Genomic DNA, 57,671 nt, shown 5'->3' with positions numbered 1-57,671 from the left:
CATCGTTCAGGTGCAGGTGATGGCCACCGGGCAGTGTCACCTGCTCGAAGGGTAGCTGCTCCAGCAGCCCCGTGTTGCGTGCCAGCATGCCACTCTGCGCAACCACCAGCCGCGCCGGGCAACTGACCCGCATCACGTAGGCCATCGCCTGGGCTTCGCTGAGGCGCACCGGCGATGGCAGGGTCAAGCGGCTGTCGCTGCGCCAGCTGTAACCCCCCGGCACCGGCATCAGGCCCCGCTGGGCCAGCAGCTCGGCGGCCTCGCGGCTGACGGCCACCATGCCTTTCATCCTGGCGTGCACGCCTTGCTCCTGGGTGGCATACACCGACTTGCGCTTGCCATCGAGCCGCAGTTGCGCCTGCAACGCCATGCCCAGTCGCTCGGCGGCATCCTGTTCACCGCCGGTGGGCGGGATCACGCCGTCGATCAGGGCAAGGTGGCTGACCCGGTCGGGCAAGGCAGCGGCCAGTTGCACGCAGATGATGGCCCCCAGCGAATGCCCAAGCAGCGCGAACCGCTGCCAACCCAGCTGCTCAGCCGCCCGCAGCACGTCATGGGCATAGTCTGCCAGCGCATAACCGGCACCCGGGGGGCGATGCTGCGAGTACCCATGGCCTGCCAGGTCCAGCGCCACGATGCGCAGGCCCTTCAGCCGTGGGGCCAGGTGCGCGAAGCTGTTGGCGTTGTCCAGCCACCCATGCAGAGCAATGACCGGCAGGCCGTCCTCGGGGCCGAACAGATGGGCGGCCAGCTCGATATGGCCGAGGCTCAGGCGAACCTCTTCCACCGCCGCGCTCATGCCTGCCCCCAGCGGTCGAACAGCCCCTTCAACAGGCTGGCGGTGTCGGCGGGCCGCTCGAGCGGGAACATGTGCCCACCTGGCACGCTGTGAAACTCCCCCCGCGGCATGCCACGCACGGTGAAGGTATGGTGGCGGCGGATGACGTCGCTGCGCTCGCCGCACACCATCGCCAGCGGCACCTGCAGATGGCGAGCAGGCGCCGGGCTGGTATGGGGGATACTGCGGTAGATGCTGATTTCGGTGGCGGGGTCGAAGCGCAACTGCAGTTTCTGCTGCTGCTCAAGAAGCCCGTGCTCGATGTACGCGTCCAGGCACTCCGGGTCAAACTGGCGGAACAGCGATTTGCCGGCGAAATACTGCCGTGCGCTGTCCCGATCCTCGAACTCCGAACGGCGGCCCAGCGTACGCCCTGCGGGGGTGATGCGGTCGATGAACCCCAACCGCTTGGCGATGCGCAGCAGCCACTGATCGGCACGGGTAAGCACGGGTGAGTCAAGCATGACCACACCGCGGTACAGGTCGGGCCGGCGCAGGGCCGCGTGCAGGTGCAAAACGCCCCCCAGCGAGTGGCCCACCCCCCACACCGGTTGCGGTTGCAACGCCAGGTGATGCAACAGCTCGTCCACCAGGTTCTGCCAGTTGTCATCCACCGGAAAGCGCGGGTCGTGGCCATGCTGGGGCAAGTGCTGCACGTGGTAGTCCGGCGCCAGGGCAGCGAACAGCTTGCCGTAGGTGGCCGATGGAAAACCGTTGGCGTGGGCGAAGAAGATCGGCTGCGACATGGCGCGTATCCGGGCGATGGGTGATGGCCCATTGTCGGCACCCGCGCACGTTCAGGCAACGTTCGGATAGGTCATCGGCAAGGGCAATCAGGTCACGCCGAGCGGTCGAAGCTCGCCAGCGAGCGGCGCAGGCAAGCCTGAATGCAGGCCTGCTGGCTTTCCAGCGCCTCGCGGGCCAGGCGCTGTTCGGCGGCGTCGAGCCCCAGCCGACGCAGTGCCAGGCAGCTGATCTGCAGCAAATGGGCAACATGCAGGCAGGCCTCCTGCAGGGCCCGCAGGTCAGCTTCGATGAGCTCACGGGTGGCAGGTTCCAGGCTGGCGGCGCTGACCTTGCGCATCAGCTGGTAGAACCTGGCATCGGCCACCTCCCGCAGCAGGCTATGCTGGGCAAAATCAAGCGCAACGCCCTGCTCTACCTTGGCCACGGTGGACTGCAGGTCCAGCGAATTCAACAACTCCCAGATATCGCCTGTCATGCAAGCCGCCTTGAGCGCGAAATGTGCGGCCAAGCTAGCAACAGGCCAGCACCCGGGGCAACTGACAGAAATGCCAGTTGCCGACTCAAGAACGTTCACCCATGGCGCCCGCTCACGCAGGCGAATGGATGCCCTTGAGCGTCATCAGCCCGGCCAGTGGCCAGTCGCCTTCCAGTTCAGCCAGGCTGGCTGTGCTCATGGCCGCAGGCCGCTGGTGAGCCCCCTGCTCGAGCATCGTCACCAGGTGGCCGACCAGGGGCTGGTGGCTGACCAGCAACACATGCTGCAAGCCCAACTGCTCGATTTCGCCGATCATCTGCTGCACGTCGCTTTCAGGGGTCAGCCAAGGCACGGTGCGGACCGGTTCGGTGAAGCCGAGGGTGCCGTGCACCAGCGCAGCGGTTTGCTGGGCCCGTACATACGGGCTGGCGATTATTGCCTGCAAGGGTTTGCCCAACAGGCGTGCGGCGCTGTGCAGCACCTGTTCGCGGCCATGGGCCGTCAGGCGCCGTTCGGCATCCGTGTTGGCCCGTGGTTCGGCTTCGCCGTGGCGCAATACCCACAGGTTCACAGCTTCGGTTCCTCATCGCGAACCGGGTGCGGGGCCGGCGGCACGCTGTGCGCGGCCTCGCCTTCGGGGGCACGCGGGGCTGGCCAGTCAGCGAACGGCCAGGGCTTCTGGTCGGTGTGGAAAGTGCCGAAACGGCCGATCTGGGCCAGGAACTGGCTGAGGCTGTCGCCGAAATTCATCAGGCTGGCGCTGGGGGCACCATAGATCAGGCGATAGACCAGCTGCACCAGCACCAGGCCACCGAGCAGCAGCTCGGCCAGTTGCCACACCACTGCAAACACCAGCATCCACACCACCCGCAGGATGATGGACTCGCGCTGGGCGCGTTCGGGGGTATCGTTCATGTTTCGCTCCTTGCTGCGACGAAGGCCACCTGCGGCTCAGTTGAAGCCGCTGATGGAAATGAAATCGACATCGGTCTTGGGCTCGGCGCGCATCAGGTGCTCGATGACCTGATCCAGCGTACGGCCTTCGAACAGAATGGCGTGCAGGCCCGCCACCAGCGGCATGTAGATTTGCGCCTGCTGGGCCTTGGCCTTGAGCACCTTGAGGGTGTTCACGCCCTCGGCCACTTCGCCCAGGCGGTTGACCGCCTCTTCAAGGCTAAGGCCCTGGCCCAGGGCATGGCCAACCTGGTAATTACGGCTTTTGGGCGAGGAACAGGTGACGATCAGGTCACCGACACCCGCGAGCCCCAGGAAAGTCATGGGGTTCGCGCCCTGGCTTACCGCAAAACGGGTCATCTCGGCCAGGGCGCGGGTAATCAGCATGCTCTTGGTGTTCTCGCCCATGCCCAGGGCCACTGCCATGCCGGCGATGATGGCGTAGACGTTCTTCAGCGCCCCGCCCAGTTCGACGCCAAACCGGTCGCCACTGGCGTAGACCCGGAAGGTACGCCCATGCAGCACCTCCTGTACCTGCTGGCACAGCAGCTCGTCTTCACTGGCCACCACCGTTGCGGTCAACGCATGCTCGGCGATTTCCCGGGCCAAATTGGGGCCGGACAGCACGCCAATACGTGCCTGAGGGGCGATTTCTTCGACGATCTGGCTCATCAGCTTGAACGTCTGCGCCTCGATGCCTTTGGTCAGGCTGACCAGGCCCTTGCCGCTGAGCAGCTCGGCATGGGGGGCCAGCACGCTGCGCAAGGCGCTGGACGGCAGTGCGACGAAGATCAGGTCGCAGGCCTGCAACGTAGCCAGCAGGTCATTGACCGGTTCAACGCCGTCCTGCAGGCGAATGCCCTTGAGGTAGCGCGGGTTCTCGCGGTTGGCGCGCATGGCCTCGGCCTGGGCCGGGTCGCGCATCCACTGGCGCACGGGCACGCCGTTTTCCGCCAGCAGGTTCGCCACGGCGGTGCCGAAGCTGCCGCCCCCCAGAACTGCAACAGGTTGCTGTTCAGTCATATCCAATCCGTTAAAGCCAAAAAGTAAGTGGCGACGGGCGCATTATACGGCTCGCCAGGCCCGCGCCAAGGCGGGTGGCGATAATCCCACAACCGGCGTGCAACCCGGCGCAGATCACTGGCAAAACGCCAAAGGTCAGTTACCATGCCTGTTTAATTCAACTCTGATACAAGGCCGCTCCGTGTTCCCTGGCTCGCCCCCGTACCCGCACCTGCTCGTACTGACCGCCCTCTTCGGTGCGCCAGCCGTGGCCGACGACCTGTTCATCGACAATACCGACCTGCCACAGGTTCTGACCGCGACGCGGCTGAAACAATCCCCCGCGGCGGTACCAGGCAGCATGACCGTGCTGGACAGCGAACTGATCCGCGCCAGTGGTGCACGGGATATCCCCGAACTGCTGCGCCTGGTCCCGGGCATGATGGTGGGTTACGGCGCGGGCAACCAGCCCACGGTCAACTACCACGGCAGCAACGCCAACGAGGCGCGCCGCATGCAGGTGCTGATCGACGGGCGTTCGGTGTACCGGGCCGGGCTGGCCACGGTGGACTGGAGCGATATACCGCTGGCCATGGAAGACATCGAGCGCATCGAGGTGTTCCGCGGGCCCAACACTGTCAGCTATGGCGCCAATGCACTGATGGCCGTGGTCAATATTCTCACCCGCAACCCGGCAGACAGCCATGGCACGCGCCTGAAAATGACCCGTGGCCAGAACGGTATCAATGACTTCTATGCCAGCCACGGCTTCGGCTGGGACGGCGGCGACATGCGCCTGTCGCTGTCGGGGCAGCAGGATGACGGCTTCGACCACAACCAGTTCGGCCAGGATTACCGGGACAGCCGCCGCGCCACACGCTTCAACCTCAGCGCCAGCCACACCCTGGCACCCGACCAGACCCTGGAATGGCAACTGGCAGCCAAGGAGGGCAGCAACCAGCGGCCCTATACGTACCAGCCCGTGTTCCCCTACGTCACCCAGCGCGGCGACAATGCCGACGTCGACGCCAAGGATTACGCAGGGTCAGTCCGCTGGAACATCGACTTCAACCCGGACCACAGCCTGTACGTGCAAGGCTCGGCGCAGCACTTCGACCGCCAGCAGGTCTGGCGGGCGTGCGATGCGGCGTTGTCGTTCAGCCCCGAGCTCACGCGCCTGTGGCAGCTCAACCCCAACTACGCCGAGCAGGTGGCCCGTGGCGCCAACAACCCGCCCCCCAGCAGCAACCCGCAGGAGCAGGCGTTGGTCGAGGCCATCAAGGCGCAGTGGCAAACCGGCGGTGGCAAGAATGTGGTCTGCGGCGACGTCGACCAGAGCACCCGCGAAACCCGCTATGACCTGGAAATCCAGGACACCCTGAGCCTGACCGACAACCTGCGCCTGCTCAGTGGCATGAACTACCGGTATGATCGTGCCGACTCCCAGACCTACTTCAACGGCAGCGTCGATGACCAGACCTGGCGCCTGTTCGGGCAACTGGAATGGCGCGCCGACGAGCACTGGATCGTGCAGGGTGGCGCCATGCTGGAGGACTCGCGCCTGTCTGGCAGCTCGCTTACGCCGCGGGTGGCGGTCAATTACCTGATCACCCCGCGCCACGGTCTGCGGGCGGTGTACTCGGAGGCGGTGCGCTCGCCGGACATGTTCGAGAACAACGTCAACTGGAGCTACACAGTCACCAACCTCAGCCCGTATGCCTTTGGCCAGCAGCGCGGCCAGTACTTCGTCAAGACGCGCGGGCCTGGCGACCTGGAGCAGGAGCGCATGCGCTCACGCGAAGTGGGCTACAACGGCTACTTCAGCGATATCGACCTGAGCATGGATGTGAAGCTGTTCTACGACGAGATCACCGGGATGATCAGCGAGCCGCTGAAGAATAACCAGTACATCGCCAGCAATGCCAACCGTGCCCGCTTCAGCGGTAGCGAGGCGCAGCTTGACTGGCGCCCTACCCTGCGCGACCGGCTGCGGCTGACCTATGCCCATGTGGACGCCTGGGCCAGCAACCCGGATGACCGCCGCCTGAGTGCGCACAACAGCGGGTCGGCTGGCTGGATGAGGAACTGGGGCGATGGCTGGTCCAGTGCGGTGTTCTACTATGGCGACGATGCGCTCAACCAATACCGCTACGAACGCCTGGACCTGCGCCTGGCCAAGCGCTGGCGGGTCTACGGCAACAGCCTCGAGCTGGCCGCACTGTGGCAACAGCGCCTGGACGACGAGCCGACCACCGCCGTGCAGAACCGCTACGACAGCCGCCATCGGCTGAGCGTGAGCGCGGAGCTGGAGTTCTGATGGCCCTGCTGCTGCGCCTGATGCTGCTGTGTCTATGGCCAATGGGGCCATTGTCCGCCGGCGAAATCCTGCTGGTCGGGGCCCAGGACCAGCCGGGTATTCGCAGTTTCATTGCGGCCTTGGAAAGCCGCCGCCCCCATGACCACGTGCACTTTCAGTCGGCCACCGACCTGCCGCGCCCAGGCAGCCTGAAACCCGATCAGCGCCTGGTACTGCTGGATAACGATGCACTGGAATGGCGCTTGTCGGAGACCGCCGGCCCGCCGGCACTGGCGATGCGCGTAGGGCGTGTACAGGTTGAACAGCGCCTGGGAAAGTCCCGCCCCGGGTTTCTCACCTTGCTGTGGAGCGACCCGCCGCTGGGCCGGCAACTGCGCCTGGCCCATTACCTGTTACCGCAGGCCCAGCGCGTTGGGGTGCTCTACGGTGAACACAGCCGCTTTTTGCTTGACGAACTGCGTCAGGCTGCCGGCCCTTTGGGGCTGGAGATCGTCGCCCAGGCGTGGCCAGACCCGCTCGACAGCCGCCCCCTTCAACACGTGCTGGGCAACAGTGATGTGCTGCTGGGGCTCGACGACCCTGACCTGTATAACTCCAAGACCGCGAAAAACCTGCTGTTGAGCAGCTATGGCCGGCAAATGGCACTGATTGGCCCGAACGCCGCATTCGTGCGCGCCGGCGCCCTGGCCAGCACCTACAGCGACCAGGACGACTGGATCGCGGTACTGGACCACCTGCTCGACCAAGCGCCTGCACGGTGGCCGCGCAGCCTGTACCCCCACCAGTTCGGGGTCAGCGGCAACCAGCAGGTGGCACGCGCCCTCGGCCTTGAACCCATCGACGTCAACGTTGCCGCCAAGGCGCTGGCCGAAGGAGCCCCCACGCCATGAGCAAACGCCTGAGCTGGGACATCCACACCCGCACCCAGATCATCAGCCTCGGCCCTGCCCTGCTGCTGACCCTGCTGCTGATCAGTTTCTTCACGTTCGTGCGCATCCAGGACTTGCGCCAGGAGCTCAACCACACCGGCCAACTGATCGCCAACCAGTTGGCACCGGCGTCGGAGTACGGGGTGATTTCGGGTAACAATGAAGTGCTCGAAAGCCTCATGCGCGCCACCCTGACCATCCCGCACGTGCGCTTTCTGGAAGTGCAGGACAGCCGTAACCATATCCTGGTCTACGTTGAGCAGTCGGACGAAAGCATCAACCGCGCGCAGCGGGTGGAAGTGTTCCAGGCGCCCATCCGCCTGCAGCAAATCCGCCTGGAGAACGACTTCCTGCAGCAAGGCCCGAGCGCTGCACCGGCCATTGGGGATGATTACCTTGGCCGGGTGATCGTTGGCATGTCGGACGATGCCTTCAGCCAGCGGCAGCAGGAAATTGTCATAAAGGCCGCCGTACTGGCCCTGTTCGCCCTGCTGTTCACCTTCCTGCTGGCCCGGCGCCTGGCGCTGAACCTGGCCAAGCCGATCAGTGACATGGGCCATGCGGTGAAAGCCATTCAGCAGGGGCAGTACGACACGCCTGTGCCGGTGGTGGATGACAGCGAACTCGGCCACCTGGCCCGCCACATCAATAACCTGGCCCACGCCCTGGAACAGGCCAGCGCCGAGCAGAAACAGGCCATCGCCGAGCTGATCCAGGCACGGGAAGAAGCCGAGCAGGCCAACCGCGCCAAGTCGGACTTCCTGGCCATGATGAGCCACGAATTGCGCACGCCCATGAACGGCGTACTGGGTATGCTGCAACTGCTCGAAACCACCCCGCTGAGCAACGAGCAGGCCGACTACACGGCGGTGGCCAGCGAATCCACCGGGCACCTGCTCAAGGTCATCAACGATATTCTCGATTTCTCGCGGATCGAGCGCGATGCGCTGCAACTGGAGCACATCGATTTCAACCTCGGCGAACTCATCAGCAGTTGCGTGCAGTCATTCCAGCACACTGCCCAGCAACGGGGCCTGGGCCTGCAACTGGAACTGGCAGCCGATACGGCGCAGTTGCAGGTGAACGGTGACCCTACGCGCATCCGCCAGATCCTGCTGAACCTGATTGGCAACGCGCTGAAGTTTACCGAACATGGCCATGTGCAGGTGCAGGCGCGCTGGCAAGCCCTGGATGACCAGCTGATCTGGCTTACCTGTGACGTACGCGACACCGGTATCGGCATCGACAGCGAACGCCTCGAACTGATGTTCGTGGCGTTCCAGCAGGCCGACAGCTCGATCTCGCGCCGTTACGGTGGCACCGGGCTGGGCTTGTCCATCGCCCGAACGCTGGCCGAACGCATGGGTGGCAACCTGCGTGGCCAGAGCGGCGAGGGCCGCGGGTCCACCTTTACCCTGGAGATGCCCCTCACCCTCACGACGCGGCCTGCGGCAACGGCGGCAGCACCCGAACGAGGCCAACAGCAGTGGGGTGAAGGGCGCCAGGTGCTGCTGGTCGAGGACAACCTGGTCAACCAGAGTGTGACCGAGGCCATGCTGCGCAGCCTGGGCCTGGACGTAAGCACGGCCGACGACGGTCAACAAGCCGTCGCCCAGGTAGAACAACAACGGTTCGATGCAATCCTGATGGATTGCGGCCTGCCGTTCATGGACGGTTTCGAGGCTACCCGCCGTATCCGCCTGCTGCCCAATGGCAAAGCCCTACCGATCATCGCCCTCACGGCCAATGTGCTACAGGGCGACCGCGAGCGATGCCTGGCTGCGGGCATGGACGATTACCTGAGCAAACCCTTGCGCCGCAGTGAACTGCAGCAGGTGTTGCAGCGTTGGCTGCCGGGGGAGGCAACCGCGACTGGCGATAAATGCTAAAGTGCGGCAGTCTTAAAGACTGGACAGGACGTTCTTCGGACCTGAAAATAGACGTTTCAGTGCACACCTGTACTTCTTTCGACAGGCGCACTGTGACTTTCACCACAACGCAATAGTCTACCTGTAGGCTGCCGCCCCGGACGCGATGCGTAACGGGCCGGCCGGGAAGATTCATCCCCTGCCGCAGGGGGTTATTGAGGAGCTCGCATGACCAAACAACACGCCTTTACTCGGGAAGACCTGCTGCGCTGCAGTCGCGGTGAGCTGTTCGGCCCAGGTAATGCGCAACTGCCCGCGCCGAACATGCTGATGGTCGATCGCATCACCCACATCAGTGAAGAAGGCGGCAAGTACGGCAAAGGTGAATTGGTCGCCGAGCTGGATATCACCCCGGACCTGTGGTTCTTCGCCTGCCACTTCGAAGGTGACCCCGTCATGCCAGGCTGCCTGGGCCTTGACGCCATGTGGCAGTTGGTCGGTTTCTTCCTCGGCTGGCAGGGCCTGCCAGGCCGCGGTCGTGCGCTGGGCTCGGGCGAGGTGAAATTCTTCGGCCAGGTGCTGCCCACCGCCAAGAAAGTCACGTACAACATTCACATCAAGCGCGTCCTGAAAGGCAAGCTGAACATGGCCATCGCCGATGGTTCTGTCAGCGTAGACGGCCGCGAGATCTACACAGCCGAAGGCCTGCGGGTCGGCGTGTTCACCTCCACTGACAATTTCTAAGGGTTATTCGCATGCGCCGCGTCGTTATCACTGGTCTGGGCATCGTATCGTGCCTGGGCAATGACAAAGCTACCGTCACCGAAAACCTGCGCAACAGCCGTTCGGGTATCCGTTCCAACCCGGAATACAAGGAAATGGGGCTGCGTAGCCAGGTTTCCGGGTCCATCGACCTCAACCTCGAAGAACTGATCGACCGCAAGGTCTTCCGCTTCGTCGGCCATGCCGCTGCCTATGCCTACCTGGCCATGCAGGACGCGATCAAGGATGCCGGCCTGACCGAAGAGCAGGTTTCCAACCCGCGTACCGGCCTGGTGGCAGGCTCCGGCGGTGCATCGACCCTGAACCAGATGGAAGCGCTGGACACCCTGCGCGAGAAAGGCGTCAAGCGTGTGGGCCCGTACCGGGTTACCCGCACCATGGGCAGCACCGTGTCGGCGTGCCTGGCCACCCCGTTCAAGATCAAGGGCCTGAACTACTCGATCTCGTCGGCGTGCGCCACGTCCGCGCACTGCATCGGCACCGCGCTGGAGCAGATCCAGTGGGGCAAGCAGGACATCGTGTTCGCCGGTGGCGGTGAAGAAGAGCACTGGAGCCAGTCGTTCCTGTTCGATGCCATGGGCGCCCTGTCGACCAAGCGCAACGACACCCCCGAACAGGCCTCCCGTGCCTACGACGCCGACCGTGACGGCTTCGTCATCGCCGGTGGCGGCGGCATGGTCGTGGTCGAGGAGCTGGAGCACGCCCTCGCCCGTGGCGCCAAGATCTACGCCGAGATCGTCGGTTACGGCGCCACTTCCGATGGCTACGACATGGTCGCGCCAAGCGGTGAAGGCGCCATTCGCTGCATGCAGCAGGCACTGGCGACTGTCGACACCCCAATCGACTACCTGAACACCCACGGCACCTCCACCCCCGTAGGTGACGTTGCCGAGATCAAGGGTGTGCGGGAAGTGTTTGGCGGCAATGCGCCGAAAATCAGCTCGACCAAGAGCCTGTCGGGCCACTCGCTGGGCGCTGCCGGTGTACACGAGGCGATTTATTGCCTGCTGATGATGGAAAACAACTTCATCGCCGGCTCCGCCAACATCGACGAGCTGGACCCTGAGGTTGCCGACCTGCCAATCCTGCGCAAAACCGAAGAAAACGCCAAGATCGACACGGTCATGAGCAACAGCTTCGGCTTCGGCGGCACCAACGCCACCCTGGTGCTCAAGCGCTGGGAAGGCAAGTAAGGCGCTGCTGCGGTAGATGCAAAACGCCCCGACTGGTTCGGGGCGTTTTTGTTTTCAGGCGTTTACTTGGGCTTGGGTAACACCGCCAGAAAGTTCTCGCGCGCGACCTTGTTAGCCACAGGTTCGGGCAACGCGTCCAGAAACGGTTTGAACCCGTGCATCTGCTCGCCAAGGCTCCCGAAACGCCCGACTACATCCGACCCCAGCATGAACCGGTCGGGGTATTTCTGCACCAGCGCCAGCCATGGCTGCTGCGGCTTGCCCTGCTCATCCAGCAGGTAAGGCTCAAGCACGCTCCAGGACAGGTCCACATAGAGGTTGGGGTAATCCTCCAGCAGCCGGGTCAGTACGGGGAGCAAGAAGTCCATGCGGGTCTGATGCCGGTGAATCTCCATGCTGCTGCCGGCATGGGCCCAGATGAAGCGTGTGTGGGGGTGCTCGCGCAGGGGCTCCTCGATCTCCGCCAGGTACAGCGGGTTACGCTCGCGTTTGGAGGTGATATTCGAGTGCAGCAGTACCGGCAGGTCGCGCTCGGCCGCCAGGTGATAGATGCGCGTCATGGCCTCGTTATTGGCCCGCGGCGTCTCGCCACTGGTCAGCGCGGTCAGGTCGTCATGGCGGGTGAACACTTCGCCGATGCCCTGCCACAGGCCTGGGTACAGGTCGAGCATGCGCTCGATGTGGCTCACGGCATTCTTGTCCACCGGGTTGATGCCGGTCAGAAAGGGATGAAAGCGCTGACGCTGTTCAGGGGGGAGTTTCTGGATGGCAGCCGCTACGTAGGTGTCCGTGGCACTGTACCAGTAGGCATCGGCGTCATCGCCGGCGTAATAGCGTGGCCGCTTGGGCTCGTCCTCGTGCCATTTCTTGGCAACCGGAATGCCGGAAATCATCGATTGGTCGATACCTGCGGCATCCATGGCCTTGAGCAGCGCCGGCATGCCCTCGGTTTCCTGGAAGAAATCCACATAATGCAGGTGAGCATCGCTGTAGCGGTACTCACGGGCCTGTGCCGCCTGGCATAGCCAGGCGGCTACAACGGCGCAGGCCAGCGCTTTGGCGTTCATGGTCAGCTTCCTTGTACGGGGACGAACCGAATAGACCCGCCAGCAGGCGGAACGGTTCAGCGCGCCCCTCTTACAAGCCCGTGCACTAGGGGTGGAACACTTCACTCAGCAGGTTATGCATCGACCGGAACGCCCGCTCGGCAGTGCGCCTGTCGTACTGCATCTTGCCTGGCACGTTGGCGCCCGGGTCAGTAAAGGAGTGAACCGCACCGCCGTAGCTCAGCAGTTGCCAGTCCACCTTCGCTGCATCCATTTCCGCCTCAAACGCTGGCAGCTGGTCCTTCGGTACCAGCGGGTCGGACGCGCCATGCAACACCAGGACCGAGCCCTTGATATTCTTTGCGTCATCCGGGTTGGGGGTGTCGAGGGTGCCGTGGAACGACACCGCAGCACGCAAATCGGCGCCTGAGCGCGCCAACTCCAGCGCACAGCAACCGCCAAAACAGAAGCCGAATGTGGCGGCCTTGCCAGGTGCCAGCAACGCCTTGGATTGCCCGAGCAGCTGCGCCAACGCTTCCTGCATGCGTTTGCGCAGCTCAGCGCGGTCATTTTTCAGCGGCATCATTGCAGCCCCTGCCTCGTCGGCATTCGACGGGCGAACCGACTGGCCGTACAGGTCCGCGAGCAGCACCACGTAGCCCTGCTCAGCCACCTCCTTGGCGATGCGCTCAGCCCCTTCGGCAATGCCCATCCAGTTCGGCGCCATCACCAGCCCTGGGCGGCCCAGGGCGCCCGGCTCATACACCAGGCGGCTTTCGTAGGTTTTGCCGGCCAGGTGATACACCAGCGACTCGACGATTACCTTGCTCATCCTTTACTCCTCAGGCCTGCACCATGAAAAAAGCCCGCCGAAGCGGGCTTTGCCATGCATCAATTCAAGCAGACAATTCGACCAGCAGCTTGTTCAGGCGCCGTACATAGGCGGCAGGGTCCTTCAGGCTGTCACCCGCGGCAAGCGCGGCCTGATCGAACAGGATGTGCGACAACTCAGCGAAACGGTCCTCGCTCTGTTCGTGGTCGAGCTTCTCGATCAGCGGGTGTGTCGGGTTGAATTCGAAGATCGGCTTGGAATCTGGCACTTTCTGGCCGCTGGCTTCCAGAATCTGGCGCATTTGCAGGCCCAGGTCCTGTTCTCCGATCGCCAGGATTGCCGGCGAGTCCGTCAGGCGGTGGGATACCCGCACCTCGGCCACGCTTTCACCCAGGGCAGCTTTCAGGCGCTCCACCAGGCCTTCCTTGTCCTTGGCGACTTCTTCCTGGGCCTTTTTGTCTTCTTCCGAATCCAGCTTGCCCAAGTCCAGGTCGCCACGGGCCACATCGACGAACGCCTTGCCATCGAATTCGGTGAGGTAGCTCATCAGCCACTCATCGATACGGTCGGTCAGCAGCAGCACTTCGATGCCTTTCTTGCGGAAGACCTCAAGGTGTGGGCTGTTCTTGACCTGCGCGTAGGATTCGCCGGTGAGGTAGTAGACTTTGTCCTGGCCGTCTTTGGCACGCGCCAGGTAATCGGCAAGGCTGACGCTCTGCTCGCCGCTTTCGTCATGGGTGGAGGCAAAGCGCAGCAGGCCGGCGATTTTCTCCTTGTTGGCGAAATCTTCGGCCGGGCCTTCCTTGAGCACCTGCCCGAAGTTTTTCCAGAAGCCCTTGTACTGCTCAGGCTCGTTCTTGGCCAGTTTTTCCAGCATGTCCAGCACGCGCTTGGTCAGCGCCGTCTTCATCGAGTCGATGATCGGGTCTTTCTGCAGAATTTCACGCGACACGTTCAGCGACAGGTCGTTGGAGTCGACCACACCTTTGATGAAGCGCAGGTACAGCGGCAGGAACGATTCGGCCTGGTCCATGATGAACACACGCTGTACGTACAGTTTCAGACCGCGGGGCGCTTCACGCTGGTACAGGTCGAACGGCGCACGGGCCGGCACGTACAGCAGCGAGTTGTACTCGAGCTTGCCTTCAACCTTGTTGTGGCTCCAGGCCAGCGGGTTTTCGAAGTCGTGGCCGATGTGCTTGTAGAACTCCTGGTACTCCTCGTCCTTGATCTCGGTACGCGGACGGGTCCACAGGGCGCTGGCACGGTTGACGGTTTCCCACTCTTCAGCCGGCTGCTCTTCGCCTTCGGCCGCCACCTGTTCCTTGGGCAGCTGGATAGGCAGCGCGATATGGTCGGAGTACTTCTTGACCACGTTGCGCAGGCGCCAGCCATCGGCGAACTCCTGCTCGTCCTTCTTCAGGTGCAGGACAATGCGGGTGCCGCGCTCTGGCTTGTCGACGGTGGCCACTTCAAAGTCGCCCTCGCCCTTCGAGGACCAGTGCACACCTTCGCTGGCCGGTTGGCCAGCACGGCGGCTGTAGACATCGACCTGGTCGGCAACAATGAACGCCGAGTAGAAGCCAACGCCAAACTGACCGATCAGGTGCGAGTCCTTCTTCTGGTCACCGGTGAGGTTCTTCATGAAGTCGGCAGTGCCCGATTTGGCGATGGTGCCCAGGTGCGTGATGACATCTTCACGGCTCATGCCGATGCCGTTGTCCTCGAGGGTGACGGTGCCGGCATCTTTGTCGAAGCTCAGGCGGATCCTCAGGTCGGCATCGTTTTCGAACAGCTCGGGCTTGGCCAGTGCTTCGAAACGCAGCTTGTCGGCCGCATCGGAGGCGTTGGAGATCAATTCACGCAGGAAGATCTCCTTGTTCGAGTACAGGGAATGAATCATGAGGTGCAGCAGCTGCTTCACCTCGGTCTGGAAGCCCAGGGTTTCTTTTTGAGTCTCCACACTCATGGTCGTCACACTCCGATCTGATGGCAGTAGTCGCCAAGCGGCCCGGTTGGCTGCGTTGGCGGCGGATGACATGCAGATGGGGGCTGCCCGGATGATTTCAAGGGCTTTTGCGGTGCGAACCTTGAATGCACCTGCGCCAGGGTGAGCGAGGCGCCCCCCCCCGCGCGCCATGGCAGGACCCTGTAGACAGCAGAAGTGCCTGCACCTTAAAAACATGTTTATAGCTGTGAAATTACCGTGGAACTTATTTCAGAAGGCCCCACTCGAAGGAACAAGCCAACTTATTCCACCAAGGAGAAACACCCCCATGCGTAAACCATTTGCTTTTGCTCTGATGCTGGCTGCTGCCATGGGCCTGGCCGCTTGCGATAAAGCGAGCGAAGACAAAGCCCAGGACGCACAAGAACACCGTGAACAAGCCCAGGAAAAAATGGGTGATGCTCAGGACAAGATGAACGACGCTGCCAAGGAAAACGCCGAAGCCGCCAAAGACCAGGCCGAAGCCAACCAGAAGGCTGCTGAAGAGGCCGCCCCGGCCACCCCGGCGACCACTGTTCCGGCCGAACCTGCCAAGCAGTAATCGCGCCGTAAAAAAAACCCGACATTGTCGGGTTTTTTTATGCCTGAAATTATTAGGCTAACCGTTTCAGTCATTCACATTTGAACGCTGCCCGGGTACTTCGGTCGCTGAACTTTCCGTGGGCGTAAATACCATCACGTCCAGTACATCGGAATGGAACTCGCGGCGATACAGAATCAACACCACCCCCACGCTAATGCCCATGAACAACCACGGGCTGATGAACCAGCTCAACATCGCCATGCCGAAATAATACGACCGCAGGCCGAAGTTGAATTGGTTGGCAGCCAGCGACAGCACCCGCGCCGCACGCGCGGCAAACGCCTTGCGCTCCATTTCATTGACCTGGCGTTCGCCGATCATGGGTGCCGAGCCCACCAGCACCGCGGCGAAGTTGTACTGCCGCATGCACCAGCTGAAGGTGAAAAAGGCATACACGAACACCGTCGCCAGGCACAGCAACTTGATTTCCGACATCCCTTGGGAGGCCTGCTGAACCAGGGGCAAGTCAGCGAGCAGCGACAGGGCTCGGTCGGACGCGCCCAGCACCGTCAGGATGCCGGCGAGGATGATCAGGGTGCTGGAGGCGAAGAACGAGGCGTTGCGCTCAAGGTTGCCGATCACGCTGGCATCGGCAATACGGTTGTCACGCAACAACATGCGGCGCATCCAGTCTTCACGGTACAGGTGCAACACACTGGCAAGGCACGCGGTGTCCCGCCCCTTCCAGAGGGCATAGCGTGTGTAGCCGCCCCAGCACAGCACAAACCAGCAGGCCGCCAGGAGGTTGTTCAAATTGCTTGAAATGAAAGTCATGCCGGGTTCCCGAAATGCCAGGTGCCAAAAGGATAGGGACCGCATTTCGACGCTGGCAAGCGGCAAAAGGCACAGGGCGACAGCGAAAAACACGCGCACTCACCCTACAGCCAAACAAAAGCCCCGCATCCTTGCGGATACGGGGCTTGGGTGTTTGATACCGAGGCGACAGGTTCAGGCTTTTGGCCCATGCCGCCAGCGGGCTTCAACACATCACGCCAGGGCCTCGCGAGGCTTGCCCAGCATGCGGTCGCACACCACAGCACCCACCAGGGTGACGACCGAAGGTACCAGCCAGGCAAGGCCTTGATCACTGAGTGGCAGGTTGGCCATGAAGTCGGGCAACACATGGGCCGCGCTGCTGCCCTTGATGGCATCAACCATGCCGAACAGCAGCGATACCAGCATTACCGGCGCCAGGATACGCGTCGGCGAGTTCCACAGGTCCTTCACGAAGCTCAAGCCCACCACCACGATGCACGGCGGGTAGATGGCCGTGAGCACAGGGATGGAGAACATGATCAGCTTGGTCAGCCCCAGGTTCGACACCAGCAGCGAGAAACCAGCCAGAATCACCACCAGCGCACGGTACGACAACGGCAGCATCTGGCTGAAGTATTCGGCACACGCGCAGGTCAGGCCGACGGCTGTCACCAGGCACGCCAGGGCGATCAGCACGGCAAGGAAACCGCTGCCCAGCGAGCCGAAGGTGTGCTGCACGTAGGCATGCAGTACCGCAGCACCGTTGCTGGCGCCCGCGGCAATTTCATGGCTGCCGGCGCCCAGGCGGAACAGGCTGATGTACACCAGGGCCAGGCCGACACCGGCAATCAGGCCGGCGATGATGGCATAGCGGGTGATCAGCTTCGGCGACTCGACGCCGCGTGAGCGGATGGCGTTGACGATGACGATGCCGAACACCAGGGCACCCAGGGTATCCATGGTCAGGTAACCATCAGAGAACCCCTTGGAGAACGCGGCGGCGGCGTAGGCCGGCTGCGCTTCACCGATGGTACCGGCCGGCAGCGCGAACGCGGCGATGCCCAGTACCGCCAGGGCAATGATCTTCAGTGGCGCAAGGAAACGCCCCACGGTATCAAGCAGCTTGCCCGGGTACATGGACACGGCCAGTACCACGGCGAAATACACCAGGCTGTAGATGAACAGGGCCAGCGGGCTTTCACCGGTCAATGGCGCAACGCCCACTTCGAACGACACGGTCGCCGTACGCGGCGTGGCGAACAGCGGGCCGACCGACAGGTAGCATACAGCGGCCAGCAGGCCGCCGAAGAACTTGCCGATCGGGCTGCTCAGGGCATCCATACCGCCGCCGACCTTGGCCAGGGCGACCACGGTGATGACCGGCAGGCCCACCGCCGTCACCAGGAAGCCCAGGGCGGCCATCCAGACGTGCGGGCCCGATTGCAGGCCGACGATAGGCGGGAAGATGATGTTGCCGGCGCCTACGAAAAGCGCAAACGTCATAAAGCCAAGCGCCAGGATATCCTGGCCTTTGAGAACTTTCATTTAAGGTAGTACCACACTGCTGGAATCGGGGTTCGAGAGGGGACTTTCCAATGGGTGAGGAAAATGCTGCCCGGCGTGATAGGCCAGACCCGTTAAGCGTGTCGTTCCCTTTTGGGGCACGGGCACAGAATAGGCGCGTAGATTAACCGTTTTGCCGCGCAAACGCACTGGAACAGTGCTGCTTGTCCGATGTGCGTACGTGTTTGTCGTCTGTGCGTCCGGGGACAGGGGGAATTATCCTCAGATTGAAGTATTCGTCTGTAAGGTAATTCCTATGGGGACGATTGGGAGGTTTATGCTGGCCTGCCAGTGATTAAGCCCGCACACCCCAAAACGACAAAGGCCACCCGAAGGTGGCCTCTGTGCGCGTGGGGGGTGTTGCAGTATTACTTCTTGGCTTCCCAGCCAGTCAGCTCGGCCAGGGCCTTGCCGATGTCAGCCAGGGAACGCACGGTTTTCACGCCTGCGTCCTGCAGGGCTGCGAATTTCTCGTCCGCAGTACCCTTGCCGCCAGAAATGATGGCGCCAGCGTGGCCCATGCGCTTGCCTGCCGGCGCAGTCACGCCAGCGATGTAGGAAACGACAGGCTTGGTGACATTGGCCTTGATGTAGGCCGCAGCTTCTTCTTCAGCCGAACCGCCGATCTCACCGATCATGACGATCGCTTCGGTCTTCGGGTCTTCCTGGAACAGCTTCAGGATGTCGATGAAGTTGGAGCCCGGGATCGGGTCGCCACCGATACCCACGCAGGTCGACTGGCCGAAGCCGGCGTCGGTGGTCTGCTTGACCGCTTCATACGTCAGGGTGCCGGAACGCGAAACGATACCGACCTTGCCTGGCAGGTGGATGTGGCCTGGCATGATGCCGATCTTGCACTCGCCCGGGGTGATGACACCTGGGCAGTTAGGGCCGATCAGGGTCACGCCCAGCTCGTCGCACTTGACCTTGGCATCGAGCATGTCGAGGGTTGGAATACCCTCGGTGATGCAAACGATCAGCTTGATGCCACCGAAGGCTGCTTCCAGGATCGAGTCCTTGCAGAACGGTGCTGGCACGTAGATGACCGAAGCGTCAGCGCCGGTCGCTTCCACGGCTTCCTTCACGGTGTTGAACACCGGCAGGCCCAGGTGGGTAGTGCCACCCTTGCCCGGGGTAACGCCGCCGACCATCTTGGTGCCGTAGGCAATGGCTTGTTCGGAGTGGAAAGTACCCTGCGAGCCGGTGAAGCCCTGGCAGATGACTTTGGTGTCTTTATTGATCAGGACGCTCATTACTTGCCCTCCGCAGCTTTGACAACTTGTTGAGCAGCGTCGGTCAGGCTGGTTGCAGCAATGATGTTCAAACCGCTTTCTGCCAATACTTTAGCGCCCAGTTCGGCGTTGTTGCCTTCAAGGCGAACCACAACCGGAACCTTGACGCCGACTTCCTTCACTGCACCGATGATGCCTTCGGCAATCATGTCGCAGCGAACGATGCCGCCGAAGATGTTGACCAGAACGGCCGCGACATTGCTGTCGGACAGAATGATCTTGAACGCTTCGGTAACGCGCTCCTTGGTAGCACCGCCGCCTACGTCGAGGAAGTTGGCTGGCTTGCCGCCGTGCAGGTTGACGATGTCCATGGTACCCATGGCCAGGCCAGCACCGTTGACCATGCAGCCGATGTTGCCTTCAAGGGCAACGTAGTTCAGTTCGAACTTGGCAGCGTGGGCTTCACGGGCGTCGTCCTGGGACGGGTCGTGGAAGGTCTTCAGCTTCGGCTGACGGTACATGGCGTTGGCGTCGATGTTGATCTTGGCATCGAGGCAGTGCAGGTCGCCGTCGGCCTTGATCACCAGCGGGTTCACTTCCAGCAGGGCCAGGTCATGGTCCTTGAACAGCTTGGCCAGGCCTACGAAGATCTTGGCGAACTGTTGAACTTGCTTGCCTTCCAGGCCCAGCTGGAACGCCAGCTCACGGCCCTGGAACGGCTGAGCGCCGACCAGCGGGTCGATGGTGGCCTTGAGGATTTTCTCAGGCGTGTCGTGGGCGACTTTTTCGATGTCCACGCCACCTTCGGTGGAGGCCATGAACACGATACGGCGGCTCGAGCGATCGACTACAGCGCCCAGGTACAGCTCTTTGGCGATGTCAGTGCAGGATTCGACCAGAATCTTGGAGACGGGTTGACCGTTGGCATCGGTCTGGTAGGTAACCAGATTCTTGCCCAACCACTGTGCAGCGAACGCCTTGGCGTCTTCCTTGCTGCGAACCAGCTTGACGCCGCCCGCCTTGCCGCGACCACCTGCGTGAACCTGGGCTTTTACAACCCACTCGTTCCCGCCGATCTTGTCGCAGGCTTCTGCCGCTGCTTCAGGGGTGTCGACTGCGAAACCCTTGGAAACTGGCAGGCCGTACTCAGCGAACAGCTGCTTACCCTGATACTCGTGAAGATTCATGCTTTTTACCGTCTTCGTTAGGTACTGCGCTTCGGCGCTGCGCCATCACTGGCGCCGCACCACCTGTGACCGTTGACCCCGGGTTATCCCATGTGATCCGGTCCGGCGGACTTTCCGCGGTGAGTCATGCACGCAAGACTCACGACGGGCAGCCCGCCGTGGTTTCTTATGATTAACGCTTCTTACGGTTGGCTACGTGAATGGCACCGCCATTCACGGCCAGCGCTGCTTCATGCAGCGCTTCGGACAGGGTCGGATGGCTGAAGACCATCATGCCCAGGTCCTCGGCACTGGTGCCGAATTCCATTGCGATAGCGCCCTGCTGCACCAGTTCGGCAGCCGACGGGCCAATCACGTGAACACCCAGTACGCGGTCGGTCTTGGCATCGGCGATGACCTTGACGAAACCACCGGTGTCGTTGGCAGCCATCGCACGGCCGCTGGCCGCGAACGGGAAGGTGCCCACGTTAACCTCAACGCCTTCGGCCTTCAAGGCCTGCTCGGTCTTGCCGACCCAGGCGATTTCCGGGTGGGTGTAGATCACCGAAGGGATCAGGTCGTAGTTCATCTGGGCTTTGTGGCCCTTGATGCGCTCAACCACCATGATGCCTTCTTCGGAAGCCTTGTGCGCCAGCATCAGGCCACGCACCACGTCGCCGATGGCGAAGACGCCCGGCACGCTGGTGGCGCAGTAGTCGTCGACATAGATGTAGCCACGCTCATCGATGTTCACGCCGCTGTCGGAGGCCAGCAGGTCGGTGGTCACCGGGCGACGGCCGACCGCAACGATCAGCTTGTCGAAGGTGATCTTCTGCTCGCCTTCGGCATTGGTGTAGGTCACCTCGACTTCGTCGCCGTTCACTTTGGAACCGGTAACGCGGGCACCCAGCTTGATGTCCAGGCCTTGCTTGGTCAGGGTCTTCTGGGCTTCCTTGGACACAGCCGTGTCGGCAGCCATCAGGAAGGTGTCCAGAGCCTCCAGCACGGTGACTTCAGCACCCAGGCGGGCCCATACCGAACCCAGCTCCAGGCCGATCACACCGGCACCGATAACGCCCAGGCGCTTCGGTACGGCCTGGAATTCCAGGGCGCCGGTGGAGTCGACGATGACGTTCTGGTCAACCGGGGCTGGCGGAATGTCGATCGGGCGAGAGCCGGAGGCCAGGATCACGTTATCGGCTTCGACGATTTCAGTGGTGCCGTCGGCCTTGGTCACTTCGACCTTTTTGCCAGCCAGCAGCTTGCCGTGGCCCTGGATGGAGGTGACGCCGTTGGCCTTGAACAGGGTGGCGACGCCACCGGTCAGGTTCTTCACGATGCCAGCCTTGCGGCCAACCATCGCAGCCACGTCCATCTTCACTTCGCCAGTGGAGATACCGTGTACGTTGAAGCTCTCTTTGGCTTCCTTGTATTTCCAGGAGCTGTCCAGCAGCGCCTTGGAAGGAATGCACCCTACGTTCAGGCAGGTGCCGCCCAGGGCCAGCTTGCCCTCGGCATCGGTGTACTTCTCGATACAGGCAGTCTTCAGACCAAGCTGGGCGGCCTTGATCGCAGCCACGTAGCCGCCAGGACCTGCACCAATCACTACCACGTCGAATTTCTGGGTCATAAAAGATTCCTTGTTAGCTTCAAGCGGCACGCTGCAAGCCGCAAGACAGGCAGGCTTCGACTTGAAGCTTGCCGCTTGCAGCTTACAGCTGCGCGATTAGATGTCCAGCAGCAGGCGGGACGGATCTTCCAGCAGGTTCTTGATGGTCACCAGGAAGGTTACGGCTTCCTTGCCATCGATCAGGCGGTGGTCGTAGGACAGCGCCAGGTACATCATCGGGCGGATCACCACTTGGCCATTGATGGCCATGGGGCGCTGGATGATGTTGTGCATGCCCAGGATCGCAGCCTGCGGCGGGTTGACGATCGGGGTCGACATCATCGAGCCGAAGGTACCACCGTTGGTGATGGTGAAGGTGCCGCCGGTCATCTCTTCGATGGACAGCTTGCCGTCACGGGCCTTCTTGCCGAAGGTGGCGATGCCGTTTTCGATCTCTGCCAGGCTCATCGACTCGGCGTTGCGCAGTACCGGAACCACCAGGCCACGGTCGCTGGAAACCGCCACACCGACGTCGGCGTAACCGTGGTAGACGATATCGTTGCCGTCGATCGAGGCGTTCACGGCCGGGAAGCGTTTCAGCGCTTCGGTGGCCGCCTTGACGAAGAACGACATGAAGCCCAGGCGCACGCCGTTGTGGGTCTTCTCGAACAGGTCCTTGTACTTCGAACGCAGGGCCATGACTTCGGTCATGTCGACTTCGTTGAAGGTGGTCAGCATCGCCATGTTGGACTGGGCTTCGACCAGACGCTCGGCAATCTTGGCGCGCAGGCGGGTCATCGGCACGCGCTTCTCGGTGCGGTCGCCAGCAGCGGTCACCACCGGTGCCGGGGCGGCAGCAGGCTTGGCAGCCGGGGCTGCAGCCGGCGAGGCCTTCTTGTTGGCGACGGCAGCAACGACGTCTTCCTTGGTGACACGGCCGCCTTTGCCGGTACCGGCTACAGTGGCCAGGTCGATGCCGTTTTCTTCGGCCAGCTTGCGCGCAGCCGGGGCAGCAACCGGGTCGTCTTCACCGGCATCGGCAGCAACGGCGGCCGGTGCGGCGGCGGCCGGGGCAGCAGCAGGCGCTGCGGCAGCGGCGCCGCCTTCAACGATCGAACCCAGCACTTCGTCGGACAGGACGGTATCGCCCTCACCCTTGACGATGGCACCCAGCACGCCGTCGGCGGTTGCCAGCACTTCGAGCACGACCTTGTCGGTCTCGATGTCGACGATCAGTTCGTCACGCTTGACGGCCTCGCCCGGCTGCTTGTGCCAGGTGGCAACGGTGCCGTCGGCAACCGATTCCGGGAAGGTTGGGGCTTTGATCTCGATAGCCATTATCAGTGTTTCCTTAAATTCGGTTTCAAGTGCGCGAAGGCGTTAAACAGTGAAGGCGTCTTGCAGCAGTTTTTCCTGCTGTTCGGCGTGCTTCGAAGCGTAACCACAGGCAGGTGCGGCAGAGGCATCGCGACCCGCGTACTCCAGGGCCAGTGCCTTGTTATGGCGGCCGAGGATGCGACGCATATGGTGCTGGCTGCTGTACCAGGCGCCCTGGTTCATCGGTTCTTCCTGGCACCACACCGCATGCTTGAGGTTGGTGTAAGGCGCCAGGATCTCGACCAGGTCGTCTTCAGGGAACGGATACAGCTGCTCGATGCGCACGATCGCGATGTCTTCGCGGCCTTCGGCGCGGCGCTTTTCCAGCAGGTCGTAGTAGACCTTGCCGCTGCACAGCACCAGGCGCTCCACCTTCGCAGGCTCGAGGGTGTCGATTTCCGGGATGACGGTCTGGAACGAACCATCGGCCAGGTCTTCGAGAGTCGAGACGGCCAGCTTATGGCGCAGCAACGACTTGGGCGTCAGCACGATCAGCGGCTTGCGCAGCGGACGGATGACCTGACGACGCAGCAGGTGGTAGATCTGGGCCGGCGTGGTCGGTACGCAGACCTGAATGTTCTGCTCAGCGCACAGTTGCAGGTAACGCTCCAGGCGCGCCGAGGAGTGCTCAGGCCCCTGCCCTTCGTAGCCATGCGGCAGCAGCATGGTCAGACCGCACAGGCGGCCCCACTTGTGCTCGCCACTGGTGATGAACTGGTCGATCACCACTTGCGCACCGTTGGCGAAGTCGCCGAACTGGGCTTCCCAGATCACCAGCGCGTTCGGCGTGGTGGTGGAGTAGCCGTATTCGAACGCCAGTACCGCTTCCTCGGACAGGAACGAATCGTACAGCTCGAAACGTGGCTGGCCCGGGTACAGGTTCATCAGCGGGATGTAGGTGCCCGCATCCTTCTGGTTGTGCAGCACAGCATGCCGGTGCGAGAAGGTGCCGCGGCCGATGTCCTGGCCGGTCATGCGGATGGGGTGGCCTTCGAACTGCAGGGTGGCGTAGGCCATGGTCTCTGCATAACCCCAGTTGATCGGCAAGCCACCGGCCTGCATCTTCTGGCGGTCTTCGTAGATCTTGGCGACCTGGCGCTGCACCACGAAGCCTTCAGGCAGCTCCAGCAACTTGGCCGACAGCTCCTGCAGGGTCTTGAGGTCGAAGCGGGTGTCGTGGCGTGCGGTCCAGGCATGGCCCAGATAAGGGCGCCAGTCGACGAACAGCTCGCGGTTGGGCTCCTTGACCAGGCTCTTGACTACGTGCAGGCCGTTGTCCAGCGCACTGCGGTAGTCGTCGATTTTGGCCTGGGCGCGATCGGCATCGATACGGCCGGCCTGGATCAGCGCTTCGGCATACAGCTCACGGGTGGTGCGCTGCTTGCTGATCTGCTGGTACATCAGCGGCTGGGTGCCGTTCGGTTCGTCAGCCTCGTTGTGGCCGCGGCGACGGTAGCAGACCAGGTCGATGACCACGTCACGCTTGAACTGCATGCGGTAGTCGACCGCCAGCTGGGTCACGAACAGCACGGCTTCCGGGTCGTCGCCGTTGACGTGCAGGATTGGCGCCTGAATCATCTTGGCCACGTCGGTGGCGTACTCGGTGGAGCGCGCATCCAGCGGGTTGCTGATGGTGAAACCCACCTGGTTGTTGATCACGATGTGCACGGTGCCGCCGGTCTTGAAACCGCGGGTCTGCGACATCTGGAAGGTTTCCATCACCACGCCCTGGCCTGCAAATGCAGCGTCGCCGTGGATGGAGATGGGCAGCACCTTGTCACCCACGCTGTCGTTGCGACGGTCCTGACGGGCACGCACCGAGCCTTCGACAACCGGCGAGACGATTTCCAGGTGGGACGGGTTGAACGCCATGGCCAGGTGCACTTCGCCACCCGGGGTCATCACGTTCGAGGAGAAGCCCTGGTGATACTTCACGTCACCGGAGCCCAGCTCGTTCATCTTCTTGCCTTCGAACTCGTCGAACAGCTCGCGCGGGTTCTTGCCGAAGGTGTTGACCAGCACGTTCAGGCGGCCACGGTGGGCCATGCCGATGACCACTTCCTTGGTGCCGTAGGAACCGGAGCGCTGGATCATCTCGTCCAGCATCGGAATCAGGCTTTCGCCGCCTTCCAGGCCGAAACGCTTGGTGCCTGGGTACTTGGTGCCCAGGTATTTTTCCAGGCCCTCGCCAGCGGTCACACGCTCGAGCAGGTGGGACTGGATATCAGCGGAAAACTCGGGCCGGCCACGCACGCTTTCCAGACGCTGCTGGAACCAGCTGCGCTGCTCGGAATCGACGATGTGGGTGAACTCGGCGCCAATGGTGCGACAATATGTCTTCTGGAGCGCGTCGAGGATGTCGCGTAGGCTCGCCTCCTCTTTGCCGATGAACAGGTCGCCGGCACGGAAGGTCGTATCAAGATCGGCATTGGTCAAGCCGTAGTGATTGATCGACAGGTCTACAGGCGCTGGACGCTGCCACAACCCCAAGGGGTCAAGCTTGGCAGCCTGATGGCCGCGCATCCGATAGGCCTGGATCAGTCGCAGCACTTCAACCTGCTTCTTCTCGTGTTCACTGCTCACGCTCCCGGCAGACACCGGCTGGGCGCGGCGCTGGTTCTTCGCCAGCAATACGAAATGGTCGCGGATCGTCGAGTGCGAGACATCGGTAGCGGTGCTGCCGTCGGCGGGCAACTTCTGGAAGTAGGTGCGCCACTCTTCTGGCACAGCGTTAGGGTCGTGCAGGTAGAGTTCGTAGAGCTCTTCCACATATGCAGCGTTACCACCTGAAAGGTGGGCGCTTTCCCACATGCGCTGCATCACGCTTTCTTGCATGCTTGGTCACCCTCGGTTAGGGGACTGATCGGCGAGAGCCATAGCAAACCTGGAAAAGTCCGAAAACAGCGACTGAACCACGCCACCTGGATCCTGCTGATTTTCCGGGTACCAGCCCGGAAAGCCCCTGCTGGTCTCATCTTCATAGGTAATGAACAAGGGCTTTGTGAGCCCCGGTTCGGGTTTTACCTCAGTGCGGGCTCAGCGCCCGCACCTCGGCATACTGCAGGTACAACGTGTATATCAGGTGCCGCTTTGCAGCAGCATGTTACGTACGTGACCGATTGCCTTGGTAGGGTTCAGACCCTTCGGGCAAACGTTTACGCAGTTCATGATCCCGCGGCAGCGGAATACGCTGAACGGGTCATCCAGGGACGCCAGGCGCTCCTGGGTCTTGGTATCACGGCTGTCGGCCAGGAAGCGGTACGCCTGCAACAGCGCAGCTGGGCCCAGGAACTTGTCCGGGTTCCACCAGAACGACGGGCAGGACGTGGAGCAGCAGGCGCACAGGATGCACTCGTACAGGCCGTCGAGCTTCTCGCGCTGTTCTGGCGACTGCAGGCGCTCGATGGCCGGGGCCGGCGTGTCGTTCTGCAGGAACGGCTTCACCTTCTCGTACTGCTTGTAGAAGATGCTCATGTCGACGACCAGGTCACGAATGACCGGCAGGCCCGGCAGCGGGCGCAGCACCAGCTTGTTGCCCTTGACCACGCCCGACAGCGGGGTGATGCAGGCCAGGCCGTTCTTGCCGTTCATGTTCATGCCGTCGGAACCGCACACGCCTTCACGGCAGGAGCGACGGTACGAGAAGCCCTCGTCCTTTTCCTTGATCAGCGCCAGCACGTCCAGAACCATGAGGTCCTTGCCGCCGGTGTCGACGTCGAACGACTCCATCTTGGGGGCCGTGTCGGTGTCGGGGTTGTAACGATAAACTTCGACTTTCAACATAGCAGCCACCCTTAGTAAGTCCGGATTTTTGGTTCGAAGGCCGGTACGGTCTTCGGCGCAAAGTTGACGCCACGCTTGGCAACGCGCTTCACACCCGGGTAGTACAGGGTGTGGCACAGCCAGTTTTCGTCGTCACGGTCTTCGAAGTCTTCACGGGCGTGAGCGCCGCGGGACTCTTTACGGGCTTCGGCCGCGATGGCAGTAGCTTCGGCAACTTCCAGCAGGTTCTGCAGCTCCAGCGCTTCGATACGCGCGGTGTTGAAGGCCTGGGACTTGTCGTTGATCTTGACGTTGGCGATCCGCTCGCGCAGGCCGGCCAGCTGCTCGATACCCTTGAGCATGTATTCGCCAGTACGGAACACACCGAAGTAGTTCTGCATGCAGCTCTGCAGCTCGCGCTTGAGGCTGGCAACGTCTTCGCCAGTGGAGCGCTCGTTGAGCTTGTTCAGGCGGCTCAGGGCAACATCGATATCGGTGTCGCTGGCGTCGAGGTGCTCGATGCCGTCGCTCAGTGCCTTCTCCAGGTGCAGGCCGGCCGCACGGCCGAACACCACCAGGTCGAGCAGCGAGTTGCCGCCCAGGCGGTTGGCACCGTGAACCGACACGCACGCCACTTCACCTACGGCGAACAGGCCAGGAATGATGTGATCCTTGCCTTCGTCGTCCATGGTGATGGCCTGGCCATGAATATTGGTGGCAACGCCGCCCATCATGTAGTGGCAGGTTGGAACGACCGGAACCGGCGCGACCACAGGGTCGACGTGGGCGAAGGTCTTGGACAGCTCGCAGATGCCTGGCAGGCGGCTGTGCAGCACTTCCTCGCCCAGGTGGTCCAGCTTCAGCAGCACGTGGTCCTTGTTCGGGCCCACGCCGTTGCCGGCGATGATCTCTTTGACCATGGAACGGGCGACCACGTCACGGCCGGCCAGGTCTTTGGCGTTCGGCGCGTAACGCTCCATGAAGCGTTCGCCGTGGGCGTTGATCAGGTAGCCACCCTCACCGCGGCAACCCTCGGTGACCAGTACACCGGCGCCGGCGATGCCGGTTGGGTGGAACTGCCACATCTCGATGTCCTGCACGGGTACACCGGCACGCAGGGCCATGCCGATACCGTCGCCGGTATTGATCAGGGCGTTGGTGGTGGAGGCGTAGATACGGCCTGCACCGCCGGTGGCCAGTACGGTGGCCTTGGACTTGATGTACAGGGTTTCGCCGGTTTCGATGCAGATCGCGATCACACCAACGAAGGCGCCTTCCTGGTTTTTTACCAGGTCAACGGCGTAGTACTCGTTGAGGAAGGTGGTGCCGGCTTTCAGGTTGCCCTGGTACAGGGTGTGCAGCAGCGCGTGACCGGTACGGTCGGAAGCGGCGCAGGTACGGGCGGCCTGGCCACCCTTACCGAAGTCCTTGGACTGGCCACCGAACGGACGCTGGTAGATACGGCCGGTTTCGGTACGCGAGAACGGCAGGCCCATGTGATCCAGCTCGAAGACCGCGGCCGGGCCTTCCTGACACATGTATTCGATAGCGTCCTGGTCACCGATGTAGTCGGAACCCTTGACGGTATCGTACATGTGCCAGCGCCAGTCGTCGTTCGGGTCGGCCGAAGCGATGGCGCAGGTGATGCCGCCCTGGGCGGATACGGTGTGCGAACGGGTCGGGAACACCTTGGTGACCACGGCAGTCTTGTGACCGCCCTGTGCCAGTTGCAGCGCTGCGCGCATGCCGGCGCCGCCGCCACCGATGATGATGGCGTCGAAGGAAATGGTTGGAATGCTAGCCATGGATCAGATACCCCAGAGAATCTGCACACCCCAGACGAAGTAAGCGAACATCGCAACGCCGCATACCGCCTGGAACAGGAAACGAATCGCAGTTGCCGACTTGCCGAACGACATAGGCGTCAGGTAGTCGGTGGCAATGGTCCACATGCCGACCCAGGCGTGAGCGCCGAGGGCAACGAGGGCCAGCAGACTGAAGATCCGCATCGCGTTGTTGGAGAACAGACCATGCCACTGGGCGTAGTCGATACCGGGGTGAGCGACCACGTAGCCGATCAGGAAGATGAAGTAAGCCGCGAGAACGACCGCAGAAACGCGCTGCGCCATCCAGTCGTAGAGGCCCGAACGCGACAGGTTCGTGACGTTGGTTACCATACCCAAACTCCCACCAGTACGATCACCACCACGGAGATGACAATCACGATTTTCGAGCCCAGTTTGCCGCCTTCCAGCGTCTCACCGATGCCCATGTCCATGATCAGGTGGCGCACACCGGCCACCAGGTGATACAGCAGGGCGGACAGCAGGGCCCAGGTCACGAACTTGGCCAGCGGGCTGGTCAGACACGCCTTCACCTCGCCGAAGCCTTCCTCGGAACCCAGCGACTTGCCCAGTGCATACAGCATGATGGCAAGGCCGAGGAACAGGATGACGCCGGAGATACGGTGCAGAATGGACGTGTACGCAGTGACGGGGAGCTTGATGGTCCTTAGGTCTAGGTTTACAGGTCGTTGGCTTTTCACGGCTTTTTTCACACTGAAGAGCCCCTAGCGAATCAGGGCAAAGTTGTTGGTAAGTGTACTGGTCAGGTACCCACCACCCAGGGAACGGCGACCCCCAGCAGTTCGGGCTTGCAAGCCCCTGGCGGTCGGGTGCCGAGTATAGACAGTTAGGCTGCTCATGACAACGTGACGGGGTAGCCCGAATAGCGCATTGCCTTTGCCGCGCAAAAGGCGTAAATGGGCCGAAAATTCCCGAAAAATCAGGCTCCAGCCCTTGATTCAACAAGCCTTTAGGCAAATTGACATCTGAATTTATCCCTCTATAGTGGTGCGGGCCCTGCGTGGGGGGTCTGTCTGATGATTTCAAGCATTAATAGGAGGCCACATGGCTGACAAAAAAGCGCAGTTGGTCATCGAGGGCGCAGCCCCCGTCGAGCTGCCCATTTTAACCGGCACCGTTGGTCCTGATGTAATCGACGTCCGCGGGTTGGGGGCCACAGGTCACTTCACCTTCGACCCTGGTTTCATGGCGACCGCATCGTGCGAGTCGAAGATCACCTACATTGATGGCGACAAGGGCGTACTGCTGCACCGCGGCTACCCCATCGAGCAACTCGCCGAACAGTCCGACTACCTCGAAACTTGCTACCTGCTGCTCAATGGCGAACTGCCAAACGCCGAGCAGAAGGCCAAGTTCGTCAGCAACGTCAAGAACCACACCATGGTTCACGAACAGCTGAAAACCTTCTTCAACGGCTTCCGTCGCGACGCTCACCCGATGGCGGTGATGTGCGGCGTGGTCGGCGCCCTCTCGGCCTTCTACCACGACTCCCTGGACATCAATAACCCGCAACACCGCGAAATCTCTGCGGTGCGCCTGGTCGCCAAGATGCCGACCCTGGCCGCGATGGTTTACAAGTACTCCATGGGCCAGCCGATGATGTACCCGCGCAACGACCTGTCGTACGCGGAAAACTTCCTGCACATGATGTTCAACACCCCGTGCGAGATCAAACCGATCAGCCCGGTGCTGGCCAAGGCGATGGACCGGATCTTCATCCTCCACGCCGACCACGAACAAAACGCTTCCACCTCCACCGTGCGCCTGGCGGGCTCTTCGGGTGCCAACCCGTTCGCCTGTATCGCGGCCGGCATCGCCGCGCTGTGGGGCCCTGCCCACGGCGGCGCCAACGAAGCCGTGCTGACCATGCTCGATGAAATTGGCGATGTCTCGAACATCGACACCTTCATTGCCAAGGCCAAGGACAAGAACGACCCGTTCAAGCTGATGGGCTTCGGTCACCGCGTTTACAAGAACCGCGACCCGCGCGCCACCGTGATGAAGCAGACCTGCGACGAAGTGCTGCGCGAGCTGGGCATCAAGAATGACCCGCAGCTGGAACTGGCCATGCGCCTGGAAGAGATCGCACTCACCGATCCGTACTTTATCGAACGCTCGCTGTACCCGAACGTCGACTTCTACTCGGGCATCATCCTGAAGGCGATCGGCATTCCGACCAGCATGTTCACCGTGATCTTCGCCCTGGCGCGCACCGTAGGCTGGATCTCGCACTGGAAAGAGATGCTCTCCAGCCCGTACAAGATCGGCCGCCCACGCCAGCTGTACACCGGCGAACCTAAACGCGACATCGTTGCATTGCAGGACCGCAAGTAAGCCCTAGAGGCTGAAACCAAAAGGGCTGCCCATGGGCAGCCCTTTTTATTACACCGCCTCAACCTGGTGCCCGAAACACATCGCACCCGGCCGGATTTGGCGGTCAGTTTTTCTCAGCGCGTTCCCGCAGGGCCTTCAGGGTATTGAACGGTGCATCCACCACGAACTTGTTGGCCAACCACGACGGCACGCTGCCCCCTGGCTCGGTGTGCACCTGGTACGTCACCTCGGTGCTGTTGCCTTGAGGCACCAGCTTCCAGAAGCCCTCGACCTGAGCCACCCGCACGAAGCCTTTTTCTTCCGGCACATAGGTCGGCTCCTCCTTGAGGTTGCGCAACAGGCTGCCATCGGCCTGTTTGACCGTGGTCACCTGCAGCACCGAATCCCGTGGCGTCACCGGCCAGGGCGTATTGAACTGGGTGTAGGTCCAGGTCTTGTCACCCTCGTGCTTGAGCACCTTTTGCGCCTTGCATTCATGAATCCATGCGCAGGCCCCCGCCACGTCTTCCTGCAGCGCCTGCACCTTGGCCAGAGGCGCCTTGATGACGGTGACACCCCGGTAGGCCTTGTACTTGGAGCCAGGCACTTCACTCAGGGACACCTTGATCCCGTCCTCATCCTTGGCCACCTGCCAATTCTCGGCCCAGGCAACAGGCGACAGCAGGGCACTGACACCACACAGCAATGCAATACGCTTCAACGATCTCATCATGTTTATCCTTGTTGTCGAGGATCCAGCCTGTCACGCCGCCGTCATGCGCTCCCACCAGCCGAGAATTCTGATCGCCTCTTCACTGTCACGGCCACACACCTCAGGGTCAGCCTTGAAACCGCCGCACACCGATGGCCGCTCAGGCTTGCCGAACAAGTCGCAGAGGTTTGCAGCCGTCAGGTGCAGGCAACGCTGGCCAGCGGGCTTGCCGTCAGGCATGCGCGGCATGGCGGAGGTGATGGAGGGCGCGATGCAGCAGGCACCGCAGCCCTCGCGACAGGTCATGGCTTGCAACACAATCAGAACTCCAGGGAACACAACGGGGCGATCACCCCTGAATACTAGCGGCTCAAACGCACGTTTGAAATTGCTGGCTTGATGAAATCTGCAGTGACCGGGCAGTCAGCAGGGCTTACTGGCGGTACTGGAAGTCGATGGCCGCACCTTCCACATCCCGACGGCTGTCGTTGCGCAGCTGCAACTGCATCTCGTTGCTGATCAAGCGGCCATTGAGCTGGAACGGGCTGTCGGCTTCGGGCTTTTCAGCGAACATCGGCGGTAGCAAAGGCTTGCGCTTCTTGATCGGCGACGGGTTGGTGCCCACGTTGGGCGTCAGGTTCTCCACCATCTCGGCAGGCAGGCTCAGGTCGAGGTTGGCCTTGGGCAGCGGCTTGGCCACGGCCTTGGCCTGCCTGGCCTTCTTACTGGCGGGCTTGCGCACAGCCTGTTTTTTCACCGCCTTGGACGGCGCCTGGGCCTTGCCAGCCTGCGCCTGGGCAGCCGGCTGGGCAGCCAGCACCACGCCAGCAGGCCAGCACAACGGCGCAAGGCAGACAACCAGGAAAAAACGGCGCAATGCAATCATGGCAAATGGACAGACCGACATGGTAAATGCGTATGCTCCCTGTTCCGCAGCCGCCTGACAAGCCTTACAAAAGTGTGGTTGCCGGCTCCCTGCACAATTGTTGTGCCAGCAGGCCCAGTGTGATGACTGCCCGCTCGGCTTCCTTGTTCCATGGGATGCCGCAGTTTAGCCGAATGCAGTGATTGAACTGCTCGGTATTACTGAAGATGAGCCCCGGTGCAATGCTGATCCCCTGCTCCAGCGCGCGTACGTGCAAGTCCTGGGTGTTTACCCGCCCAGGCAGGCTTACCCACAAAATGAAGCCACCGGTGGGCCGCGTCATCTGGGTGCCTTCAGGGAAATGCTGCTGCACCGCCAGCTGATAGGCACTGAGGTTCTTGCGGTACTCCTGACGAATGAACCGCAGGTGCCGGTCGTAACCACCGTTCTCCAGGTAGGCGGCCACAGCCATCTGCGTGACGCTGCAGGCCGAGTGCGTGGTAAAGGTCTGCAGCCGCTGGATTTCGTCCTGGTAACGCCCGGCAATCATCCAGCCAACGCGCACGCCGGGTGACAAGGTCTTGGAGAAGCTGGAGCAGTAGATCACCCGGTCAAGCCGATCATAGGCTTTGAGCGCCTTGGCCTTGCCCTGATCGAACATCAGCTCGCCATAGATATCGTCTTCGATGATCTGGATATCGAAATCCGACGCCAGGCGCAGCAACTGCTTTTGTCGCTCCTCCGGTACGGTGCCACCCAGTGGGTTACTCAGCCGCGCAGTGAGCACCAGCGCCTTGATCGACCACTGGTTCGCGGCAAGCTGCAAGGCCTCCAGGCTGATGCCGGTAGACGGATCACTGGGTATTTCGATCACTTTCAGGCCCAGCAGGTCAGCCAGTTGCAGCAAACCGTAGTACGTGGGCGATTCGGCGGCAATCAGGTCACCTGGCCGCGTCAGCACACGCAGGGACATTTGCAGGGCGTCTACACAACCGTGCGTAACGATGACCTCACGCGGGTCGACCAGCACGCCCGCATCGCGCATGCGAATGGCAATTTGCCGGCGCAACGGCTCGAAACCTGGGCTAAACATGTAGCTGAACGCACGCGGGCTGTGGAAGCGGGTGACCTTGGCAATCTGCTGGTGCAAAGCCCGCACCGGCAGGTAATCGACATGGGGCACGGCAGCACCGAACGGGAACACGCCATCACGACGTGCCTCGGCCAGCACCTGCTGGATGATACTGGCGCGGGTGACCAACCCTGGGCGCTCCACCCGGGCAATGTCCGGGGTCTGGGCAGTCAGGGCCGGGGTCTGGTGCACATAGTAGCCAGACTGCGGCCGCGCACGGATCAAGCCCTGGTCTTCGAGGTTGGCGTAGGCCTGCAGCACCGTGGCATGGCTGACATTCAACTGGGCGCTCATCTTGCGCACCGAAGGCACACGCTCGCCCGGCTGGTACACACCACGGCGGATGTCTTCGGCCAGTTGCTGGGCGATACGCTGGTACAGCAGCAGGTTGGTCATGGCAACACGCTCATTGTTCTTGTACGGCTGACGGTAGAGGATACCGTAACAGTTGCAAAGTGTACGGGGACAGAATGCAACTTAATCGACAATACAGCTTGTTGGCGCTGGCGGCCTAGGTTGAGATTGGATGAGGGCTGCCACCCTTCGCCATGACCGGGAGGGCTGCACTGCAGCCCCTTACCAACGAAATCAGCGCGCAGGCGCCAGCTTGCCCTTGTCGTCAGAAAACACGATCTCCACACGGCGGTTCTGCGCCCTGCCCCGCTCCGACGCGTTCACCTCTACGGGGTACTGGTCGCCGTAGCCTTCAACCAGCAGGCGCTTTTCATCAATACCAAGGTCGGCCAGCATATCTGCCACGGCCTGGGCGCGGTCGCGGGAGAGCTTGAGGTTTTCTTCGGGCGTACCCGTGCTGTCGGTGTAGCCCTCGATGCGCACGACTCGACGCGGGTTGAGCTGGAGGAACTGCACCAGCTTGAGCACCGTGCGGCTGGCGGAATTGCGCAGGTCGGCACTGCCCGTGTCGAACAGCACATCGCCCAGCGTCAACACCAAGCCACGGTCACCCTGCTCCGAGGCCAGTGCGGCGATCTGCGACTCCACCCATTGGCCCTGCTGCTGCACACTGGCCAACTTGGCCTCGCGCAATGCCAACTGCAGACGCTGGCGCTCCAGGTCAAGCTTCGCCAGGCGCTCCTGGTTCAACGCCAGTTTGGTGTGCTCGCGGGCGATCTGGCTGTAGCGCTGGCTCAGGTAAGCGTAATGGCGCACGTCCGAGCCACTGCCGATGTACGTAGACAAGCGCTCGGCGCGGGCCAGCGACTCACCCGCACGGATCACATCACGCGGGGCGCTGCGCAGCACATCAGAATCGTCCTTGACCTGCTGGAACGCCACGGTCGCCTCGTCCAGCGCAGAAGCACTGCGCTGGCTGGCGCACCCGGTAAGCCCTGCAGCCAGCATCAGCAGCGCCAACGTGGCCAATGGCTTGCGAGCGATCATGGCTGCACCTCCAGCTGTTTGCGCAAGCGCTTCACCCGGGTCTGCAACAACTGCAGCTGTTCATCGCTCTTGACGTTGAGCACCTGTGCTTCGGCCAGCCTGGCATCCAGCTCGGCTTGCTCGGCGCGCATTCGCGCGTCACGGAAGTCCTGGGTGAGCATGTTGGTGCGGGCTCGGCCCAGCTTGTCTTCAGCCAGCTTCAGGGGTTCGACCTGGTCAGTAGCGCCCACGGCCTTGGCCTGTTCCAGCGCCTTTTCGGAAAGGCGCATCTGTTCTTCAGGGGCCGGATCATTGGCGCAGCCAGCCAGGCCCAACACGGCCATGGCAAGGATGAATGCTTGGGTTCTCACGCGATCTTCCTAGTGTTTGGGGGCGTCCGCAGGCACCTGCAATTGCGCTTTCCAGCGCTCGAGGTTGGCCTGCAGCACAGCGTCGGACTTACCGGAGATCGGCAATTCTGTCAGTTTTTTCGCCAATTGCCCACGTAACCAACTGTCATTGCAGGCAGAATTGTGCGAAAGCGCCAGGTACAGGCCAGGCCTGTCCACCGGCAGGCCCCGTGCAATCAGGTGGTTGCTCATGCCGAGCCCCTGGGCCATGGCCATGCCGGAGTAACGACCGGCTAGCACATAGTCGACCTGGCCAAGTACCAGCTTCTGGAAAGCCTGGGTGAGGTTCTGAGCGGGCACCAGCCGCAACTGGGCCTTGGCGAATGCATTGAAAGCAGGTGTGAGGCGGGCCCGCTCCGACAAACTGCCCTGGTACTTGGCCAGGTCAGCGGGGCCGTCGAAGGTGAGCTCGGCGTCATGGCGCGTCCACACCAGGTACTCGTTGAGCTGCAGTGGTGGGTGAATGTAGTCCAGCGCCGTCAGTTGCTCCACTTGCATGGGCGCGTCAAGCAGCAGGTCCATGCGCCCGCTGCGCACCTCTTCCAAGGCCTGATCGCGACGGCCCGCACTCAGCACTTCCACCTTCACCCCCAGCTCACCGGCCACCTGGCGCAGCAGGTCGACGTTGGTGCCGATCAGGTGCCGGGGGTCTTTCGGGTCCTGCCACGAATAAGGCGGCACATCAGGGCTGCCGGTCGCCACCAGGCGCTCGCACTTGCCAGCCGCCATGGCCAGCGGCGTTATCAGTGCCGCCATGCAGGCCAGCCACCTGCCCTTCCACCGCCGTATCATCCGTTACTCCTCAACCCATAAAAAAACCCGGCCCCTCAACGGGGCCGGGTTCTTTATAAGTGAAGCCAGCGGATCAGACCAGCTTTTCCAGCTCCGGCACGGCTTCGAACAGGTCCGCGACCAGGCCGTAATCGGCCACCTGGAAGATGGGCGCCTCTTCGTCCTTGTTGATCGCAACGATCACCTTGGAGTCCTTCATACCGGCCAAGTGCTGGATAGCACCCGAAATACCGACGGCGATGTACAGCTGCGGCGCGACGATCTTGCCGGTCTGGCCGACCTGCATGTCGTTAGGCACAAAGCCCGCATCGACCGCGGCGCGCGAGGCACCCACGGCAGCGCCCAGCTTGTCGGCAAGGCTGTACAGGTGGCTGAAGTTGTCACCGTTACCCATGCCACGGCCGCCAGAGACGACGATCTTGGCTGCAGTCAGCTCAGGGCGGTCGGACTTGGCCAGTTCTTCACCGACGAAGGTGGAGATACCAGCGTTGTGCGCAGCGCCAACAGCTTCAACAGCAGCGGAGCCACCTTCGGCAGCCACGGCGTCAAAGCCGGTGGTACGCACGGTGATGACCTTGATTGCGGCACTCGACTGTACGGTGGCAATGGCGTTACCGGCGTAGATAGGGCGCTTGAAGGTGTCGGCGGATTCGACCGAGATGATCTCGGAGATCTGGTCGACGTCCAGCAGCGCGGCAACGCGTGGCAGGATGTTCTTGCCGTTGGTGGTGGCAGGTGCCAGCACGTGGCTGTAGCCCTTGGCCAGGTCGACGATCAGCGGCGCGACGTTTTCCGGCAGGACGTGGGCGTAGGCTGCGTTATCAGCAACCAGAACCTTGGCAACGCCAGCGATCTTGGCAGCGGACTCGGCAACGCCGCCGACGTTCTGGCCTGCGACCAGCACATGCACATCACCACCAATCTTGGCGGCTGCAGCGACAGTGTTCAGGGTGGACGGGGCTACGGCACCGTTTTCGTATTCAGCGACAACCAGGATAGTCATTTAGATTACCTTCGCTTCGTTCTTCAGCTTCTCGACCAGTTCGGCCACCGATTTGACCTTTATGCCGGCGCTGCGGGCAGCCGGGGCTTCAACCTTCAGGGTCTTGTTGGTGGAGGCGAGGGAAACGCCCAGGGCGTCGGGCGTGACGGTTTCCAGCGGCTTTTTCTTGGCCTTCATGATGTTGGGCAGCGACGCATAGCGCGGCTCGTTCAGGCGCAGGTCGGTGGTGACGATGGCTGGCAGGTTCAGCGATACGGTCTGCAGGCCGCCATCGATTTCACGGGTGACGTTCAGCTTGTCGCCCGCCACTTCCACTTTGGAAGCGAAGGTGCCCTGGGCGTAGCCGGTGAGCGCCGCCAGCATCTGGCCAGTCTGGTTGTTGTCGCTGTCGATGGCCTGCTTGCCAAGGATAACCAGCTGTGGCTGCTCCTTGTCGACAACGGCCTTGAGCGCCTTGGCCACAGCCAGGGAGTTCAGCTCGTCAGCAGCTTCCACCAGGATGGCGCGGTCGGCACCCAGTGCCAGGGCAGTACGCAGCTGTTCCTGGGCAGTGGTCGGGCCGACGGAGACGACGACGATCTCGGTCGCAACGCCCTTTTCCTTCAGGCGGACGGCTTCTTCCACGGCAATTTCGCAGAAGGGGTTCATGGACATCTTGACGTTGGCGAGGTCGACGCCGGAGTTGTCCGCCTTGACGCGAACCTTGACGTTGTAGTCGACCACTCGTTTGACAGCTACAAGAACCTTCATGGATTCCTCGTTACTCTCCGGTGAATAGATAGTCGCCTGGGGCTGAGCCCGGCGATGCGCGTGGGTACAAGGGCACCTCTAAAAACGTACCTGGGGGCAGCTTCTTCAGCGTGACCAAACAGTCGTATGCGGACCGCTGCGGCAAATACGCGCGGGTCATTTTCTGTCGTGGTGTGTAAACTGCACTACAAACCGCGCCAAAGCCTGAAAACCCTGCTCCACACCTGGTTTTTAGAGGTGTACCTGCGCCCGGCTGCAAGCCTACGGCGAACGTAAAACCGCTCGTATCTTGACCGTAACACCTAATCCGGTCAATACGGCAAACCGGTCACCTTCCAGCCGCTTACCTGTGATTTTACTGGCCTGCGGCAAATTCAAACAAACGTTTGTATTGGATCCGCCAAGTGGTGTAGATATAATGCGCGACCAAGACAAAACGGTGTAGTCCGCCATTTGCCCGGCTACCGCTGCGCGGTTGCCACCACTACAGCAAATGCCCTGTGCACCCATAAGACCAAGCAACACACCCGCCTTGATGAGTAGGAGAGAACCAGTGGAACGCGAATACATGGAATTCGACGTGGTCATCGTCGGCGCTGGCCCGGCAGGCCTGTCCGCCGCCTGCCGCCTGAAGCAGAAGGCCGCCGAAGCCGGTAGCGAAATCAGCGTCTGCGTGGTGGAAAAAGGCTCCGAGGTCGGTGCCCATATTCTCTCCGGTGCCGTGTTCGAACCCCGCGCCCTGAACGAGCTGTTCCCGGACTGGAAAGCCATGGGCGCGCCGCTCAATACCGAAGTCAAGCGCGACGACATCTATGTGCTCAAGGATGCGGGCAGCTCGACCAAGGTGCCAGACCTGTTCGTGCCCAAGACCATGCACAACCATGGCAACTACATCATCTCCCTGGGCAACCTGTGCCGCTGGCTGGCCCAGCAGGCGGAGAACCTGGGTGTGGAGATCTACCCGGGGTTTGCCGCCCAGGAGGCGCTGTTCGACGAAAACGGTGTGGTGCGCGGCATCGTCACCGGCGACCTGGGCGTTGACCGTGAAGGCCAGCCCAAGGACGGCCTGTACACCCCTGGCATGGAACTGCGCGCCAAGTACACGCTGTTCGCCGAGGGCTGCCGCGGCCATATCGGCAAGCAACTGATCAAGCGCTTCGACCTGGACAACGCGTCGGACGTGCAGCATTACGGCATCGGCCTGAAAGAGCTGTGGGAAATCGACCCCGCCAAGCATGAGCAGGGCCTGGTGGTACACACCGCCGGCTGGCCGCTGGATGTAATGGCCAAGGACAACACCGGTGGCTCGTTCCTCTATCACCTGGAAAACAACCAGGTGGTGGTCGGGCTCATCGTTGACCTGTCCTACGCCAACCCGTACCTGTCGCCGTTCGACGAATTCCAGCGCCTCAAGCATCACCCGGTCATCAGCCAGTACCTTGAAGGCGGCAAGCGCATCAGCTACGGCGCCCGCGCCCTGGCCAAGGGTGGCCTCAACTCGCTGCCGAAAATGGTGTTCAACGGCGGCGCCTTGATCGGTTGCGACCTGGGCACCATGAACGTGGCCAAGATCAAGGGCAGCCACACCGCGATGAAGTCCGGCATGCTTGCCGCCGAAGCGGTGGCCGACGCCTTGCTGGCCGGCAGCGAGGGTGGCGATCAACTCAATGGTTACGTCAGCGCCTTCAAGGCCAGCTGGCTATACGAAGAACTGTTCGCCAGCCGCAACTTCGGCCCTGCCATGCACAAGTTCGGCCCCCTGCTGGGCGCTGCCTTCAACTACGTCGACCAGAACTGGTTCGCCGGCAAGCTGCCGTTCACCCTGCGTGATACCAAGCCGGACTACGCCTGCCTGAAGCTTGCAGCCGATTCGCAAAAAATCGAGTACCCGAAACCCGATGGCAAGCTGAGCTTCGACAAGCTCAGCTCGGTGTTCCTGTCCAGCACCAACCACGAAGAGGAGCAACCCTGCCACCTGAAGCTGACCGACCCGAGTGTACCGATCGCCAGCAACCTGCCGTTGTACGATGAGCCTGCCCAGCGCTACTGCCCGGCCGGCGTGTACGAGGTGGTCACCCAGGAAGACGGCAGCAAGCGCTTCCAGATCAACGCGCAAAACTGCGTGCACTGCAAAACCTGCGACATCAAGGACCCGGCCCAGAACATCACCTGGGTCACCCCTGAGGGTGCAGGCGGCCCCAACTACCCCAACATGTAACGTTCTTGGGGTGAAAAAAACCGGCTCTTGGGAGCCGGTTTTTTATGTGCACAGGTGAGCGTTCAGCGCCTGCCTGGTCGAGCGCCACACAAGACGGGCTTGGGCTCTGCCGCGAACGCCAGCGGCTCACGCGCCCCAAAATACAACGCCGTCAGCAGCCCCACCGCCCCCATTACAGCGCAGAACCCCACACACACCCATGGGCTCCATGGCATCAGCGCGATCAAGGCCAGCGGCGTGGTACTGGCCCATAACGCATAGGCCACGTTGTAGGTAAACGAAATACCCGACACGCGTATCTCGGCCGGGAACAACCCCACCATCACCGACGGCACCACCCCCACAACCCCGCAACCAAGGCCCGCCAGCCCATAGGCCAGCCAGGTCACGCCCCACTGCCCCACCAGGCTGGCGTACAAAGCGCTGATGCCCAACGGCAGCACCAGGCTGTAGACCATCAAGGCACGCCAGGCCCCCACCCGGTCGACCAGCAGGCCGGCCAGCACGCACCCCACATTGAGGAAGACGATACCCACGCTGCTCAGGGCAAAGGTGTGCCCGGCCGTCATGCCGAACCGCTGCTGCATCACTGTCGGCGTAATCACCACCAGTACCACCACTGCGGACGTCAGCACGCAGGTCAACAGCGCCGCGGGGATCAACGCCTGCCGGTGCTCACCCAGTACCCGCCGCAGCGGGAAGCTCACCGGCTGCGCCTGGCGCGCCCGCAGGGCCAAGAACACCGGTGTCTCGCTCAGCCAGCGGCGCAGCCACACGCCGACCACGCCAAACACACCGCCCAGCAGGAACGGGTAGCGCCAGGCGTAGGCAAGAATCTCTTCAGCTGTGAACACCTGCGCCAGCAGCGTTGCAGTCAGCGCCCCCAGCAAGTAGCCGAAGGTCAGCCCCGCCTGCAGGAAGCCCAGGGCATAACCGCGCCGGCCCGCGGGCGCATGTTCGGCAACGAACGTCCACGCACTGGGCACTTCGCCGCCCACCGCCGCCCCTTGCAGAATGCGCAGGGCCAGCAGCAGCAGTGGCGCCGCATAGCCGATATCGGCATAGGTAGGCATCACGCCAATCAGCAGGCACGGCAGGGCCATCATCAGAATGCTCAGGCTGAACACTTTCTTGCGCCCCAGGTGATCAGCAAAATGCGCCATCAGAATGCCGCCCAGCGGCCGCGCCAGGTAACCCGTGACAAAAATGCCGAAGCTTTGCAGCAGGCGCAGCCACTCGGGCATTTCAGGGGGAAAGAACAGCTGGCTGAGGGTCAGGGCGAAGAACACGAAGATGATGAAATCGTAGATTTCCAACGCGCCGCCCAACGCAGCCAGGCCAAGGGTCCGGTGGTCGCCGCGGGTAAACCGGGGTGGGCGAGCGGTATCAAGGGCAGTCATGGCAGGTTTCGCAACAGGATGAAGGGCTGGAGGATAACAAATAGCGGCCTCGTTGCCCTGCCCTTGCCGGCTTCAGCGATGGAACACCGTCTGCGCAAAATTGCCCAGGGGCCTGCCCACCGGCACCGGCACGCCACCCGGCAACCTGAGTGTGCCCACCACCTGCGGCGCGTCGATGATCGACATGAATGACAACAGCGCGTCGTTGTCCGGCACCTGCGGCAGGCTCAGGTTGATGGCCTGGCGTTCGGCCTGGGGCACAGCCGGCACTTTCACCTGGGTGGAGTGGTAGAGCAAGGCGTGCTGGATCTGCGTGCTCACCCGGCAGAACCGCGCCAGGTCCACACCGGCGTGGCTGGCCAGTTCGATGTTGCCCAACAGCAGGTGGAACGGCTGCAAGGCGCACTGCACCAGGCGCTGCAGCTCTTCAAAATGCTCGACTGGGGCAATGCGGTAATAGCCCATGCCGTTGAGCAAGCGTTCCAGTTGCAGGCGCTGGTACGGGTGGGCGTCGGCGATGAGGATGCGCAGGGACTTGTTTGCCATGATCGGGCCTGGGGCAAGGGGGTAATGGTTGCATTCCAGGCCTACTGCGCCAATCACGGCTACTGCGAGGGCCATACCTAACAGCGGTCTTCTTTGATAGAAGCCGGGAAAGCTGCATAAATCAAGTGATTGGCTGTTGGAATTTACATTTGCCTCTAACCCGGCGTTCAGCAATCCCACTGGCGCATGCGCACCCGGCAGTGCTTCATGGCGTTGACAATGTGCTTTTCCACCAGGCTGCGCGAGATGCCCAGGCTTTCAGCGATCTGTTGGTGGGACAGCCCTTCGAGCTTGCGCAGCAGGAAGCTGTCGCGGCAGGGCTTGCTCAACTCATCCAGCGCACGCTGCATCAATGCCAGGCGCTGATCGAGCTGCATGCCATGGGTCAGTGCAGGACTGTGCCAGCGCTCGTCGTTGTCCAGCACGTCCAACGGTTCGGCCTGGCGCACCTGATGCCTCCGATGACGGTCGACTACCAGGTTGAGTGCTGTGCGGTACAGAAACGCGCGTGGGTGCTCAATGCGCTCGGGGTCGGTGCGCTCCAGTACCCGCAGGTATGCATCGTGGGCAACGTCCTCTGCCGCCTGGCGACTACCAAGACGTGCGCAAAGGAAGCTCACCAATTCACGGTAATAATGTTCCACAACGACACCTGGCGCCGCCCTGCCTGGCCAACGGCAAGGTCGAGGGAAAATGTGATATCAGCGTGCAATCTTACAAATTATAATTATTCTCAGCAACACAGCCTCCCTCCACTTAACCGGGTAAATCCTGCTCCCCCAACTTCGTCTCACTGGGACCTCCCTGCGCGCCGCATTTAGCCGCGTGTAGCCAACATCCCTGGCTGGAAGCCCGCATGACACGCTCATCCAACACTCGCCGCCGCCTCTTCCTCGGTGGCCTGGGCCTGCTTGGCCTGGGCAGCCTGCTGGCCTGGAAGGCCCTGCCCTTCGACAATCAGCCGGTCAACACGGTCGCTGTTACCCGCGCCGACATCGAAAGCAGTGTAACGGCACTCGGCACGCTGCAACCACGCCGCTATGTGGACGTTGGCGCACAGGCCTCCGGGCAGATACGTCGCCTGCATGTAGAAGCGGGCGACCAGGTTCGCCAAGGCCAGTTGCTGGTGGAAATCGACCCTTCCACCCAGCAGGCCAGGCTCGATGCCGGCCGCTATTCGATCGAAAATCTCAAAGCCCAGCTGGCCGAACAGCGCGCCCAGTATCGCCTGGCCCAGCAGCAGCTCAAGCGCCAGCGCGACTTGGCCGCCGCCGGCGCCACCCGCGAGCAAGACCTGCAGACCGCCGATGCCCAGCTCAAGGTCACCCAGGCGCGCATCGACATGTACCAGGCGCAGATCCTTCAGGCCCAGGCCAGCCTGCGCAGCGACCAGGCCGAACTGGGCTACACGCGCATCTATGCACCCATGGACGGCACCGTAGTGGCCGTGGATGCCCGTGAAGGCCAGACCCTCAATGCCCAGCAACAGACCCCGCTGATACTGCGAATCGCCAGGCTTTCACCGATGACCGTGTGGGCGCAGGTTTCCGAAGCCGACATTGGCAAGGTCCAGCCCGGCATGATGGCCTACTTCACCACCCTCTCCGGCGGCAAGCGCCGCTGGACCAGCACCGTGCGGCAGATTCTGCCGATCCCACCCAAACCGCTGGAACAGTCAAGTCAGGGCGGCGGCAGCCCAGTCAGCGCCACCGCCGGGACCACGGGTGCCCAAGTGGTCCAGTACACCGTGCTGCTCGATGTGGACAACCCGGATGGCGCCCTGATGGCCGAGATGACCACCCAGGTATTCTTCGTCGCCGGCCAGGCCAGCCAGGTTCTGACCGCACCGCTGGCGGCCCTCGACGACAGCAACGGCGACGGCCTGCGCCTGGCTCAGGTGCTCACCCGCGACGGCAAAGTCGAAGCGCGCAAGGTGCGCACTGGTCTCAGTGACCGCCTGCGGGTACAGATTCTGGACGGCGTCAGCGAAGGCGAACGCCTTGTCATCGGCGCGCCTGCCGCCAGCGGAGGTTGAATGCCTGCTCCCCTGATCGAGCTCAACGATATCCGCAAAGTCTATGGCGGCCTCGACACCCCGAGAGTCGACGTGCTGCGCGGCATCAGCCTGACCGTGCACCCCGGCGAATTCCTCGCCATTGTCGGCGCCTCGGGCTCCGGCAAGTCGACCCTGATGAACATCCTTGGCTGCCTGGACCGCCCCTCCTCCGGCAGCTATCGCTTCGCCGGCAAGGACGTGGCCGAACTGGGCAGCGACGAACTGGCCTGGTTACGCCGCGAAGCTTTCGGCTTCGTGTTCCAGGGCTACCACCTGATTCCTTCCGGCTCGGCCCAGGAAAACGTCGAGATGCCAGCCATTTATGCTGGCACCCCCGCCAGCGAACGCCACGCCCGCGCGGCCGCCCTGCTCACTCGCCTGGGCTTGGCCAGCCGCACAGGCAATCGCCCGCACCAGCTGTCCGGCGGCCAGCAACAGCGAGTGTCGATTGCCCGGGCGTTGATGAACGGCGGCCACATCATCCTTGCCGACGAACCCACCGGTGCCCTGGACAGCCACAGCGGCACCGAGGTGATGGCGCTGCTCGACGAACTGGCCAGCCAAGGCCATGTGATCATCCTGATCACCCACGACCGCGAAGTGGCGGCACGTGCGCAGCGGGTTATCGAGATTCGCGATGGCCTGATCATCAGCGACTCGGCAGCCGGGCTGCCCAGCGCCGAAACGCCAAAAGGGCTGCAGGCCGACGCACTGCGCCAGCGCCTGGGCCACGGCGCAACCCTGCGCGGTGCCTGGAAAGGTGAGTTGTTGGAAGCCCTGCAGGCGGCCTGGCGGGTGATGTGGATCAATCGGTTCCGCACCGCCCTGACCCTGCTTGGCATCGTCATTGGCGTCGCTTCGGTGGTGGTCATGTTGGCCGTGGGCGAAGGCAGCAAGCGCCAGGTAATGGCACAGATGGCCGCCTTCGGTTCGAACATCCTTTACCTCAATGGCCGCCATGCCACGCTGCGCGAGCCCGCGGGGATAGTTACCCTCGACGATGTCGCAGCCATTGCGCAACTGCCCCAGGTCACCCGGGTCATGCCGGTAATCGGAAACGACGTGATGGTGCGCCACGGTAACAACAACCAGAAATTCTACGTAGGCGGCAATAACATCGAGTTCCCCCACATTCTCAACTGGCCGGTAGTGCGGGGCAGCTTCTTCAGCGATAGCGACGAACGCACCGGCGCCGCCGTGGCTGTCATTGGCCAGAAGGTACGCGACAAGCTGCTCGAACCCGGCAGCGACCCGATCGGCCAGTACCTGCTGCTCGGCAACGTGCCCTTCCAGATCGTCGGCGTGCTGGCTGAAAAGGGCGCCAGCTCCGGCGACCAGAATAGCGACGAACGTATCGTTGTGCCCTACTCGGCAGCGTCCATTCGCCTGTTCGGCACCCAGGACCCGGAGTACGTGATCATTGCCGCCCGCGACTCGGCCCGGGTGGCCGAGACCGAGGCGGCCATCGACCACCTGATGCGCCAGCGCCACCAGGGCAAGCAAGACTTCGAACTGACCAACGACGCTGCGCTGATCCAGGCCGAGGCGCGCACGCAGAACAGCCTGTCGCTGATGCTCGGTGCCATCGCCGCGATTTCCCTGCTGGTCGGCGGTATCGGCGTGATGAACATCATGCTCATGACGGTGCGCGAACGCACCCGCGAAATCGGCATCCGCATGGCTACCGGCGCCCGCCAGCGCGACATCCTTCGCCAGTTCCTCAGCGAGGCGGTGATGCTGTCGATGGTCGGCGGCCTCACCGGCATCGTCCTGGCCCTTGGCATCGGCGCAGGCCTGATGCTTGGCGGCGTCGCCGTGGCCTTCGCCCTGCCCGCCATTCTTGGCGCCTTTGCCTGCGCCGTGGTGACCGGCATCGTGTTCGGCTTCATGCCTGCCCGCAAGGCGGCCCGTCTCGACCCGGTCAAAGCCCTTACCAGCGAATAATCCATGACATTGCCAAGCCGCATCAGCCTGTTGACCCTCAGCCTGGCCCTCGCCGCCTGCAACACAGCCGCGCCGCCCGCCAGCGGCATCGCCCCACCTGGCACCTGGCAGGGGGAAGCCGGTGATCCCTCGCTCGCTACGCCCCAGGCCCAATGGTGGCAAGCCTTCGCCAGTCGCGAACTGGACCACCTGGTCGAACGCGCCCGCCTCAACAGCCACGACCTTGGCGCCGCCACTGCCAGGGTTCGCCAGGCCCAGGCTCGCGCCGTGATCGCAGGGGCACCGTTGCTGCCGGAACTGGCCCTCGGCTTGACTGGTAGCCGCCAGCATTTGATGCGTGGTGAGGGCAGCGATCAACTTGACGCCAGCAGCAACGAACGCACCAGTACCTCGTTCGGTACCCAGTTGAGCGCGACCTACGAGATCGATTTCTGGGGCGGCCTGCGCGCAGCCCGCGACAGCGCCCGGCTAGGCCTCGACGCCAGCCGCTTCGACCGCCAGACAGTGGAGCTGACCCTGGTCAGCGCCGTGGCCGACAGCTACCTGCAAGGGTTGGCGCTGGACGAGCAACTGCGCATTGCCCACCTGAACCTGCGCAACGCCCGGGATGTGCTGGGGCTCGTCGAAGCACGCCAGCGTTCTGGTTCTGCCACGCGCCTGGAGCTGGCGCAGCAGCGCAGCCTGGTGGCGGCTCAGGAACGGCAGTTGCCGTTGCTGGAGCAACGTCGGCAGGACAACCGCGTGACCTTGGCCACCCTACTTGGCGACCCGGTACAGAACCTGCCTGGCAGCAATGAACGTATCGAAGCCGTGCGCTGGCCTACGATCGGCAGCGGCATGCCCAGCGAGCTGCTGACCCGCCGCCCCGACATCGCCGCAGCCGAAGCAAGACTGGCAGCGGCCAGTGCCAACGTACAGGTGGCCAGGGCCGCCATGCTGCCCAAGTTGACCCTCGGCGCCGAGCTTGGCACAGGGGCGCGCACCTTACCCCACATCTTCGACAGCCCCTACTACACGCTGACCGCGGGCCTGGTCGCGCCGATATTCAACAACGGCCGACTGCGCGCCTCACGCGATCTGGCCAAGGCCGAGCAGGAGGAGTTGCTGGAGGGATATCGTAGTAGCATCCTGGCCGGTTTCGCCGATGTCGAGAAAGCGCTCAATGCCATCCAGGGTGTCGACCGCCAACGGCAGTGGCAGGACGAGGAAGTGCAGCAGGCACGCCTGGCCTTCGACCTGGCACAGCAGCGTTATGGTGCCGGGGCCGAGACGCTGCTAACAGTGCTGGATACCCAACGCACACTTTATGAAGCCCAGGATCAGCAGGCCCAGTTGCGCCTGGCACGGTTACAGGGGAGCGTGGCGCTGTACAAGGCGCTGGGTGGCGGCTGGCAGGTAGAAAAAGTACAAACGGGGGAATGAGCCCAGGGGCTGCCAGCACCTCGGCATGGTCGAACCGTCAGGCCAGCAACCCCTTCAACGACAGGTGCCGGGCATACCATGGCCGCTTCGGCACTTGGCGCATGAACCCTGCCAGCTTCCCTTCGTCTTCGCTGAAGATGATGCGCAAGGCCAGCTTCATGGTCTCGACATCCATTTCCACCGACTTGCCCGGCCTGACGCCCGGCACCGTGCTGCAACCATGGGTATCCGGCCCCAGCCACGGATCGTCCACTTCCACCCAGCGCCCCGGTGCGAACCAAGGTACACCGTTGACCTGCGAGCGGCTGACTTCGCCTGGGTGGAAACGCTCGTGGGCCGCAAACCAGTCCTCTAGGCGATCATCAATCCAGCCATGGAAACGCCAGAACACCGGATGCACATGCGACGAGAACGGGTCGCCCAGAAAGTCGTTTTCCGCTGCATACCAACGTGGTGCAAAGTCGTCCAGCTCACGGGCGAGCGGCACCGGCGCGCCATTGGAGGGGTCGCGCGGCACCGACGCCCAGCGCATGTGCAGCCAGTCGTGCAGGCCCAGCTCCATCTCCGACCCCAACTGCCCCAAGGTCATTCGCGACAGGTAGCGCGGGTCGCGGTACTGAGACTCCCAGACCGCGAAGTTGCCATGGAACGTCTCGGCCCGCTTGATGCCGTTTACCCACTCGCTGAACGCGTCGTCCCCCGGAGCCAACCAAGTCGGCGGCACCGAACAGCCGTCGAGGTTGTCGAAATAGCGGGCAAATCCCAGGCGGTCGCGCTCGAGCTCCGGCTGCGGCAACGGAAAGCGCTGCCATGACGGCAGCGGCTGCAGGGCACGGGCCGCAGCCAGCATGTGCCGGTGCATGAAGAAGAAGTCCTCGCCTGAACCGTTGCGGTCCTTGAGCTTCCCCCGGGCATCGCGCTCCTGGTCACGGGGGCCGGGCTGCCAGCCCAGCCCACGCAAGGCATTGCGCTTGTCATCCGGCAAGCTGTGCCATTTATCCCGCGAGGCATGCCAGAGCTGGTGGAACAGACGGTGCTCCGGCGAAATCAGCCAGGCCAGCAGGGGCGGCTCCAAGGCGATGGTCTGGCGCGCCTCGGGGACGCGCTGGCGAATAGCGACGAAACGGTTGTCCTGCAGCGGCAGTGCCAGCGGCCGGTCCAGCGCTGCGATGCGCCCACTCAAGGTCTCGCTGCCGGCATTGCCGAACCCGCCCCACACTTCGTCGAACGTGATCGCCATCTCGTAACCCGGGTGGCTACCATCCTCGGGTTTGAGGCGCCAATACAGGCGGTTGGGTTCGGCCTCGATCAAGTCACCTATCAACTGATAACGAGGCGGCTGCGCGCTGCGCAGGCGTTGCGCGCTGTCCAGGCAACCGCGTACGCCACGACCACGCGCGGCAATGTCGATGAACAGTTCCAGCGCCTCGGAGGGCAAACCTGCCAGCCCGGCATCCGCGCCTTCAAGGCGCAAGCTCCAGATACCGCGCAAGCGGTTACCCAGGCGCTGACCGGCGGTGTCGGCAAGCTCCACGCTGGCCTCCCCGGGCGTCACCGGAAATTCCTCCCTGGTCAGCTCGCGGTGCCCGTAGTAGGCCGCTGGCAGGGCCGCGCCCGCCAAGGCCACACCGGCCATGAACCCTCGTCGAGAAATCGTCATTACCCTTCCCGTGTCCGCCATGAAGCAGGCGCTATCCCAGCAAGAACGTATGTTGCCCGGCAAAATTTAGCGGCGGCGCGATACCCCACGCCCGTCCCGGTAAATTTCCGCCCATGCTGCTCGTCCCTCCCAGATAGCCCAAGCCCCCGGCATTCGCGGACCTGAATCGAGATGGCAATGACAAGACCTCGCTGGAAGAAAACCTTGTACATCGGCGTGCCGCTGGCCCTGCTGCTCGGCGCCGGCGGCTATCTGGCCTGGAGCCAGTGGCTGAGCCCTGCGCCCCACTTTCCGCGCGAAGTGATCAAGCAAGCCGATGAATTGCAGGAGCGGCTGATTTCCTTCGACAGCCATATCACCCTGCCGATGGACTTCGGCACCTATGGCCAGGAAGCCGACAAGGATGGGGACGGCCAGTTTGACCTGGCGAAGGCCGCCAAGGGCAGGCTGTCGGGCGCGGCACTGACCATCTTCGGCTGGCCGGAAATCTGGAATGGCCCCAACGCACCGCATCGGCCGACCGCAGGCTTTCTCGATGAGGCCCGCAACCAGCAAGAAGTGCGTTACAAGATCATCTCCGGCCTCGTCCGTGATTTCCCCAACCAGGTTGGCATCGCCTACACCCCCGAAGATTTCCGCCGTCTGCACGGGGAAGGGAAGTTCGCCATTTTCATCAGCATGCTCAATGCCTACCCACTGGGGAACGACCTGAACCTGCTGGACAAGTGGGCAGCACGGGGCATGCGCATGTTCGGTTTCAGCTACATCGGCAACAACGACTGGGCCGACTCGTCCCGCCCGCTGCCGTTCTTCAATGACTCCCCCGATGCCCTGGGCGGCCTCTCACCTATCGGCAAGCAAGCCGTACAACGGCTCAACGACTTGGGGGTGATCATCGATGTCTCGCAAATGTCCACCCAGGCCCTGGAGCAGGTCAGTGCCCTGACCCGCGCGCCCATCGTCGCCTCGCACTCGGCGCCGCGGGCCATGGTCGACATTCCACGTAACCTCAGCGACCGCGAACTGCAACTGATCAAGAAAAGTGGCGGCGTGGTGCAGGTCGTCGGGTTCTCCGGCTACTTGCGGCCGCTCACGCAAAAGACCCAGGACAAGCTCAACGCGCTGCGCGCCAAGTTCGAGCTGCCACCGCTGCCCAACCTGGCGATGGCGCTGATGCCAGGCGACCCGATCATCGCTGCCTGGCCCGAGCAACGTTTCGGCAGCTATGCCAGCCAGCTCTACGCCATTCTCGACGAAGAGCCCAAGGCCAGCCTCAAGGACCTGGGCGATGCCATCGACTACACCGTGCGCAAGATTGGCATCGACCACGTCGGCATTGCCTCGGACTTCAACGAAGGTGGCGGCGTGCAAGGTTGGGAGGATGTCAGCCAGGTGCGCAACGTCACAGCCGAACTGATCCAGCGTGGCTATTCCGAAGCCGATATCGCCAAGCTCTGGGGCGGTAATTTCCTGCGTGTCTGGGCCCAGGTGGAAAAAGCCGCCAGCCCTTCTCTCTCCTCAACTCGGTAAGCGCAACCATGAGCGACCGCCGCACCTTCCTCAAACACGCCAGCCTGCTTGCCGTCGCCCTGCCCTTGGGCAGCAGCCTTGGCCAGGCCTTGGCCAGCTCCGCCAGCGCGCCGAAGGCAGGTGACCGATGGGCGCAATTGCGCCAGCTGTTCAACCAGGACCCGGCATACCTGCATCTCTCCAATTTCCTGATCACGTCCCACCCCAAGCCGGTGCAGGACGCCATCGACCGCTACCGTGTCAGCCTCGATCGCAACCCAGGCCTGGTAATGGACTGGGACCGCCAGGAACCCTGGCAGCACGAAGCACGTGTGCGCGAATGGGCCGGCAAGTACCTGCAGGCACGTCCCGGCCAGATCGCCCTGACCGGCAGTACCACCGAAGGCCTGGCAGTCATCTATGGCGGGCTGCACGTGCGTCCAGACCAGGAGATCCTGACCACCGAGCACGAGCATTCTGCTGCCGAAGCGATTCTCGACTTCCGCACCCAGCGCCAGGGCACCCAGGTTCGTCGAATCCGCCTGTTCAAGGCCCCGGACAAGGTCAGCACCGACGAGATCGTCGGTAACATCGACCGCAACATCCGCCCCAACACGCGCGTCCTGGGCATGACCTGGGTGCAATCGGGCAGCGGCGTGAAGCTGCCCCTGGCCGACATCGGGGCGGTAGTCGACCGGCATAACCGCGACCGTGCAGAAGCCGACCGCATTCTTTATGTAGTCGACGGTGTACATGGCTTTGGCGTGGAAAATGTAAGCTTCCCGCAGATGAACTGCGACTATTTCATCGCCGGTACGCACAAGTGGATGTTCGGCCCGCGCGGCACCGGTATCGTCTGCGCGCGCAGCGAGCAGCTCAAGAACATCACGCCTCTGATCCCAACCTTCTCACAGGATAACGACTTCGCCACCAGCCTCACCCCTGGCGGCTACCATGCCTTCGAACATCGCTGGGCACTGGACGAGGCCTTCAAACTGCACCTGCAACTGGGCAAGGCCGAAGTCCAAGGGCGTATTCACCAGCTCAACAGCTATCTCAAGCAACGCCTCAGCGAACACGCGCAGGTGGAACTGGTCACGCCACTGTCACCCGAGCACAGCGCTGGCTTCACCTTCTTCCGCGTCAAGGGCCGCGACAGCGACAAAGTCGCCGCTGCCCTGCTTCAGCGCAAAGCGATCGTCGATGCGGTGTACCGCGATGTCGGCCCGGTTGTGCGCACCGCACCGGGCTTGCTCAATGACGAGTCCGAGATTGATCGCTTCATGACCCTGCTCAGCGCCCAGCTGTGACCTCCGATCACCTTGAACGAGAAGCCTCATGAATCCGACCCTGCCTACCCCACACAGCCCGCTGTGTATCTTTGCCCCAATGACTTTACTCGCCCTGCTTTCCGTTGCCGTGCCGGCACAAGCCGACACACCCGCGCCGGGCACTGTCTTCAAGGACTGTGCAAAGGGTTGCCCCGAGATGGTCGTGCTGCCTACCGGTTCATTCATGATGGGCTCCCCCGACGACGAAGTCGGTCGCCAGGACGATGAAGGCCCTGTGCACCAGGTCACCTTCAGCAAACCCTTCGCCATCAGCCGCTTCCAGATCACCTTTGGCGAATGGGATGCGTTCATCAAGGCCACCGGCTACACGATGCCCAGCGGCGACGACCGCCCAGGCCGCCTGTGCCAGGCCGGCACGCCAACCCAAGGCGGCCGGCCCACCTACGGCGGCAACCACCAGGTCACCAGCAAACACCCGGCCGTATGCATGAACCTCAAGGAGGTCCAGGCCTACGTCGCCTGGCTGTCGAAAAAAACCGGCAAGCAGTACCGGCTGACCAGCGAATCGATCCGTGAGTATGCCGCCCGTGCTGGCAGCACCGGCCCGTTCCCGTTCCCCTTCGATGAGGGCAAGGAGTACAGCATCGCCAAGCACGCCAACACCTACGGCCCAACCGACGGCTACAGCTACACCGCGCCGGTGGGCAGCTTCCCGGCCAACGCCTTTGGTGTGTATGACATGCACGGCAACGTCTACGAATGGACTGCCGACTGCAAGCACGACAACTATGTCGGCGCGCCGACCGACGGCAGCCCCTGGGTGGAAAAAGACTGCAAGTTCCAGAGCATTCGTGGCAACGACTACGGTGAAGCCCCTGTGTTCTCGCGCTCCGCCAACCGCAACGACCTCTATCCCAACGAGCGCGGCGACTGGATCGGGTTTCGTGTAGTGCGCGATATCTAGTAGACGGCAGGCCACAGGGCGGCCTCGTGTCGCGAACGGGGCGCAAGGCGCCCCCAGGTTCCCGCTAAATTACCCCGCCCACCAGTCGTTCTACAGGGAGCCCAAAGCCCACTTCCTAAGCGGAACCCTGCCCCATGACTCAGCCAACCCGCGGCGTCCTCAGCGAACTGTTCGCCCTGCTCAGACCCTTCTGGCCCATCGTCGCTCTCTCCATCGTCCTGGGCATGGTCGGCGGCCTCAGCGTCACCGCCCTGCTCGCGAGTATCAATACCGCCCTGCACAGTGACGGCAACATCACCAGCGCCGCCATCGCCACCTTCGCCGGCCTGTGCCTGCTGGCCCTGGCCTGCTCGATCAGTTCCGACATCGGCACCAACTACGTCGGCCAGCACATCATCGCCAAACTGCGCAAGGAGCTGGGCGAGAAAACCCTTGCCGCTCCCATCGAGCAGATCGAACGCTACCGCAGCCATCGACTGATCCCGGTGCTTACCCACGATGTCGACACCATCAGCGACTTCGCCTTCGCCTTCGCTCCGCTGGCTATCTCAATGACCGTCACCCTCGGCTGCCTGGGTTACCTAGCCATGTTGTCCTGGCCGATGTTCCTGCTGATGGTGGTGGCCATCGCTATCGGCAGTGTCGCCCAGTTCGTCGCCCAGGCCAGCGGGGGCCGTGGCTTTGCCGCCGCGCGGGAAGCCGAAGACACTCTGCAGAAAAACTACAGCGCCATCGCCGAAGGCGCCAAGGAACTGCGTATCCACCGCCCGCGCCGCAACCGCATGTTCAGCCAGGGCGTACAGACCACCGCCGACTTCATCTGCAAGACCCAGATCAAGGCAATCAACACCTTCGTGGTGGCCAAGACCTTCGGTTCGATGTTGTTCTTCGTGGTCATTGGCTTGGCCCTGGTGCTGCAGTCGCTATGGCCCAGCAATGATAAGACGGTCATGAGCGGCTTCGTGCTGGTGCTGCTGTACATGAAAGGCCCGCTTGAACACCTGATCGGCACCCTGCCCATCGTCAGCCGCGCCAAGGTCGCCTTCGCCCGCATCGCCCAGCTGTCCGAGCAGTTCTCCTCGCCCGAGCCGCACCTGCTGCTCGACGCCAAGCACACCAAGCCTGCGCCAGTGCACAGCCTGGAACTGGTGAACGTGGGCTACGCCTTTCCACCAGTCGAAGGCAGCGAGCCGTTCCGCCTGGGCCCGGTCAACCTGCGCATCGAGCAAGGCGACATCATCTTCATCGTGGGCGAAAACGGCTGCGGCAAGACCACCCTGATCAAACTTCTGCTCGGCTTATACGCCCCGAACCAAGGTGAGATCCGCCTCAACGGCAACGCCATCGACCCCAGTAACCGCGACGAATACCGCCAGCTGTTCACCACCATCTTCGCCGACTACTACCTGTTCGACGACGTGGTCGAAGGCGACCTGCACATCCCGGACGACGCCAACCGCTACCTGCAACGGCTGGAAATAGGTCACAAGGTCAGCGTACGCGACGGCAGCTTCACCACCACCGACCTGTCGACCGGCCAGCGCAAGCGCTTGGCTTTGATCAACGCCTGGCTCGAAGAACGCCCTGTGCTGGTCTTCGACGAATGGGCAGCGGATCAAGACCCGACCTTCCGCCGCATTTTCTACACCGAGCTGCTGCCCGACCTGAAACGACTGGGCAAGACTATCATCGTCATCTCCCACGACGACCGCTACTTCGATGTGGCGGACCAATTGGTGAGGATGAATAGCGGCAAAGTGAGCTCATCCCCCGTACCGGCCTGAGATGACAAAAAACAGCGGCAAGTTCTTTCCGGAATTTGTCGACGAATGCGTCTTTTTATCAACAACCAAAAATTCTGCCGTTCACTTACATGAGCATTTGAAATGTTGCCTGTCCAGAAGCCCTTGAGCCTTGCCGGCTTGATCATGCGCTGCACTCTTCGTCACAAGCCTCTGCCACGCTTTGGCCTGCTGCTGGCATTGCCCATCGCGGCCCAGGTACAGGCCCAGGAGGCCAGCTTCGATATCCCGGCCCAGTCACTGGCCAGCGCGCTGCAAACCTTCGGCAGTCAAGCCGATATGCAGATCCTGTTTAACCCCGATGATGTCAGCGGCCTCACCAGCCAGGCAGTCAAGCAACGAACCGAACCGGCACGCGCGCTGGCCAAATTGCTCGGCGGCACCGGAATGACCTTCACCCTGCAGGGCAACCCGCAGGTGATTCTGCTGCGCAAAGGCAACAGTTCCAACATGGAGTTGGCACCGACCAACATCAGCGGCGCTACCTTGGGCGGCACCACCGAAGGCACCCATTCCTATGCCACCGGTACCTCCAATACCGCTACGAAGCTGCCCATGTCCCTGCGTGAAACACCGCAGTCGGTGACCGTGGTCACCCGTCAGCGCATGGACGACCAGAACATGCAGACCCTTGACGACGTCATGAATAACGCCACTGGCATCACCATCGTCAAGAATGGCGGCGAGCGCTCGATCTACCAGGCACGCGGCCAGTCGGTGGACAACCTGCAGATCGACGGTGTGCCAACCAACATCAGCAACCCCTACTCGATGGATGTCATTTCCAAGCCAAATACCGATATCTACGACCGGATTGAAATCGTGCGTGGCGCCACCGGCCTGATGGAAGGCGCGGGCAACCCTTCGGCCTCCATCAATATGGTCCGCAAGCGCCCCACTGCCGAGCCTCAGGCCCTGATCGAAACCTCGGTTGGCTCCTGGGACAACTACAAGACCATGGTCGATTTGTCCTCACCACTGAACGAAGCCGGTACCGTGCGGGGTCGCTCGGTGATTTCGTACAACAATGCAAACAGCTACCTGGACACCGCCCAGAAAGAAAACCAGCTGTTCTACAGTATCCTCGAGGCCGACCTGAACGAGTCGACAATGGCCACCTTCGGCTTCACTTACCAGAAAGAACGTAACTCCGGTTACGACTGGTCAGGCCTGCCAACTCAGGAAAACGGCGAGTTCTACCCGATTTCCCGTTCCACCTCACTGACCGGCGACTGGAACCATCTGGACAAGCGCAACACCACGCTATTCGCCGACATTCAGCACACCTTCGACAATGGCTGGAAAGGCGTCGTCGCCGTCAATCAAATGTGGTCCAAGTCGGACTTCCTGGGCAACTACACCTTCCCAGGGGGTGACACCGACCTGTTTACCCTGAACCCGCGCTTGTTTCGTTACGACGACACCCAGACCAGCATCGACGGGTACTTCACCGGCCCGTTCCAACTGTTCGGCCGCCAGCATGACCTGATCATCGGCGGTAACTGGAACAAAGATGATCACGATTACCATGGCGGCCGCGATGCTGCCTATCGCTACATCATCGACATGAACAACCTTGGCGCATTCGACCCGCCCAAGCCGACCGGCCTGAACGCCAACCAGTGGAAATACAACCGCACCCAGGAACAAAAGGGCATCTATGTCGCCAGCCGCTTTAGCCTGACTGACACTACCAAGTTCATTCTCGGCAGCCGCATCAGCTGGTACAGCTTCGACTCCCTGACCGACACCAATGGCATCCGTGAAGACAGTGACCGTGGCCACTTCTCCAAAAGTGGCGAGGTCATCCCGTACGCCGGCCTGGTTCAGGATCTGAACGAAAACTGGTCGGCTTACGCCAGCTACACCGAAATCTTCAAGCCGCAAGATAACCAGTCCCTCGAAGGCAGCATGCTCAAGCCGATGACTGGCAGCAACTACGAGATTGGCTTGAAAGGCGAGTTCTTCGACAAGCGCCTGCAAACCTCCATCGCCGTGTTCCAAGCCGACCAGACCGGTCGTGCGGAGGCGATCTCTTGCGACCAGCCTTGGTCGTGCTACCGCGCGTCCGACAAGGTGCGCAACAAGGGGATCGAGCTTGAGATGAACGGTGAGATCCTGCCGGACTGGAACCTGTCCGCAGGCTATACCTACACCCAGTCCAAGTACATTGGCGGCGAGCAGAAGGGTGATGACTTCAACGGCGCCTCGCCACGTCACTTGTTCAAAGTGGCCACCGACTACCGTCTGCCGGGCACGCTGAACCACCTGCGCGTGGGCGGCAGCTTCTACGCCCAAAGCAAGATGACCCAGACCGAAGTTGGCGAAGCCTACAAGATCCAGCAGGACGCCTACCACCTCACCAACCTGCATGCGATCTACGAGATCAACAAGAACCTCGAAGTCCAGTACAACCTGGATAACGTATTCAACAAGAAGTACTACCAGACCCTGGGCAACCCAAACTACTGGAACTTCTACGGCGAGCCGCGCAACTTTAACCTGGCGCTGCGCGCCAAGTTCTGACTTCACCTGCCTCCCCATCGTGGGGGGGGGGGGGGGGGGGGGGGGGGGGGGGGGGGGGGGGGGGGGGGGG

General features: G+C 62.4%; 49 protein-coding genes (1 of these 49 running past the window's edge). 16 read left to right on the top strand and 33 right to left on the bottom strand.

Annotated elements, in window-relative coordinates; translation table 11 throughout:
• The 6 genes from IAE38_RS11305 to IAE38_RS11280 all read right to left on the bottom strand — a co-directional run.
• Positions 1-799 carry the 5' portion of an alpha/beta hydrolase gene (locus IAE38_RS11305; protein WP_201217612.1) on the bottom strand. It extends 56 nt beyond the left edge of the window, so the window shows 799 of its 855 coding nt (coding positions 1-799); it begins with the start codon at positions 797-799; its stop codon lies off the left edge, out of view.
• Entirely contained in the window at positions 796-1,584 is a 789-nt protein-coding gene (locus IAE38_RS11300; protein ID WP_201217610.1) for an alpha/beta fold hydrolase, read from the bottom strand. The genes IAE38_RS11305 and IAE38_RS11300 overlap by 4 nt, the downstream gene beginning before the upstream one ends.
• 92 nt (positions 1,585-1,676) lie before the next feature.
• Positions 1,677-2,060, bottom strand: coding sequence for a hypothetical protein (locus tag IAE38_RS11295; protein ID WP_201210226.1), 384 nt, complete (start codon positions 2,058-2,060; stop codon positions 1,677-1,679).
• Between the two features lie 112 nt (positions 2,061-2,172).
• Positions 2,173-2,631 (bottom strand): phosphohistidine phosphatase SixA, encoded by a 459-nt coding sequence (sixA, locus tag IAE38_RS11290; RefSeq protein WP_201217608.1) that lies wholly within the window; start codon positions 2,629-2,631, stop codon positions 2,173-2,175.
• Positions 2,628-2,975: a DUF4389 domain-containing protein gene (locus IAE38_RS11285; protein WP_028632238.1), complete on the bottom strand. Its 348-nt coding sequence runs from the start codon at positions 2,973-2,975 to the stop codon at positions 2,628-2,630. Before IAE38_RS11285 ends, sixA begins: the two co-directional genes overlap by 4 nt.
• 36 nt (positions 2,976-3,011) lie before the next feature.
• Positions 3,012-4,037: an NAD(P)H-dependent glycerol-3-phosphate dehydrogenase gene (locus tag IAE38_RS11280; RefSeq protein ID WP_028632237.1), complete on the bottom strand. Its 1,026-nt coding sequence runs from the start codon at positions 4,035-4,037 to the stop codon at positions 3,012-3,014.
• A 181-nt stretch (positions 4,038-4,218) separates the two neighbouring features.
• Between IAE38_RS11280 and IAE38_RS11275 the strand changes: the two genes are divergently transcribed.
• The 5 genes from IAE38_RS11275 (at position 4,219) to fabB (ending at position 11,106) form a co-directional block, all read left to right on the top strand.
• Complete coding sequence (locus IAE38_RS11275) at positions 4,219-6,333, top strand: TonB-dependent receptor plug domain-containing protein (protein ID WP_060481491.1); 2,115 nt, start codon at positions 4,219-4,221, stop codon at positions 6,331-6,333.
• A complete protein-coding gene (locus tag IAE38_RS11270; protein WP_201217606.1) occupies positions 6,333-7,223 on the top strand; it encodes an ABC transporter substrate-binding protein in 891 nt (296 codons plus the stop codon). Before IAE38_RS11275 ends, IAE38_RS11270 begins: the two co-directional genes overlap by 1 nt.
• Positions 7,220-9,151 carry an ATP-binding protein gene (locus tag IAE38_RS11265; protein ID WP_201217603.1) on the top strand — a complete coding sequence of 644 codons (1,932 nt, stop codon included), beginning with the start codon at positions 7,220-7,222 and terminating at the stop codon, positions 9,149-9,151. The genes IAE38_RS11270 and IAE38_RS11265 overlap by 4 nt, the downstream gene beginning before the upstream one ends.
• A gap of 207 nt (positions 9,152-9,358) precedes the next feature.
• On the top strand, positions 9,359-9,874 hold the full coding sequence (gene fabA, locus IAE38_RS11260) for a 3-hydroxyacyl-[acyl-carrier-protein] dehydratase FabA (protein WP_008089108.1): 516 nt from the start codon (positions 9,359-9,361) through the stop codon (positions 9,872-9,874).
• Positions 9,875-9,885: 11 nt separating this feature from the next.
• Positions 9,886-11,106 carry a beta-ketoacyl-ACP synthase I gene (fabB, locus tag IAE38_RS11255; protein ID WP_060481494.1) on the top strand — a complete coding sequence of 407 codons (1,221 nt, stop codon included), beginning with the start codon at positions 9,886-9,888 and terminating at the stop codon, positions 11,104-11,106.
• 62 nt (positions 11,107-11,168) lie between these two features.
• Here fabB and IAE38_RS11250 read toward each other — a convergent pair whose 3' ends face one another.
• The 3 genes from IAE38_RS11250 to htpG all read right to left on the bottom strand — a co-directional run bounded on the left by IAE38_RS11250 (position 11,169) and on the right by htpG (position 14,953).
• Positions 11,169-12,173: an amidohydrolase family protein gene (locus tag IAE38_RS11250; protein ID WP_201217601.1), complete on the bottom strand. Its 1,005-nt coding sequence runs from the start codon at positions 12,171-12,173 to the stop codon at positions 11,169-11,171.
• A gap of 85 nt (positions 12,174-12,258) precedes the next feature.
• On the bottom strand, positions 12,259-12,984 hold the full coding sequence (locus IAE38_RS11245) for a dienelactone hydrolase family protein (RefSeq protein ID WP_201162977.1): 726 nt from the start codon (positions 12,982-12,984) through the stop codon (positions 12,259-12,261).
• Between the two features lie 64 nt (positions 12,985-13,048).
• Entirely contained in the window at positions 13,049-14,953 is a 1,905-nt protein-coding gene (gene htpG, locus IAE38_RS11240) for a molecular chaperone HtpG (protein ID WP_201217599.1), read from the bottom strand.
• Positions 14,954-15,260: 307 nt separating this feature from the next.
• Here htpG and IAE38_RS11235 point away from each other — a divergent pair, with 307 nt between their 5' ends.
• Positions 15,261-15,533 (top strand): hypothetical protein, encoded by a 273-nt coding sequence (locus tag IAE38_RS11235; protein WP_028632229.1) that lies wholly within the window; start codon positions 15,261-15,263, stop codon positions 15,531-15,533.
• 66 nt (positions 15,534-15,599) lie between these two features.
• Here IAE38_RS11235 and IAE38_RS11230 read toward each other — a convergent pair whose 3' ends face one another.
• The 11 genes from IAE38_RS11230 to sdhC form a co-directional block, all read right to left on the bottom strand.
• Positions 15,600-16,349, bottom strand: a complete 750-nt coding sequence (locus tag IAE38_RS11230) for a DUF599 domain-containing protein (RefSeq protein ID WP_028632228.1) — start codon at positions 16,347-16,349, stop codon at positions 15,600-15,602.
• Between the two features lie 213 nt (positions 16,350-16,562).
• The gene (brnQ, locus tag IAE38_RS11225) at positions 16,563-17,876 is read right to left on the bottom strand and encodes a branched-chain amino acid transport system II carrier protein (RefSeq protein WP_028632227.1); all 1,314 of its coding nucleotides are present in this window, start codon (positions 17,874-17,876) and stop codon (positions 16,563-16,565) included.
• A gap of 386 nt (positions 17,877-18,262) precedes the next feature.
• On the bottom strand, positions 18,263-19,147 hold the full coding sequence (gene sucD / locus IAE38_RS11220) for a succinate--CoA ligase subunit alpha (RefSeq protein WP_016393102.1): 885 nt from the start codon (positions 19,145-19,147) through the stop codon (positions 18,263-18,265).
• Positions 19,147-20,313, bottom strand: coding sequence for an ADP-forming succinate--CoA ligase subunit beta (gene sucC / locus IAE38_RS11215; RefSeq protein ID WP_028632226.1), 1,167 nt, complete (start codon positions 20,311-20,313; stop codon positions 19,147-19,149). Before sucC ends, sucD begins: the two co-directional genes overlap by 1 nt.
• Before the next feature lie 172 nt (positions 20,314-20,485).
• The gene (lpdA, locus tag IAE38_RS11210; RefSeq protein WP_201162980.1) at positions 20,486-21,922 is read right to left on the bottom strand and encodes a dihydrolipoyl dehydrogenase; all 1,437 of its coding nucleotides are present in this window, start codon (positions 21,920-21,922) and stop codon (positions 20,486-20,488) included.
• Positions 21,923-22,018: 96 nt separating this feature from the next.
• Positions 22,019-23,239: a 2-oxoglutarate dehydrogenase complex dihydrolipoyllysine-residue succinyltransferase gene (odhB, locus tag IAE38_RS11205; RefSeq protein WP_201217597.1), complete on the bottom strand. Its 1,221-nt coding sequence runs from the start codon at positions 23,237-23,239 to the stop codon at positions 22,019-22,021.
• Positions 23,240-23,281: 42 nt separating this feature from the next.
• Positions 23,282-26,113: a 2-oxoglutarate dehydrogenase E1 component gene (locus tag IAE38_RS11200; protein ID WP_201162982.1), complete on the bottom strand. Its 2,832-nt coding sequence runs from the start codon at positions 26,111-26,113 to the stop codon at positions 23,282-23,284.
• Between the two features lie 243 nt (positions 26,114-26,356).
• Positions 26,357-27,061: a succinate dehydrogenase iron-sulfur subunit gene (locus IAE38_RS11195; protein WP_028632222.1), complete on the bottom strand. Its 705-nt coding sequence runs from the start codon at positions 27,059-27,061 to the stop codon at positions 26,357-26,359.
• 11 nt (positions 27,062-27,072) lie between these two features.
• Complete coding sequence (gene sdhA, locus IAE38_RS11190; RefSeq protein WP_028632221.1) at positions 27,073-28,845, bottom strand: succinate dehydrogenase flavoprotein subunit; 1,773 nt, start codon at positions 28,843-28,845, stop codon at positions 27,073-27,075.
• 3 nt (positions 28,846-28,848) lie between these two features.
• Positions 28,849-29,217 carry a succinate dehydrogenase, hydrophobic membrane anchor protein gene (gene sdhD, locus IAE38_RS11185; protein ID WP_028632220.1) on the bottom strand — a complete coding sequence of 123 codons (369 nt, stop codon included), beginning with the start codon at positions 29,215-29,217 and terminating at the stop codon, positions 28,849-28,851.
• Positions 29,211-29,597: a succinate dehydrogenase, cytochrome b556 subunit gene (sdhC, locus tag IAE38_RS11180; RefSeq protein WP_174435875.1), complete on the bottom strand. Its 387-nt coding sequence runs from the start codon at positions 29,595-29,597 to the stop codon at positions 29,211-29,213. Before sdhC ends, sdhD begins: the two co-directional genes overlap by 7 nt.
• A 352-nt stretch (positions 29,598-29,949) precedes the next feature.
• Between sdhC and gltA the strand changes: the two genes are divergently transcribed.
• A complete protein-coding gene (gltA, locus tag IAE38_RS11175; protein WP_028632218.1) occupies positions 29,950-31,239 on the top strand; it encodes a citrate synthase in 1,290 nt (429 codons plus the stop codon).
• Positions 31,240-31,342: 103 nt separating this feature from the next.
• Here the strand turns inward: gltA and IAE38_RS11170 are convergent, their stop codons facing one another.
• From IAE38_RS11170 to IAE38_RS11130, 9 genes are all read right to left on the bottom strand, one after another.
• Positions 31,343-31,948 (bottom strand): START domain-containing protein, encoded by a 606-nt coding sequence (locus IAE38_RS11170; protein WP_028632217.1) that lies wholly within the window; start codon positions 31,946-31,948, stop codon positions 31,343-31,345.
• A gap of 33 nt (positions 31,949-31,981) precedes the next feature.
• Positions 31,982-32,236, bottom strand: a complete 255-nt coding sequence (locus IAE38_RS11165; RefSeq protein ID WP_201162983.1) for a YkgJ family cysteine cluster protein — start codon at positions 32,234-32,236, stop codon at positions 31,982-31,984.
• Positions 32,237-32,363: 127 nt separating this feature from the next.
• Entirely contained in the window at positions 32,364-32,816 is a 453-nt protein-coding gene (locus IAE38_RS11160) for a hypothetical protein (RefSeq protein ID WP_201217649.1), read from the bottom strand.
• 64 nt (positions 32,817-32,880) lie between these two features.
• Entirely contained in the window at positions 32,881-34,323 is a 1,443-nt protein-coding gene (locus IAE38_RS11155; protein WP_028632214.1) for an aminotransferase-like domain-containing protein, read from the bottom strand.
• A 192-nt stretch (positions 34,324-34,515) separates the two neighbouring features.
• Positions 34,516-35,328: an OmpA family protein gene (locus tag IAE38_RS11150; protein WP_028632213.1), complete on the bottom strand. Its 813-nt coding sequence runs from the start codon at positions 35,326-35,328 to the stop codon at positions 34,516-34,518.
• Entirely contained in the window at positions 35,325-35,678 is a 354-nt protein-coding gene (locus tag IAE38_RS11145) for a DUF4398 domain-containing protein (RefSeq protein ID WP_201162986.1), read from the bottom strand. Before IAE38_RS11145 ends, IAE38_RS11150 begins: the two co-directional genes overlap by 4 nt.
• 9 nt (positions 35,679-35,687) lie before the next feature.
• Complete coding sequence (locus IAE38_RS11140; RefSeq protein ID WP_201217595.1) at positions 35,688-36,509, bottom strand: substrate-binding periplasmic protein; 822 nt, start codon at positions 36,507-36,509, stop codon at positions 35,688-35,690.
• A 73-nt stretch (positions 36,510-36,582) separates the two neighbouring features.
• Positions 36,583-37,512: an electron transfer flavoprotein subunit alpha/FixB family protein gene (locus IAE38_RS11135; protein WP_201162988.1), complete on the bottom strand. Its 930-nt coding sequence runs from the start codon at positions 37,510-37,512 to the stop codon at positions 36,583-36,585.
• The gene (locus IAE38_RS11130; protein WP_016498683.1) at positions 37,513-38,262 is read right to left on the bottom strand and encodes an electron transfer flavoprotein subunit beta/FixA family protein; all 750 of its coding nucleotides are present in this window, start codon (positions 38,260-38,262) and stop codon (positions 37,513-37,515) included.
• A gap of 553 nt (positions 38,263-38,815) precedes the next feature.
• Between IAE38_RS11130 and IAE38_RS11125 the strand changes: the two genes are divergently transcribed.
• Complete coding sequence (locus IAE38_RS11125) at positions 38,816-40,480, top strand: electron transfer flavoprotein-ubiquinone oxidoreductase (RefSeq protein ID WP_028632209.1); 1,665 nt, start codon at positions 38,816-38,818, stop codon at positions 40,478-40,480.
• Positions 40,481-40,542: 62 nt separating this feature from the next.
• Here IAE38_RS11125 and IAE38_RS11120 read toward each other — a convergent pair whose 3' ends face one another.
• From IAE38_RS11120 to IAE38_RS11110, 3 genes are all read right to left on the bottom strand, one after another.
• A complete protein-coding gene (locus IAE38_RS11120; RefSeq protein WP_201217593.1) occupies positions 40,543-41,880 on the bottom strand; it encodes an MFS transporter in 1,338 nt (445 codons plus the stop codon).
• Between the two features lie 72 nt (positions 41,881-41,952).
• Complete coding sequence (locus IAE38_RS11115; RefSeq protein WP_201162991.1) at positions 41,953-42,426, bottom strand: histidine kinase; 474 nt, start codon at positions 42,424-42,426, stop codon at positions 41,953-41,955.
• 167 nt (positions 42,427-42,593) lie between these two features.
• Positions 42,594-43,121, bottom strand: coding sequence for a sigma-70 family RNA polymerase sigma factor (locus IAE38_RS11110; protein WP_272867583.1), 528 nt, complete (start codon positions 43,119-43,121; stop codon positions 42,594-42,596).
• Positions 43,122-43,282: 161 nt separating this feature from the next.
• Here IAE38_RS11110 and IAE38_RS11105 point away from each other — a divergent pair, with 161 nt between their 5' ends.
• From IAE38_RS11105 to IAE38_RS11095, 3 genes are read left to right on the top strand one after another with little or no spacing between them, the layout of a single operon-like run.
• On the top strand, positions 43,283-44,461 hold the full coding sequence (locus IAE38_RS11105; RefSeq protein WP_028632205.1) for an efflux RND transporter periplasmic adaptor subunit: 1,179 nt from the start codon (positions 43,283-43,285) through the stop codon (positions 44,459-44,461).
• Complete coding sequence (locus tag IAE38_RS11100; RefSeq protein WP_201162993.1) at positions 44,462-46,426, top strand: MacB family efflux pump subunit; 1,965 nt, start codon at positions 44,462-44,464, stop codon at positions 46,424-46,426.
• A gap of 3 nt (positions 46,427-46,429) precedes the next feature.
• Entirely contained in the window at positions 46,430-47,848 is a 1,419-nt protein-coding gene (locus IAE38_RS11095) for an efflux transporter outer membrane subunit (RefSeq protein ID WP_201217592.1), read from the top strand.
• A gap of 37 nt (positions 47,849-47,885) precedes the next feature.
• Here the strand turns inward: IAE38_RS11095 and pvdP are convergent, their stop codons facing one another.
• A complete protein-coding gene (pvdP, locus tag IAE38_RS11090) occupies positions 47,886-49,508 on the bottom strand; it encodes a pyoverdine maturation tyrosinase PvdP (protein ID WP_201162995.1) in 1,623 nt (540 codons plus the stop codon).
• A gap of 177 nt (positions 49,509-49,685) precedes the next feature.
• On the opposite strand from pvdP, the gene pvdM reads away from it, so the two are divergent.
• The 5 genes from pvdM to IAE38_RS11065 all read left to right on the top strand — a co-directional run bounded on the left by pvdM (position 49,686) and on the right by IAE38_RS11065 (position 57,601).
• Positions 49,686-51,038 (top strand): pyoverdine-tailoring dipeptidase-like protein PvdM, encoded by a 1,353-nt coding sequence (pvdM, locus tag IAE38_RS11085; protein ID WP_201217590.1) that lies wholly within the window; start codon positions 49,686-49,688, stop codon positions 51,036-51,038.
• An 8-nt stretch (positions 51,039-51,046) separates the two neighbouring features.
• On the top strand, positions 51,047-52,327 hold the full coding sequence (pvdN, locus tag IAE38_RS11080; protein ID WP_201217588.1) for a pyoverdine-tailoring periplasmic protein PvdN: 1,281 nt from the start codon (positions 51,047-51,049) through the stop codon (positions 52,325-52,327).
• A 28-nt stretch (positions 52,328-52,355) separates the two neighbouring features.
• A complete protein-coding gene (pvdO, locus tag IAE38_RS11075; protein ID WP_442968281.1) occupies positions 52,356-53,273 on the top strand; it encodes a dihydropyoverdine dehydrogenase in 918 nt (305 codons plus the stop codon).
• Positions 53,274-53,407: 134 nt separating this feature from the next.
• Positions 53,408-55,057 (top strand): cyclic peptide export ABC transporter, encoded by a 1,650-nt coding sequence (locus IAE38_RS11070; RefSeq protein WP_201217587.1) that lies wholly within the window; start codon positions 53,408-53,410, stop codon positions 55,055-55,057.
• Positions 55,058-55,159: 102 nt separating this feature from the next.
• On the top strand, positions 55,160-57,601 hold the full coding sequence (locus tag IAE38_RS11065; RefSeq protein ID WP_236403867.1) for a TonB-dependent siderophore receptor: 2,442 nt from the start codon (positions 55,160-55,162) through the stop codon (positions 57,599-57,601).
• Positions 57,602-57,671 lie beyond the last annotated feature (70 nt).

The organism is Pseudomonas sp. S32 (assembly GCF_016648095.1).
Classification (GTDB): domain Bacteria; phylum Pseudomonadota; class Gammaproteobacteria; order Pseudomonadales; family Pseudomonadaceae; genus Aquipseudomonas; species Aquipseudomonas parafulva.
Note: the sequence above shows the minus strand (reverse complement) of the source record. Positions and strands in the feature narration are given on the sequence as shown.

Excerpts from the sequence above, each read along its gene's own strand:
- IAE38_RS11265 (WP_201217603.1), top strand. The coding sequence starts at position 7,220 with ATGAGCAAACGCCTGAGCTGGGACATCCACACCCGCACCCAGATCATC.
- IAE38_RS11100 (WP_201162993.1), top strand. The coding sequence starts at position 44,462 with ATGCCTGCTCCCCTGATCGAGCTCAACGATATCCGCAAAGTCTATGGC.
- pvdO (WP_442968281.1), top strand. The coding sequence starts at position 52,356 with ATGAATCCGACCCTGCCTACCCCACACAGCCCGCTGTGTATCTTTGCC.
- odhB (WP_201217597.1), bottom strand. The coding sequence starts at position 23,239 with ATGGCTATCGAGATCAAAGCCCCAACCTTCCCGGAATCGGTTGCCGAC.
- IAE38_RS11140 (WP_201217595.1), bottom strand. The coding sequence starts at position 36,509 with ATGATACGGCGGTGGAAGGGCAGGTGGCTGGCCTGCATGGCGGCACTG.
- IAE38_RS11070 (WP_201217587.1), top strand. The coding sequence starts at position 53,408 with ATGACTCAGCCAACCCGCGGCGTCCTCAGCGAACTGTTCGCCCTGCTC.
- pvdN (WP_201217588.1), top strand. The coding sequence starts at position 51,047 with ATGAGCGACCGCCGCACCTTCCTCAAACACGCCAGCCTGCTTGCCGTC.
- IAE38_RS11155 (WP_028632214.1), bottom strand. The coding sequence starts at position 34,323 with ATGACCAACCTGCTGCTGTACCAGCGTATCGCCCAGCAACTGGCCGAA.
- IAE38_RS11150 (WP_028632213.1), bottom strand. The coding sequence starts at position 35,328 with ATGATCGCTCGCAAGCCATTGGCCACGTTGGCGCTGCTGATGCTGGCT.
- IAE38_RS11115 (WP_201162991.1), bottom strand. The coding sequence starts at position 42,426 with ATGGCAAACAAGTCCCTGCGCATCCTCATCGCCGACGCCCACCCGTAC.
- IAE38_RS11285 (WP_028632238.1), bottom strand. The coding sequence starts at position 2,975 with ATGAACGATACCCCCGAACGCGCCCAGCGCGAGTCCATCATCCTGCGG.
- IAE38_RS11095 (WP_201217592.1), top strand. The coding sequence starts at position 46,430 with ATGACATTGCCAAGCCGCATCAGCCTGTTGACCCTCAGCCTGGCCCTC.
- pvdP (WP_201162995.1), bottom strand. The coding sequence starts at position 49,508 with ATGACGATTTCTCGACGAGGGTTCATGGCCGGTGTGGCCTTGGCGGGC.
- fabB (WP_060481494.1), top strand. The coding sequence starts at position 9,886 with ATGCGCCGCGTCGTTATCACTGGTCTGGGCATCGTATCGTGCCTGGGC.
- IAE38_RS11165 (WP_201162983.1), bottom strand. The coding sequence starts at position 32,236 with ATGACCTGTCGCGAGGGCTGCGGTGCCTGCTGCATCGCGCCCTCCATC.
- IAE38_RS11160 (WP_201217649.1), bottom strand. The coding sequence starts at position 32,816 with ATGATTGCATTGCGCCGTTTTTTCCTGGTTGTCTGCCTTGCGCCGTTG.
- IAE38_RS11135 (WP_201162988.1), bottom strand. The coding sequence starts at position 37,512 with ATGACTATCCTGGTTGTCGCTGAATACGAAAACGGTGCCGTAGCCCCG.
- IAE38_RS11230 (WP_028632228.1), bottom strand. The coding sequence starts at position 16,349 with ATGACTTTCATTTCAAGCAATTTGAACAACCTCCTGGCGGCCTGCTGG.
- sdhA (WP_028632221.1), bottom strand. The coding sequence starts at position 28,845 with ATGGCTAGCATTCCAACCATTTCCTTCGACGCCATCATCATCGGTGGC.
- IAE38_RS11250 (WP_201217601.1), bottom strand. The coding sequence starts at position 12,173 with ATGAACGCCAAAGCGCTGGCCTGCGCCGTTGTAGCCGCCTGGCTATGC.
- IAE38_RS11300 (WP_201217610.1), bottom strand. The coding sequence starts at position 1,584 with ATGTCGCAGCCGATCTTCTTCGCCCACGCCAACGGTTTTCCATCGGCC.
- IAE38_RS11280 (WP_028632237.1), bottom strand. The coding sequence starts at position 4,037 with ATGACTGAACAGCAACCTGTTGCAGTTCTGGGGGGCGGCAGCTTCGGC.
- fabA (WP_008089108.1), top strand. The coding sequence starts at position 9,359 with ATGACCAAACAACACGCCTTTACTCGGGAAGACCTGCTGCGCTGCAGT.
- IAE38_RS11235 (WP_028632229.1), top strand. The coding sequence starts at position 15,261 with ATGCGTAAACCATTTGCTTTTGCTCTGATGCTGGCTGCTGCCATGGGC.
- IAE38_RS11065 (WP_236403867.1), top strand. The coding sequence starts at position 55,160 with ATGTTGCCTGTCCAGAAGCCCTTGAGCCTTGCCGGCTTGATCATGCGC.
- IAE38_RS11105 (WP_028632205.1), top strand. The coding sequence starts at position 43,283 with ATGACACGCTCATCCAACACTCGCCGCCGCCTCTTCCTCGGTGGCCTG.
- sucD (WP_016393102.1), bottom strand. The coding sequence starts at position 19,147 with ATGAGCGTCCTGATCAATAAAGACACCAAAGTCATCTGCCAGGGCTTC.
- IAE38_RS11195 (WP_028632222.1), bottom strand. The coding sequence starts at position 27,061 with ATGTTGAAAGTCGAAGTTTATCGTTACAACCCCGACACCGACACGGCC.
- sdhD (WP_028632220.1), bottom strand. The coding sequence starts at position 29,217 with ATGGTAACCAACGTCACGAACCTGTCGCGTTCGGGCCTCTACGACTGG.
- gltA (WP_028632218.1), top strand. The coding sequence starts at position 29,950 with ATGGCTGACAAAAAAGCGCAGTTGGTCATCGAGGGCGCAGCCCCCGTC.
- htpG (WP_201217599.1), bottom strand. The coding sequence starts at position 14,953 with ATGAGTGTGGAGACTCAAAAAGAAACCCTGGGCTTCCAGACCGAGGTG.
- IAE38_RS11295 (WP_201210226.1), bottom strand. The coding sequence starts at position 2,060 with ATGACAGGCGATATCTGGGAGTTGTTGAATTCGCTGGACCTGCAGTCC.
- pvdM (WP_201217590.1), top strand. The coding sequence starts at position 49,686 with ATGACAAGACCTCGCTGGAAGAAAACCTTGTACATCGGCGTGCCGCTG.
- IAE38_RS11170 (WP_028632217.1), bottom strand. The coding sequence starts at position 31,948 with ATGAGATCGTTGAAGCGTATTGCATTGCTGTGTGGTGTCAGTGCCCTG.
- lpdA (WP_201162980.1), bottom strand. The coding sequence starts at position 21,922 with ATGACCCAGAAATTCGACGTGGTAGTGATTGGTGCAGGTCCTGGCGGC.
- IAE38_RS11200 (WP_201162982.1), bottom strand. The coding sequence starts at position 26,113 with ATGCAAGAAAGCGTGATGCAGCGCATGTGGGAAAGCGCCCACCTTTCA.
- IAE38_RS11130 (WP_016498683.1), bottom strand. The coding sequence starts at position 38,262 with ATGAAGGTTCTTGTAGCTGTCAAACGAGTGGTCGACTACAACGTCAAG.
- IAE38_RS11270 (WP_201217606.1), top strand. The coding sequence starts at position 6,333 with ATGGCCCTGCTGCTGCGCCTGATGCTGCTGTGTCTATGGCCAATGGGG.
- IAE38_RS11120 (WP_201217593.1), bottom strand. The coding sequence starts at position 41,880 with ATGACTGCCCTTGATACCGCTCGCCCACCCCGGTTTACCCGCGGCGAC.
- sucC (WP_028632226.1), bottom strand. The coding sequence starts at position 20,313 with ATGAATCTTCACGAGTATCAGGGTAAGCAGCTGTTCGCTGAGTACGGC.
- IAE38_RS11245 (WP_201162977.1), bottom strand. The coding sequence starts at position 12,984 with ATGAGCAAGGTAATCGTCGAGTCGCTGGTGTATCACCTGGCCGGCAAA.
- brnQ (WP_028632227.1), bottom strand. The coding sequence starts at position 17,876 with ATGAAAGTTCTCAAAGGCCAGGATATCCTGGCGCTTGGCTTTATGACG.